This is a genomic window from Vibrio sp. A1-b2, assembly GCF_021726015.1.
Lineage (GTDB): Bacteria > Pseudomonadota > Gammaproteobacteria > Enterobacterales > Vibrionaceae > Vibrio > Vibrio diazotrophicus.
Window position 1 is genome coordinate 373,858 of record NZ_JAKKCI010000004.1, and the last position, 57,305, is coordinate 431,162.

At 43.6% G+C, this 57,305-nt stretch carries 57 protein-coding genes and 1 tRNA gene (2 of these 58 only partly in view); 34 read left to right on the forward strand and 24 right to left on the reverse strand.

The features are described from left to right. Positions 1 to 224: the start of a UPF0149 family protein gene (locus L3V23_RS11800; RefSeq protein ID WP_171137578.1), read on the reverse strand. The gene continues 349 nt to the left of window position 1, outside the view; only the first 224 of its 573 coding nucleotides appear in the window; the start codon lies at positions 222 to 224; its stop codon lies off the left edge, out of view. 188 nt (positions 225 to 412) lie between these two features. On the opposite strand from L3V23_RS11800, the gene L3V23_RS11805 reads away from it, so the two are divergent. The 3 genes from L3V23_RS11805 to L3V23_RS11815 all read left to right on the forward strand — a co-directional run bounded on the left by L3V23_RS11805 (position 413) and on the right by L3V23_RS11815 (position 3,786). Next, entirely contained in the window at positions 413 to 2,830 is a 2,418-nt protein-coding gene (locus L3V23_RS11805) for a hybrid sensor histidine kinase/response regulator (protein ID WP_237292367.1), read from the forward strand. A 259-nt stretch (positions 2,831 to 3,089) separates the two neighbouring features. Next, positions 3,090 to 3,539 (forward strand): L-alanine exporter AlaE, encoded by a 450-nt coding sequence (locus tag L3V23_RS11810; protein ID WP_042486582.1) that lies wholly within the window; start codon positions 3,090 to 3,092, stop codon positions 3,537 to 3,539. 159 nt (positions 3,540 to 3,698) lie between these two features. After that, positions 3,699 to 3,786 (forward strand) — tRNA-Ser (locus L3V23_RS11815). Positions 3,787 to 3,884: 98 nt separating this feature from the next. Here L3V23_RS11815 and gltS read toward each other — a convergent pair. Then, complete coding sequence (gene gltS, locus L3V23_RS11820) at positions 3,885 to 5,111, reverse strand: sodium/glutamate symporter (RefSeq protein WP_102986878.1); 1,227 nt, start codon at positions 5,109 to 5,111, stop codon at positions 3,885 to 3,887. A 161-nt stretch (positions 5,112 to 5,272) separates the two neighbouring features. On the opposite strand from gltS, the gene L3V23_RS11825 reads away from it, so the two are divergent. Both L3V23_RS11825 and L3V23_RS11830 read left to right on the forward strand, forming a co-directional pair. Then, entirely contained in the window at positions 5,273 to 6,112 is an 840-nt protein-coding gene (locus tag L3V23_RS11825; RefSeq protein WP_237292368.1) for an SGNH/GDSL hydrolase family protein, read from the forward strand. 191 nt (positions 6,113 to 6,303) lie between these two features. After that, positions 6,304 to 7,020, forward strand: a complete 717-nt coding sequence (locus L3V23_RS11830; RefSeq protein WP_237292369.1) for a carbonic anhydrase family protein — start codon at positions 6,304 to 6,306, stop codon at positions 7,018 to 7,020. Positions 7,021 to 7,082: 62 nt separating this feature from the next. Here L3V23_RS11830 and L3V23_RS11835 read toward each other — a convergent pair whose 3' ends face one another. From L3V23_RS11835 to L3V23_RS11850, 4 genes are all read right to left on the reverse strand, one after another. After that, on the reverse strand, positions 7,083 to 7,352 hold the full coding sequence (locus L3V23_RS11835) for a DUF1496 domain-containing protein (RefSeq protein WP_102968165.1): 270 nt from the start codon (positions 7,350 to 7,352) through the stop codon (positions 7,083 to 7,085). Between the two features lie 11 nt (positions 7,353 to 7,363). After that, positions 7,364 to 8,287, reverse strand: a complete 924-nt coding sequence (locus tag L3V23_RS11840; protein WP_237292370.1) for a 1-aminocyclopropane-1-carboxylate deaminase/D-cysteine desulfhydrase — start codon at positions 8,285 to 8,287, stop codon at positions 7,364 to 7,366. A gap of 72 nt (positions 8,288 to 8,359) precedes the next feature. After that, positions 8,360 to 9,622 (reverse strand): HAMP domain-containing sensor histidine kinase, encoded by a 1,263-nt coding sequence (locus L3V23_RS11845; RefSeq protein ID WP_237292371.1) that lies wholly within the window; start codon positions 9,620 to 9,622, stop codon positions 8,360 to 8,362. Beyond that, complete coding sequence (locus tag L3V23_RS11850; protein ID WP_237292372.1) at positions 9,622 to 10,296, reverse strand: response regulator transcription factor; 675 nt, start codon at positions 10,294 to 10,296, stop codon at positions 9,622 to 9,624. Before L3V23_RS11850 ends, L3V23_RS11845 begins: the two co-directional genes overlap by 1 nt. A 477-nt stretch (positions 10,297 to 10,773) precedes the next feature. Here L3V23_RS11850 and L3V23_RS11855 point away from each other — a divergent pair, with 477 nt between their 5' ends. From L3V23_RS11855 to fabV, 3 genes are all read left to right on the forward strand, one after another. Further along, on the forward strand, positions 10,774 to 11,403 hold the full coding sequence (locus L3V23_RS11855; protein WP_237292373.1) for a TetR/AcrR family transcriptional regulator: 630 nt from the start codon (positions 10,774 to 10,776) through the stop codon (positions 11,401 to 11,403). Positions 11,404 to 11,447: 44 nt separating this feature from the next. Continuing rightward, the gene (locus L3V23_RS11860) at positions 11,448 to 13,730 is read left to right on the forward strand and encodes an acyl-CoA dehydrogenase (protein ID WP_237292374.1); all 2,283 of its coding nucleotides are present in this window, start codon (positions 11,448 to 11,450) and stop codon (positions 13,728 to 13,730) included. Between the two features lie 177 nt (positions 13,731 to 13,907). Continuing rightward, on the forward strand, positions 13,908 to 15,110 hold the full coding sequence (fabV, locus tag L3V23_RS11865; protein ID WP_237292375.1) for an enoyl-ACP reductase FabV: 1,203 nt from the start codon (positions 13,908 to 13,910) through the stop codon (positions 15,108 to 15,110). Positions 15,111 to 15,233: 123 nt separating this feature from the next. Here fabV and L3V23_RS11870 read toward each other — a convergent pair whose 3' ends face one another. Both L3V23_RS11870 and L3V23_RS11875 read right to left on the reverse strand, forming a co-directional pair. Beyond that, positions 15,234 to 16,916 (reverse strand): aspartate:alanine antiporter, encoded by a 1,683-nt coding sequence (locus tag L3V23_RS11870; RefSeq protein ID WP_102940608.1) that lies wholly within the window; start codon positions 16,914 to 16,916, stop codon positions 15,234 to 15,236. 174 nt (positions 16,917 to 17,090) lie between these two features. Further along, positions 17,091 to 17,357: a GrxA family glutaredoxin gene (locus L3V23_RS11875; protein WP_042488255.1), complete on the reverse strand. Its 267-nt coding sequence runs from the start codon at positions 17,355 to 17,357 to the stop codon at positions 17,091 to 17,093. Between the two features lie 350 nt (positions 17,358 to 17,707). On the opposite strand from L3V23_RS11875, the gene L3V23_RS11880 reads away from it, so the two are divergent. Then, on the forward strand, positions 17,708 to 18,952 hold the full coding sequence (locus tag L3V23_RS11880) for an iron-containing alcohol dehydrogenase (protein ID WP_237292376.1): 1,245 nt from the start codon (positions 17,708 to 17,710) through the stop codon (positions 18,950 to 18,952). Positions 18,953 to 18,999: 47 nt separating this feature from the next. Here the strand turns inward: L3V23_RS11880 and L3V23_RS11885 are convergent, their stop codons facing one another. From L3V23_RS11885 to L3V23_RS11905, 5 genes are all read right to left on the reverse strand, one after another. Beyond that, a complete protein-coding gene (locus tag L3V23_RS11885; RefSeq protein WP_042488260.1) occupies positions 19,000 to 19,854 on the reverse strand; it encodes a MurR/RpiR family transcriptional regulator in 855 nt (284 codons plus the stop codon). 300 nt (positions 19,855 to 20,154) lie between these two features. Further along, on the reverse strand, positions 20,155 to 21,801 hold the full coding sequence (gene panP, locus L3V23_RS11890) for a pyridoxal-dependent aspartate 1-decarboxylase PanP (RefSeq protein WP_237292377.1): 1,647 nt from the start codon (positions 21,799 to 21,801) through the stop codon (positions 20,155 to 20,157). A gap of 125 nt (positions 21,802 to 21,926) precedes the next feature. Continuing rightward, positions 21,927 to 22,439, reverse strand: coding sequence for a hypothetical protein (locus L3V23_RS11895; protein ID WP_042488266.1), 513 nt, complete (start codon positions 22,437 to 22,439; stop codon positions 21,927 to 21,929). Between the two features lie 134 nt (positions 22,440 to 22,573). Continuing rightward, complete coding sequence (locus L3V23_RS11900; protein WP_042488269.1) at positions 22,574 to 23,479, reverse strand: lysine exporter LysO family protein; 906 nt, start codon at positions 23,477 to 23,479, stop codon at positions 22,574 to 22,576. Between the two features lie 19 nt (positions 23,480 to 23,498). After that, positions 23,499 to 24,419: an HDOD domain-containing protein gene (locus tag L3V23_RS11905; protein WP_237292378.1), complete on the reverse strand. Its 921-nt coding sequence runs from the start codon at positions 24,417 to 24,419 to the stop codon at positions 23,499 to 23,501. 372 nt (positions 24,420 to 24,791) lie between these two features. Here L3V23_RS11905 and L3V23_RS11910 point away from each other — a divergent pair, with 372 nt between their 5' ends. Then, positions 24,792 to 25,376 (forward strand): TfoX/Sxy family DNA transformation protein, encoded by a 585-nt coding sequence (locus L3V23_RS11910; protein ID WP_042488274.1) that lies wholly within the window; start codon positions 24,792 to 24,794, stop codon positions 25,374 to 25,376. A 64-nt stretch (positions 25,377 to 25,440) separates the two neighbouring features. Here L3V23_RS11910 and L3V23_RS11915 read toward each other — a convergent pair whose 3' ends face one another. The 3 genes from L3V23_RS11915 to L3V23_RS11925 form a co-directional block, all read right to left on the reverse strand. Then, positions 25,441 to 25,989, reverse strand: coding sequence for a hypothetical protein (locus L3V23_RS11915; protein WP_042488276.1), 549 nt, complete (start codon positions 25,987 to 25,989; stop codon positions 25,441 to 25,443). Positions 25,990 to 26,176: 187 nt separating this feature from the next. Next, complete coding sequence (locus tag L3V23_RS11920) at positions 26,177 to 26,674, reverse strand: response regulator (protein WP_102965579.1); 498 nt, start codon at positions 26,672 to 26,674, stop codon at positions 26,177 to 26,179. A gap of 13 nt (positions 26,675 to 26,687) precedes the next feature. Next, positions 26,688 to 28,625: an ATP-binding protein gene (locus L3V23_RS11925; RefSeq protein WP_102955200.1), complete on the reverse strand. Its 1,938-nt coding sequence runs from the start codon at positions 28,623 to 28,625 to the stop codon at positions 26,688 to 26,690. A 212-nt stretch (positions 28,626 to 28,837) separates the two neighbouring features. Between L3V23_RS11925 and L3V23_RS11930 the strand changes: the two genes are divergently transcribed. Next, on the forward strand, positions 28,838 to 30,103 hold the full coding sequence (locus tag L3V23_RS11930) for a DUF945 family protein (protein ID WP_102955201.1): 1,266 nt from the start codon (positions 28,838 to 28,840) through the stop codon (positions 30,101 to 30,103). Positions 30,104 to 30,241: 138 nt separating this feature from the next. Then, complete coding sequence (gene serC, locus L3V23_RS11935) at positions 30,242 to 31,336, forward strand: 3-phosphoserine/phosphohydroxythreonine transaminase (protein WP_180980122.1); 1,095 nt, start codon at positions 30,242 to 30,244, stop codon at positions 31,334 to 31,336. A 97-nt stretch (positions 31,337 to 31,433) separates the two neighbouring features. On the opposite strand, the gene L3V23_RS11940 is transcribed toward serC, so the two are convergent. Continuing rightward, positions 31,434 to 33,794 carry a YgiQ family radical SAM protein gene (locus L3V23_RS11940; RefSeq protein ID WP_102965580.1) on the reverse strand — a complete coding sequence of 787 codons (2,361 nt, stop codon included), beginning with the start codon at positions 33,792 to 33,794 and terminating at the stop codon, positions 31,434 to 31,436. Positions 33,795 to 33,966: 172 nt separating this feature from the next. Here L3V23_RS11940 and L3V23_RS11945 point away from each other — a divergent pair, with 172 nt between their 5' ends. Together L3V23_RS11945 and L3V23_RS11950 are read left to right on the forward strand one after the other, a co-directional pair. Next, on the forward strand, positions 33,967 to 34,650 hold the full coding sequence (locus tag L3V23_RS11945) for a hypothetical protein (RefSeq protein ID WP_102955203.1): 684 nt from the start codon (positions 33,967 to 33,969) through the stop codon (positions 34,648 to 34,650). Positions 34,651 to 34,741: 91 nt separating this feature from the next. Next, the gene (locus L3V23_RS11950; RefSeq protein ID WP_102965581.1) at positions 34,742 to 34,942 is read left to right on the forward strand and encodes a DUF4250 domain-containing protein; all 201 of its coding nucleotides are present in this window, start codon (positions 34,742 to 34,744) and stop codon (positions 34,940 to 34,942) included. Positions 34,943 to 34,956: 14 nt separating this feature from the next. On the opposite strand, the gene metR is transcribed toward L3V23_RS11950, so the two are convergent. After that, positions 34,957 to 35,868: an HTH-type transcriptional regulator MetR gene (metR, locus tag L3V23_RS11955; protein WP_042488292.1), complete on the reverse strand. Its 912-nt coding sequence runs from the start codon at positions 35,866 to 35,868 to the stop codon at positions 34,957 to 34,959. 335 nt (positions 35,869 to 36,203) lie between these two features. On the opposite strand from metR, the gene parM reads away from it, so the two are divergent. Then, positions 36,204 to 37,235, forward strand: coding sequence for a plasmid segregation protein ParM domain-containing protein (gene parM, locus L3V23_RS11960; protein ID WP_102962655.1), 1,032 nt, complete (start codon positions 36,204 to 36,206; stop codon positions 37,233 to 37,235). Beyond that, entirely contained in the window at positions 37,228 to 38,283 is a 1,056-nt protein-coding gene (locus L3V23_RS11965) for a hypothetical protein (RefSeq protein ID WP_237292379.1), read from the forward strand. Before parM ends, L3V23_RS11965 begins: the two co-directional genes overlap by 8 nt. A gap of 151 nt (positions 38,284 to 38,434) precedes the next feature. Here L3V23_RS11965 and flhB read toward each other — a convergent pair whose 3' ends face one another. From flhB to L3V23_RS11995, 6 genes are read right to left on the reverse strand one after another with little or no spacing between them, the layout of a single operon-like run. Next, positions 38,435 to 39,553, reverse strand: coding sequence for a flagellar biosynthesis protein FlhB (gene flhB, locus L3V23_RS11970; RefSeq protein ID WP_102965582.1), 1,119 nt, complete (start codon positions 39,551 to 39,553; stop codon positions 38,435 to 38,437). Beyond that, positions 39,554 to 40,327, reverse strand: coding sequence for a flagellar biosynthetic protein FliR (gene fliR / locus L3V23_RS11975; protein ID WP_102965583.1), 774 nt, complete (start codon positions 40,325 to 40,327; stop codon positions 39,554 to 39,556). Positions 40,328 to 40,342: 15 nt separating this feature from the next. Further along, entirely contained in the window at positions 40,343 to 40,612 is a 270-nt protein-coding gene (fliQ, locus tag L3V23_RS11980) for a flagellar biosynthesis protein FliQ (protein WP_102962652.1), read from the reverse strand. A 2-nt stretch (positions 40,613 to 40,614) separates the two neighbouring features. Further along, positions 40,615 to 41,367, reverse strand: a complete 753-nt coding sequence (fliP, locus tag L3V23_RS11985; protein ID WP_102965584.1) for a flagellar type III secretion system pore protein FliP — start codon at positions 41,365 to 41,367, stop codon at positions 40,615 to 40,617. Continuing rightward, positions 41,360 to 41,728 (reverse strand): FliM/FliN family flagellar motor switch protein, encoded by a 369-nt coding sequence (locus L3V23_RS11990; RefSeq protein WP_102962650.1) that lies wholly within the window; start codon positions 41,726 to 41,728, stop codon positions 41,360 to 41,362. The genes fliP and L3V23_RS11990 overlap by 8 nt, the downstream gene beginning before the upstream one ends. After that, a complete protein-coding gene (locus L3V23_RS11995; protein ID WP_102965585.1) occupies positions 41,721 to 42,482 on the reverse strand; it encodes a FliM/FliN family flagellar motor C-terminal domain-containing protein in 762 nt (253 codons plus the stop codon). Before L3V23_RS11995 ends, L3V23_RS11990 begins: the two co-directional genes overlap by 8 nt. Positions 42,483 to 42,767: 285 nt before the next feature. On the opposite strand from L3V23_RS11995, the gene flgB reads away from it, so the two are divergent. The 18 genes from flgB to L3V23_RS12085 form a co-directional block, all read left to right on the forward strand. Further along, entirely contained in the window at positions 42,768 to 43,115 is a 348-nt protein-coding gene (gene flgB, locus L3V23_RS12000) for a flagellar basal body rod protein FlgB (RefSeq protein WP_102962648.1), read from the forward strand. Between the two features lie 42 nt (positions 43,116 to 43,157). After that, on the forward strand, positions 43,158 to 43,583 hold the full coding sequence (flgC, locus tag L3V23_RS12005; RefSeq protein ID WP_102965586.1) for a flagellar basal body rod protein FlgC: 426 nt from the start codon (positions 43,158 to 43,160) through the stop codon (positions 43,581 to 43,583). Between the two features lie 3 nt (positions 43,584 to 43,586). Further along, positions 43,587 to 44,276 (forward strand): flagellar hook capping FlgD N-terminal domain-containing protein, encoded by a 690-nt coding sequence (locus L3V23_RS12010; RefSeq protein ID WP_102965587.1) that lies wholly within the window; start codon positions 43,587 to 43,589, stop codon positions 44,274 to 44,276. A 15-nt stretch (positions 44,277 to 44,291) separates the two neighbouring features. Then, positions 44,292 to 45,488, forward strand: a complete 1,197-nt coding sequence (flgE, locus tag L3V23_RS12015; protein WP_102962645.1) for a flagellar hook protein FlgE — start codon at positions 44,292 to 44,294, stop codon at positions 45,486 to 45,488. A gap of 2 nt (positions 45,489 to 45,490) precedes the next feature. Next, positions 45,491 to 46,225: a flagellar basal body rod protein FlgF gene (gene flgF, locus L3V23_RS12020; RefSeq protein WP_237292380.1), complete on the forward strand. Its 735-nt coding sequence runs from the start codon at positions 45,491 to 45,493 to the stop codon at positions 46,223 to 46,225. Positions 46,226 to 46,246: 21 nt separating this feature from the next. Then, on the forward strand, positions 46,247 to 47,032 hold the full coding sequence (gene flgG / locus L3V23_RS12025; RefSeq protein ID WP_102965589.1) for a flagellar basal-body rod protein FlgG: 786 nt from the start codon (positions 46,247 to 46,249) through the stop codon (positions 47,030 to 47,032). A 15-nt stretch (positions 47,033 to 47,047) separates the two neighbouring features. After that, positions 47,048 to 47,743: a flagellar basal body L-ring protein FlgH gene (flgH, locus tag L3V23_RS12030; protein ID WP_102965590.1), complete on the forward strand. Its 696-nt coding sequence runs from the start codon at positions 47,048 to 47,050 to the stop codon at positions 47,741 to 47,743. After that, positions 47,743 to 48,867 (forward strand): flagellar basal body P-ring protein FlgI, encoded by a 1,125-nt coding sequence (locus tag L3V23_RS12035; protein WP_102962641.1) that lies wholly within the window; start codon positions 47,743 to 47,745, stop codon positions 48,865 to 48,867. Before flgH ends, L3V23_RS12035 begins: the two co-directional genes overlap by 1 nt. Further along, the gene (locus tag L3V23_RS12040) at positions 48,867 to 49,448 is read left to right on the forward strand and encodes a rod-binding protein (RefSeq protein ID WP_237292381.1); all 582 of its coding nucleotides are present in this window, start codon (positions 48,867 to 48,869) and stop codon (positions 49,446 to 49,448) included. Before L3V23_RS12035 ends, L3V23_RS12040 begins: the two co-directional genes overlap by 1 nt. A 3-nt stretch (positions 49,449 to 49,451) precedes the next feature. Beyond that, the gene (gene flgK / locus L3V23_RS12045) at positions 49,452 to 50,828 is read left to right on the forward strand and encodes a flagellar hook-associated protein FlgK (RefSeq protein WP_102965591.1); all 1,377 of its coding nucleotides are present in this window, start codon (positions 49,452 to 49,454) and stop codon (positions 50,826 to 50,828) included. 12 nt (positions 50,829 to 50,840) lie between these two features. Then, entirely contained in the window at positions 50,841 to 51,746 is a 906-nt protein-coding gene (gene flgL / locus L3V23_RS12050; protein ID WP_102965592.1) for a flagellar hook-associated protein FlgL, read from the forward strand. Between the two features lie 6 nt (positions 51,747 to 51,752). Next, on the forward strand, positions 51,753 to 52,586 hold the full coding sequence (locus tag L3V23_RS12055; RefSeq protein WP_237292382.1) for an OmpA family protein: 834 nt from the start codon (positions 51,753 to 51,755) through the stop codon (positions 52,584 to 52,586). A gap of 51 nt (positions 52,587 to 52,637) precedes the next feature. Then, complete coding sequence (gene fliE, locus L3V23_RS12060) at positions 52,638 to 52,982, forward strand: flagellar hook-basal body complex protein FliE (protein WP_269349568.1); 345 nt, start codon at positions 52,638 to 52,640, stop codon at positions 52,980 to 52,982. Between the two features lie 19 nt (positions 52,983 to 53,001). Then, positions 53,002 to 54,693, forward strand: coding sequence for a flagellar basal-body MS-ring/collar protein FliF (fliF, locus tag L3V23_RS12065; protein ID WP_102965593.1), 1,692 nt, complete (start codon positions 53,002 to 53,004; stop codon positions 54,691 to 54,693). Further along, on the forward strand, positions 54,690 to 55,709 hold the full coding sequence (locus L3V23_RS12070; RefSeq protein ID WP_102965594.1) for a FliG C-terminal domain-containing protein: 1,020 nt from the start codon (positions 54,690 to 54,692) through the stop codon (positions 55,707 to 55,709). Before fliF ends, L3V23_RS12070 begins: the two co-directional genes overlap by 4 nt. Before the next feature lie 12 nt (positions 55,710 to 55,721). Then, the gene (locus L3V23_RS12075; RefSeq protein WP_102965595.1) at positions 55,722 to 56,750 is read left to right on the forward strand and encodes a hypothetical protein; all 1,029 of its coding nucleotides are present in this window, start codon (positions 55,722 to 55,724) and stop codon (positions 56,748 to 56,750) included. 64 nt (positions 56,751 to 56,814) lie between these two features. Further along, positions 56,815 to 57,093, forward strand: coding sequence for a flagellar biosynthesis anti-sigma factor FlgM (flgM, locus tag L3V23_RS12080; protein WP_102965596.1), 279 nt, complete (start codon positions 56,815 to 56,817; stop codon positions 57,091 to 57,093). Then, positions 57,093 to 57,305 carry the 5' portion of an ATPase gene (locus L3V23_RS12085; protein ID WP_102962634.1) on the forward strand. Its footprint extends 207 nt past the window's final position, so 213 of the gene's 420 nt are visible here — the first part of the coding sequence; the start codon lies at positions 57,093 to 57,095; its stop codon lies beyond the right edge, outside the window. The genes flgM and L3V23_RS12085 overlap by 1 nt, the downstream gene beginning before the upstream one ends.

Genomic DNA, 57,305 nt, shown 5'->3' on the forward strand with positions numbered 1-57,305 from the left:
TATTGGTTCCACATATCAATAATATGTTGGATGTAAGTTTCTAGTTGCTCACCATCACTAAAAGGTGCGACTTCTTCGCCCCCCCAAAGGAAAGGTAACCATTCCTGCGGAGGAAGAATGTTTGGCGCACAGGCCATAGCAGCAACAAAGCCACGTGACTTAGCTTCGTTAAGCAACTTATCTTCAAATTCAGGTTGGGTAAGGATATCGTGTAAGGTCAAAATAGGGTTCCATACTTTACTGCAAAAATTAGCACTATCTTACCCTTAACCGTCTTTTGATGCGAGTTCACAGAAGACCCCGTTTTTTAACAAACAAAATGCGGTTTGGATTAACATTTGCAGCCTTCTTATGAGTAAATTCCCATATAATTTCACTATACTGTTGCTAAAGGATTTTTTATCAAAGGCTTATGGAAATACGTTCATCATTAAAGCGCAAGAGCATGTTCGCTCTCATCGTGTATTTGTGCTTTTTCCTGGCCACAATTGGCTCGTTGACCTACTTGGCTGTGGATTCCCCTTTCAGAAAAGAGTTGAAGCAGTATTTAGACTTGCGTGCTGAGCTTCTTTCGTCGCAAGTTTTAGACCCTCTCAATCGCTCGGTGGGCGTTCTGCAAAGTATAGTTAGTATTGCTCAAGCATCAGAAAGCCAAGAAGAGGCTTCGCGCATGCTACGTTCGATATTTTCTACTGTCGATGACGTTGTCATCAGCGGTGGTATTTGGCCTAAGCCGTTCAGTATTGACCCTTATATTAAGTACAAAGGCTTGTTCTTTAACAGAGCCACAGATGGCAAAGTCGACCAGCTCCACTCTTGGAATAATCCAGAATCAGGCGGATATGACAGTGAAGTTTGGTATGTGGCAGGAATGGAAGAACCAAGCGGTAGTATATTTTGGTCTCCTGTTTATGTGGATTCATTCACTCAGATCCAAATGATCACAGTGACTTCGCCGTATTATGTAAACGGTGAATTTGCTGGGGTAGCCACGGTTGATCTATCTTTGCAAAGTTTGACTGCACTGATTTCACTTCACGCAGAGAGATACCAACTGGGTGTTTCGCTGCGAGACTCATACGGTTCAACCATTACAGAGCATAATTTCCGGTTGCGGGATGGAGCGTATGTCAGTAAGTACGCCTTTGGTGACTTTAACTGGAAGCTTGATGTAGTGAACTCGCATCGCTTGGTCGACGATGATGTGTTTGACTTAGTGATGAGTGTCGAGAAGGGTATCTTGCCGCTACTACTTTTCTGTCTGATGTTGGGTTACTACTTAATTAATCGCTACCTGATTAACCCAATTGTGGTGATTGCACAAAAAGTCGATGATTCAAAAGAGGGTGGCATCATTGATGTTCCTTACCACAGCCAGGATGAGATTCGTTATTTGATTGATACCTTCAATCAAAAGACTGTGTATTTGGAAGCGGAGAAAATCAAAGCGCAAGCCTCGACAAAATCTAAAAGTATTTTCCTTGCTACGCTGTCTCATGAGATTCGCACGCCAATGAACGGCGTTCTCGGTATGGCTCAGATACTACTGCGAGGGGACTTAAAACCTCAGCAACGTAAACAGTTGAAAAGCCTGTATGAGTCTGGCGAACACATGATGTCACTGCTTAATGAGATGCTCGATTTCTCTAAATTCGAACAAGGGCACATGGAGCTTGATAACAGCAAGTTTCCACTTGAATTTATTATTGGCAGTGTCACCAGTGTTTACTCCTCCCTTTGCCATGAGAAAGGTTTGCAATTTAAGGTCTACTCAGAAGTACCTGCAAATCGCTGGTACTTTTCCGATAAGGCGAGAATTCGTCAGATTTTGTTTAACTTATTAAACAATGCGGTGAAATTTACCTCGCGTGGTTTCGTGGAAGTGTTTTTCAGCGAAGTGAAGCTCGACGGTCAGCTCTATCTGAGTATCAGAGTCCGTGACACTGGTATTGGTATCGAGAAGGCGGCGCAGGAGAAAATATTCCGGCCATTTGAACAGGCGGAATCTTCAACCACCCGACGGTTTGGTGGCACAGGCCTAGGCTTAGCGATTGTTAAACAGATCGCTGAACTTATGGAAGGAACGGTTTCCGTTAACAGTAAGGTGGATATTGGCACCAGTTTTCAAGTGAATCTGAAGATTGATGTTTGTGAGCCTGAATTGGTCGAGAGTAATCACTCACGTCATTTAAGCTTTTCTGGATTGAAAGTATTGATAGTGGAAGACAACCGCACCAACACCATGATCATCGAAACGTTTATGAAAAATAAAGGTTTTGAATGTGAATGTGTCGAAAATGGTGAGCTTGCAATACAAGCAGTTGCGAATGGGCAATTTGACCTCATTCTTATGGATAACCACATGCCCGTCAAAGACGGCGTTGAAGCTATACATTCAATCCGCCAACTGGAAGGCCCTCAATCTCAAGTTCTGATCCTCGGCTGTACTGCAGATGTGTTTAAAGACACAAGAGAAAGCCTGTTGAATGCCGGAGCAGACTCGATAGTCGCGAAACCTATCAATGCAGGTGAGCTGGATGATGCTCTCTATAAGCACATTAACAAGCTTTACCAGTACCATTCAGAAATGCCTAAGTTGGCTTTTAGTGGCAGCGCTGAGGAGTTGTTAGTCAAACTCTATATTGCCATCGAAAATAAAGCCGTCGGTGAAGCGTTGGACATAGTTGAGTTATTAGAACATTCCTTGGAACTGCCTAGTGACAGCCAATTGGTCACAGCGCTGACAGCGGTAAAATCTCATCTAGAAGAAGGTGAGATACCTCCTAAAGAATCTATCGATTTATTAACCATATTGCTTTCAGATTATTAAGTCATTAGAAGAGACCCACGGTTTAAAATTTAAACCTTTAAGCATAGTTGAATCATTTGTTATAACTGTGTGAAATAAGAGAGAGATGCTACTTTGCATTTCATTTATGGTTGTTTATTTAGTAACTGAATAAAAATACGAGATCAAAAACTATATAAGTTGTGCTCTAATGGCGCCATTAACTGCCTGGACTTTTTATGGTGGTGATATGTGTTATGAGAGCGCTAATTTTGCAGTTTATTATCTTGTGAGGACATAAATGAAAGCTCGTGGCCCTTTTTGTATACGTCATGCTGCTGCGGACACTTTTGCAATGGTTGTTTTCTGCTTTGTATCGGGGATGATTATTGAGATCTTTATCTCTCAGATGACATTTGAGCAGTCACTAGCGTCGCGAACCTTGTCTATCCCCGTAAATATCGCTATCGCTTGGCCCTATGGTGTATTTCGAGATTTTATGCTGAGACAGGGGCGCCGTATTTCAGAAACCAGTTTGATGAAAAACGTGTCCGATCTCGTGGCTTATGTGCTTTTCCAATCACCGGTATATGCTGCCATCCTATACACAGTTGGTGCTTCAACAGACCAAATCATGACAGCCGTTGCGAGTAACGCTGTAGTTTCTTGTGGAATGGGCGTGATTTATGGCTACTTCCTCGATATGTGTCGTCGTTGGTTTAAAGTGCCTGGCTATTACCGTGCGATGTGATACAGCTAAAGAAATAAAACACAGTTGTAGGGAAAATATTCAATTTAGCCAATTAGTAAGCAAATAACTTAGTTAGAACGCTTTTTTTGGGATTTTTCCTTGACGATCATTAGCTGAATCATTAAATTAGCGCCTCGTTAGCCGTTATGGTTAACCTCCGGTGAGTTGTCCGAGTGGCTTAAGGAGCACGCCTGGAAAGTGTGTATACGGCAACGTATCGAGAGTTCGAATCTCTTGCTCACCGCCAAATTAATGTTAAAAGACGCCTTATGGCGTCTTTTTTCTTATCTGAAAAAGAAAGGTACGCATTGCGTACCTTTCTTTGTATCTAGCCTTTAGGTCTGCTTAACCTAAAAACGATATGTAGCCCTGCAGGATGATCAGGTTAACAATGTCGATGAAGAATGCGCCGACAATAGGAACCACCATGAACGCCTGGGGTGATGGTCCAAAACGGTTAACGATAGAACCCATATTCATCACCGCTGTAGGCGTTGCTCCTAAACCAAAACCGCAGTGTCCCCCCGAAATAACCGCCGCGTCATAGTTGCTGCCCATGACTTTAAACGTCACATAATAGGTAAATACCGCAAGCATGGCTGACTGAACCGCCAAAATGACTAAGAATGGAATAGCAAGGTCGAAAATGTTCCACAGTTTAAGGCTCATTAGCGCCATGGCTAGAAACAAGGCTAAAGATACTGTACCCAACATATCGATGGTTTCAGCGTCTAATTTTCGGATTTTAGTGACTTCTAAGAAGTTGGTAATGATGACACCAATAAACAAGGCGTAGACAAAGTCGGGAATCATCAGCCATGAGATTTCATAAGAGCTGACCCAAAGTTCCAAATACTTTGCTCCAGTCACGCAGATAAGTAGAAAGAACAGCTTCTCAATGACTTTCTTTGCTGTCACTTTATCTTCTTCATACTCATTGTAGGTAACCAGTTCTGGGAATTTCTCGTGCGTTTTAGAACCTCTGCCGTACTCAGACTCAATGTTATTCTTTTCCACCAGACGTTGTGCAACAGGGCTGCCGATAATACCGCCGATGATCAGACCAAAAGTAGCCGATGCCATTGCGATTTCGAGAACGTTATTCATGCCATAGACATCTTGGAAAGTCTGAGACCATGCTGCACCTGTACCGTGTCCGCCAGACAACGTGATTGAACCTGCTATTAAGCCCATTAGTGGCTCTAAACCCAAGGCCGTCGCCAGTGACACTCCCACGGCGTTTTGGATGACGATGTAGACGGATGCAATAGCTAAGAAAATAAACACTTTTGCTCCGCCTTTCATCAGCTGTGTATAGTTGGCCGCAAGACCCACCGTGGCGAAGAACATCAACATGAATGTGTTTTGTAGTGGTAAATCAAACTCTAAATCAACGCCATAAAAATGCAGTACTGTAATAGCGCAGGCGATAATCAAGCCGCCAACAATTGGCTCTGGAATGTTAAATTTGTTGAGAATTGGCAACTTGGCATTAATGAAATGCCCTAGGAAAAGTACACTGATTGCAACTAAAAATGACTCAAGTGCACTTACTGATATCAAATGATTCATATTGCCCCTTATTCGTGGTTATATTCATCGTTCTTGAGGTGAGAGTGTTATGCGTCTTGTAGGGTAATAGCAAGCCCTTACCAGCATTTTCCGAAAAAATTGATGGCAAATGTAAGACTTTCATTGGTTTTATCATCAGATGAGAAGAAAGGTGTCAATAAATGACCAGAGAAGAGCTTTTAAATGAACTCACGAACGCTGAATGCCTAGACTTGGTAAAGCTCTATCAAGCTAACCCTTCCCAACATTTTTACACTCTGGTCGAACAGCTATATACATTACGTGATGAACACGATTTAACTACTCGAATTTCGAGATTTAAAACAGACGTTGAGAAGCTAACCCAATCACTTGAAGATTTTAATATTGCTCCAGAGCAGTTTAAGCAGATAGCTCAGTCGCTCGATCTTAATCAACGTACTCAAAAGGTGATCCGATTTATGCAAACCCAAGATAACCACATAGCTTTTGCTAAACCTGTCGAACTGGTGATGTATGGTGATTCCATAACAGAATGGGGGCCTTGGCACGATGGTATTCAAGGCGTGACGTTAGCAAACCGTGGTTTGAGTGGCGATACAACGGATGGAATGAAGTATCGAATCGAAAGCACCACCGCCTGTCAGCCAAAACTCATCTGCATGATGGCTGGAATTAACGATTTGTCTCAAGGCTATCGAGTTGACGAAATTATGGAGAACTATAGCCAGATGCTGAACTACTGGCATCAGAGAGATATCGAGGTATGGGTACAATCGACGTTATTTGTTGGTGAGCGATTAAACGAGTTAAATCCTCTGATAGCACAGTTAAACCAAGAGCTCATCAAACTGTGTAACAACACTGGAGCAAAGTACATCGATTTGAATGCAGTCATATGTCCGCAAGGTGTATTGCCATTAACTTGCAGTGCAGACGACCTCCACCTTAACTCGTATGCGTATGGCAAGTGGCTATCACTATTAACGCCAATGCTGGACGATTACTTTGAGCATGTTTAGCAATGGATTCAGAATGAAGTTATCTCTGTGTTGAAAGTGGATAGAAGGTATTAGCGAATTGAAAATTTGCAGCAGTCTCTAACTTCGGTGACTCGACTTTATCACAATTGAGTAATCAAAGATTTCATCGATTTTTCAGCTATTGCTCTGTGTAATTATCCGGTTTTTCTATTGGTGAACAGGGATAAACGATGAAAAAAACGCTAGTGGCTGCTGCAATGATTCTTGCTTCAATGAGCCAAGTTCAAGCTTCTGATTGGGGATATCACGGGGAGCATGCGCCTGAGAATTGGGGTAAGGTTTCAGCGGTATGTGCTCAAGGACAAAACCAAAGTCCTATCGACATCAGCGCTGTAACAAAAGCAGAACTGAAAAACCTTAAGTTTGATTATTCCGGCCAAGCAGTGTCTATCACTAACAATGGTCACACTCTGCAAGCATCTGTTTCTGAGCAGAATACACTGTGGGTTGATAATAAGGCTTTTGAGTTAAAGCAGTTCCATTTTCATACGCCTTCAGAAAATCACATCGATGGGCTGTCTTATCCGTTAGAAGCACATTATGTTCATGCTGATAATGACGGTCACTTAGCGGTTGTTTCTCTGTTTTTTAAACTGGGTGAGCAGAATGCTGAGTTAGCAAAACTACTGGCTGTAGCGTCGAAAGAAGAAGCAAAAGCAGACCTGTCGAAACCGTTTGACGTGACGTCTCTGTTACCAAAAGAAAAGCAGTACTACCGCTTTAATGGCTCATTAACTACACCGCCGTGTTCTGAAGGTGTACGTTGGTTGGTATTGAAACAGCCATTGACCATTTCAGCCGATCAGGTTGAGAAGTTTGAACAGTTGATGGGACATAACAACCGTCCGATTCAAGCAATTAATGCTCGTGTAGTCATGGGGCAATAATTATCTCGAAGCCTACTTTGATCGGTTTGGTATCGAGTAGGCTTCTTCATCTCACACATTAATCACTCTTTGTGAGACTTCTTTTCATTGTTGAGTTGAACCCACTTTAACTGCCCGTTAGTTTCAAAGTTGTTTGCTGCTTGGCAAATCATGTATAGCTCTCCGACCTGCAATAGTGCACCTTCTGAATAAGCTTGGTCTTGATAGTAGCAAACGCGTTTACCTACATTGCCATCGACAACTACAGGGACGGGAGTCGCAGGAGTTGAGATCGTTTTAGCCATCGATATAGGGCTAAAAAGTACTAACAATAGAGCAAAATATTTAGGCATAAAGCTGTTCCTTATAGGTCAAATTGGCGTTGGTAACGAGGAAGCATGCTCTCATTACCTAACAGACCACCCTGATGAATATAGATGAGTGCAGGGCGTTTTTCAGTTTGTATATCAGCGTTTGCAAATGACTCTTTTTGCAGCCAAGAGATTAAGCAGCGCCACATTAGAGGGTCATAGAGCAAATCAAACTCTACATGAGTTTGTTCATGAAGCTGTTGCCAGATATCAAAATCTTCACGATAGAGATGGCCAAAGTAGTGTTTGCTATCAAGTTGCAGTATCTCTGGATGGCTTGTTTCACCCAGCTCGTGGAACTGTTCCGTAAGGTATTCGGCACCACCGACACAAGGGCAGGTGACAACCTGGACCCCATGAGGTTGAAGTGCTTTATGCAAAAAGAGCGCCGTAGTGCCTGTTCCCGAAGGAAGTGCGACACACCACTCTTGTTTAGGTTGCATGCGAATCCATTCCAGAATCTCTGATGCCAGTTGTTTGACACCGGCTTCGGCTAATTTTGAACGTCCACCTTCAGGTACAGACAAACAGCTTTCATCTGGCTGTCGAATCTGTTCAATATACTCTCTTGGATGCAGACCAAATGGACGGGTCTCTATGATGTTAGCGTTAAGCTCCAGAGCGCCACGGTAGTTGCCAATTGGGCGCTGTTTTAGCCATGCAGGAATATGGTCAACATAAAACTCTAGTTGCCAGCCACGAATACGAGCTAAAGCTGCCATTGAATACAAGGAGTTAGCCTGCGCAGAGCCATAGCCAATCAGTGTCGTTACTAGAGGCAAATCAGCGTCCAGTAGAGACATGAATTTTCTGGCTTTATTACCACTAAACTGCGAGTGCAACTGGTCATCACGTTTGAGATAAAAATGATGACCGTTGAAATGGTGCTCAGTAATAGGGCTGTTTGCGAGTTTCATAACTCTTCCTGTTGCAATGAAATAGCCAAGGGAAGCGCATTATAACCTTAACAACTTCGCTCAGACGTAAGTTTATTGCCCAAAACTGATTAAGGCTTCGCAGCCTGTAGTAGGACGATTCTTAATCGAAAAATGCCAGTGATATCGGCGACATAAGTCTTCTACTATCAGCAAACCTAAGCCATGCCCGTCTTGATTTTTTGCCTGATTAAGACCGGGGCCATTGTCTCTGACGCACAAAGAGTCAGCAGAGACTTCCAGCGTGATCTCTCCTTGATGTGTGGCGGCTATGGCGTTTCGCAGCAGGTTTCCTACCACCATATTTAAAACAGCGGGTGCCGCTTTGAGCTGAGGCATTTGGTGGAAAACCAAAGCAATGTCGATATCTTTGTCTTTAGCCTGAGCACTGTTGAGTTCAATAATGGTTTCAAATTCAGTTTTACTCACTTCTCTGACAACGGCTTCCTCTTCACTGCGTTCATAGCGCACAAGGCCAAGCAAAGCGTCAACTATGGTACTCATCTGAGCGGTGGCTTCATTGATACGCACGATTTGACGTTTCTGGAAATCATCAGAGGCATTGCGTTCCAACAATTTGCTAGCACCTTTTACTATGGTTAACGGAGTTCTTAGCTCGTGGCTGGCATAACGGGCAAACGCTTGTTCACGCTTAATTAGACTGTGAATTTCATGGCGATATTGATTGAGCTCGTCGGCTAGAATTTTAAATTCACTCGCACCGCCGCTAGGTATTTCAAATACGTGAGCAGCGTTGCCACTGTGTTCTGTCAGCTGCTGTGTGAGGTTATTAATCGGTTCAATTAAACGTTGTGAGAGTCGTAACAGTAGGCCGCCAAAGATGAGTAGAAGTCCTGCGACACTGGTAACAACAATAAGACCTGAGAATAAGGTTTCATTTTTCCCAAACTCTATCTGGTTGATATCCGACAGCAAGATGACGGGTTTTCTTGAACCATCTTTATAGTAGTAGCTGAAAAACACCATACGTGAATCTGGGTCGCTTCCGACTTCACCGACAAAGCTATCTCTGCCTTCAAAATACTTATGGTATTCGGCTGGAACTAGGCTGATATCGTTATAGGCAGTGGTAAGGACATCAATGGTGATTTTGCCTTGTTCACCATTCATAAAGCGAGCGATGGCTTCGTTCTTATCTATTTCGATGCGTCGTTCACCCACTTTGTCTTCTGACCAGTGCAGAGCCGTATAAAAAATAATGTAACTGGCTAAGCCCATAACCAAAGCGACACCAGTAAAAAATAGGGCTAATTGACCAGTAAGAGTACGGGTATTGGCAAAACTTATGGTGTTCATTATACCATCTCCAAACGGAAGCCAATTTTAGGCACGGTGACTAGCATAGGAGACTCGAAAGGTTTATCTAACTGGTTACGGAGTTGGTAAATGTGGCTACGCAGTACATCGTTGTTTGGCTCGTTATCCTGCCAAAGCATATCCGTAATTTCTTCGCGAGTGACCACATCGGGAGCACGTTGGCAAAGCAGTTCCAAAATGGAATAGGTGGTTGGATTTAATGAAAGCTTGATGCCGTCTCGATACGCTTGATGTGTCTTTTGATCGATGCGTAAGCTAGCGAATTCGAGAGACGTTTCAGTTACTGTCCTTCTATAACGCTTAATTAACGCGTGCAGGCGAGCTTCAAGAATTTCGAGATCAAAAGGTTTGGTCAGGTAGTCATCGGCACCGTATTTAAAGCCGCTCAACATATCTTCACGGCTATCCAAAGCAGTCAGCATTAGCACTGGTGTGGTATTACCGGCCTCTCTGAGTTTCTCACAGACGGTTAATCCATCCATACGCGGTAGCATCAGATCTAAAATGATGGCGTCAAACGGGGTTTCTAAAGCCAACTTGAGGCCTAGCTCGCCATTGTCGGCATAGTCGAGCTCCATCCCTTCACTTTCAAAGTAATCAAACAATATTCCCGCCACTTCTCGATTATCTTCAACCAGTAATATTTTTTTCATTTCAACGCTCGTTCATTTGCATCGCTTACCGCCTAAAGCAACAAGCCTAGACCTATTTGGTTCTATCTTGCATCTATTCATCGTCGAAGAAAAGTCATATCCCTTAGTGCATTTAACCCGTGGGTGTTTGAAATGAATAAAAAAAAGCCCAGAACATAAGCGATCTGGGCGGATACAAAAATGGAGTTAAATATGAAAAGCAGTGGTGTTCGTGTTGTTAGAAGAAAAACAGTTTGACGGCCTGTGAAACTCTTAATGCGCTAACAACGGACACTAATTAGGACTATGCATTTTGGGTTTAGTTCCTTGGGGAATGAAAAAAGATTAAGTTTTTTGTTTTTCTCTATCGATGACAAGGGGATGCAAGGAAATGGCAAAGTAAGATCAAGAAGTGTGATGTTAATCTGTTGTTAATTTTGTGTATCAGAAGTATATTTCAAACAGGTGTTTGATTTAAGTATTTCCTGTGAGTGATGAATGGCGTCGAGAAGTAGTACCAAAGAAAAAATACTGGATGTAGCTGAAGGGCTTTTCGCTGAACAAGGTTTTAATGATACCTCGTTAAGAACGATTACCGGCAAAGCCGGAGTCAATTTAGCTTCAGTGAATTATCACTTCGGTGATAAGAAAACTTTGGTTCGCGCAGTGCTGAACCGTTACTTAGAGGCATTTATGCCTGAAGTACACAAAGCTCTGATTACGTTGAATCAACGTGAGTCTTACTCAATGGAGGATGTGTTTGAATCATTGCGAGAACCTTTGAGAAATCTCAACAAGGTCAGTACACACGGTACCAGCCGTTTTATGTTGTTGATCGGAAGAGGTTATACAGATGTGCAGGGGCATCTGCGCTGGTTTATCACCACTCGTTACCAAGATGTATTGAAATTGTTTACAGACTCGGTAATGAAAGCGAACCCTGAATTAACACGCGAAACTCTGTTTTGGCGTCTGCACTTTACCTTAGGCACATGTGTTTTCACTATGGCTTCAAGTAAGGCGCTGGCAGAAATCGCAGAAAATGATTTTGGAAGTAAGGTCGATGCAAAAGTCGTTGTTGACCAGATCATTCCATATCTTGCTGCTGGCGTAGCAGCGAAAATATAAGCTAAAAATAATAATAAAGTCCCGTGAACAAAAGGATCTGAACAATGAGCTCTCTACGACAAAAATGGATAAGTGACCCTGCCTTTAAGTTGTTTAAGAAGGTATTGCCACCGCTGTCTAGTACTGAAAAAGAAGCAATGGAAGCGGGCAGTGTTTGGTGGGATGGTGAGCTGTTTTCTGGTCAGCCAGATTTTCAAAAGCTTCACCATTACCCAAAACCGTCGTTTACTGCTGAAGAACAGTCATTTATGGATAACGAGCTGGAAACCCTGCTTGAAATGCTTGATGACCATAAAATAGTAAAAGAAGACCGCGACTTGCCAGAGGATGTCTGGACATTCATGCGCAAAGAGCGTTTCTTCTCTCTAAACATCTCTGCTGAATATGGCGGTCGTGAGTTCTCTGCTTTAGCAAACTCAACCATCGTTTCACGCATTGCGACACGTTCAATCAGTGCAGCAGTAACCGTCATGGTTCCCAACTCTTTAGGTCCAGGTGAGTTACTTTCTCACTACGGCACTCAAGAGCAAAAAGACTACTGGTTGCCGCGCCTTGCTGACGGTACAGACATTCCATGTTTCGCACTAACAGGACCAGAAGCTGGTTCTGATGCGGGTGGTATTCCTGACCAAGGCGTAGTGTGTTACGGCAAACACGAAGGTAAAGAAGTTCTGGGTATTCGTTTAAGCTGGAACAAACGCTATATCACGCTTGCACCCGTGGCAACAGTGGTTGGCTTGGCATTCAAACTGAGCGACCCTGAAAAGTTACTCGGTGACAAAGAAGATATCGGTATTACCTGTGCGTTGATTCCTGCGAGTCACGAAGGGGTAGAGATTGGTGAACGTCATGATCCGCTCGGGCTTGCGTTTATGAATGGACCAACACGCGGTAACGATGTGTTTATCCCTATGGATTGGCTGATTGGCGGCTCAGATTACGCAGGTAAAGGTTGGCGTATGCTGGTGGAATGCCTGTCAGCAGGTCGCGGTATCTCGCTTCCTGCATTAGGTACAGCGATTGGTCATCTAACAGCTCGTACTACAGGTGCTTATGCCTACGTTCGTAAGCAGTTTGGTATGCCGATTGGTAAATTTGAAGGTGTTGCTGAATCTCTAGGCCGAATTGGTGGTTTAACTTATCTGCTAGAGGCGACCCGAACACTGACGACCACTTCTCTGGATCTGAAAGAGAAACCGGGTATTGTTACTGCAATTGCCAAGTACCATATGACAGAAATTGCTCGTACGATTTTGAATGACTCTATGGACATTCATTCCGGTCGCGCAATTCAAGACGGTCCGATGAACTATCTGGCGAGTCATTACCTAGGTATTCCGGTCGCGATTACTGTAGAAGGTGCAAACATTCTTACTCGTAACCTGATGATTTTTGGTCAAGGTGCGACGCGCTGTCACCCATATGTATTGAAAGAAATGGAAGCGGCGGCAAACCCTGATGAAAAAGAAGGGGCCAAAGAGTTTGATAAGTTGCTGTTCAAGCATATCGGTCATGCAACGAAAAACTCAATTGGTGCACTTACTGCGGCGTTAACAGGTTCTGCATTTGTTAAAGCGCATATGAGTGGCCCAACAAAAACCTACTACAAACAACTTACTCGCCTAAGCCGCGTTTTGGCAGTGAGTGCTGATATGGCGATGTTAACGCTTGGCGGTGAACTGAAACGTAAAGAGATGATCTCTGCCCGCTTGGGTGACGGCTTGAGCTACTTATACATGGCGTCAGCGGTACTGAAGAAATACGAAGATGACGGTCGTCAGCAATCTGACCTAAATTATGTTCATTACGCAATGCAACACTGTTTGTACCATGCTGCGAAGTCTATGAACGAAGTGTACCGAAACTACCCGACTAAAGCGGTAGGTAAGCTGCTGAAAGGTCTACTGTTCCCGCTGGGTAATCATTATCAAGCGCCTAGCAACGATTTAACGCTTGCTGTGGCTGAAAGCTTAATGATTCCAGGCGCTCATCGTGACCGCCTGACACATCTTTGCTATATCGGAAAGAGTGAGGATGACAGTGTTGGCTTGATGGAAAAAGCATTCCTGTCGCTTTACGCTATTCAAGGCCTTGAGAAGAAACTCTATCGCGGCGTGAAAGAGGGTAAAGTGGCTCGTAAAGGTTTACTCGCAGACCGTTTAATTCAAGCCAAAGAAGCGGGTGTGCTCACTGCTGATGAAATTGATGCCATTTTGGCGGCTGAAAAACTGCGTTATAAGGCGATTCAAGTGGATCACTTTAGCCATGATTTTTCAAAAGTTTTGACCAATCAGACAGTGAAACCTAAGCTAAACAACGTAGCTTAAGGATAAGAGTGATCACTTATATAAAGGCTTCCATAGTGAAGCCTTTTTTATGTCGCTTGGAAAATGTTGATGGAAAGTGATCCAACCACTTGCTAAATCGGACTATTTTTACAGAAATAGGGTGCGAATTGTGGTTGAACCTTTTATCCTAGCGAAGATTTTTGAAGGAAGTTGAATATGATCATCAAACCTAAAATTCGCGGATTTATCTGTACAACAACGCACCCAGTGGGTTGTGAAGCTAATGTAAAAGAACAAATTGCTTACACTAAAGCACAAGGTCCAATCAAGAATGCGCCTAAGCGCGTGCTTGTTGTCGGTTCTTCTAGTGGCTACGGTATGTCTTCTCGTATTGCTGCTGCGTTTGGCGGCGGTGCTGCAACTATCGGTGTTTTCTTTGAAAAACCGGGTTCAGAGAAGAAGACTGGTACTGCAGGTTTCTACAATGCAGCTGCATTTGACAAACTTGCTCACGAAGAAGGTCTATATGCGAAAAGCCTGAACGGCGATGCATTCTCAAACGAAGCTAAACAGAAAGCTGTAGAGCTTATTAAGCAAGACCTAGGTCAAATTGACTTAGTTGTTTACTCTCTTGCGTCTCCAGTTCGTAAAATGCCTGAAACAGGCGAAGTGGTTCGTTCTTCACTAAAACCAATTGGTGAGACTTACACTTCAACAGCGGTTGATACCAATAAAGATGTCATCATTGAAGCAAGCGTTGAGCCTGCAACTGATGAAGAAATCCAAGACACGATTACTGTAATGGGTGGTCAGGATTGGGAACTTTGGATGCAAGCGCTTGAAGAAGGTGGTGTTCTAGCTGAAGGCTGTAAAACAGTTGCCTATAGCTACATCGGTACTGAACTAACTTGGCCAATCTATTGGGATGGAGCGTTAGGTCGTGCGAAGATGGACTTAGATCGTGCAGCAGCAGCTCTGAATGAGAAGCTATCTGCAACAGGCGGTACTGCAAACGTAGCGGTTCTTAAGTCTGTTGTGACTCAAGCAAGTTCAGCAATTCCGGTAATGCCTCTGTACATTGCGATGGTATTCAAGAAAATGCGTGAAGAAGGCATCCATGAAGGTTGTATGGAGCAAATCTACCGCATGTTCAGCCAGCGTCTATATAAAGAAGACGGCACTGCGCCAGAAACAGACGAGAAAAACCGTCTGCGTCTAGATGATTGGGAACTTCGTGAAGACATCCAAAAACACTGTAGCGACCTATGGCCTCAAATTACTACTGAGAACCTAAAAGAGCTGACAGACTACGAACTCTATAAAGAAGAGTTCCTAAAACTGTTTGGTTTCGGTGTTGAAGGTGTGGATTACGATGCAGACGTTAACCCAGAAGTGGCATTTGACGTTATCGATATATAATCCCTCGGATTCGAAATAAACAAAAGGCGCTTATTAAAAGCGCCTTTTTTCTTTTCATCGATTTTTGCATTGATTCTTCAGGTCATCGCTTTAAACCGCTGCCTAAGCAGCGGTATTTGAAAGCTAGAACAAGAGAATAACGATGGTACCTGTCAGCGTCATCAGAACGTTGGCAATCGCATAAGTGCCGGCATAGCCCAGTGCTGGAATGGTCGACTTAGCGTAGTCGTTCACAATATCCATGGCAGGGGCGCAAGTACGTGCACCGATGATGGCACCGAAAAGAAGGGCTCGGTTCATCTTAAGCAAGTAAGCACCAACGAGATAAGCAAACACAACGGGTACAAAGCTAACCAAGAACGCAAGGCCAAGCACTTGCACACCCACTTCAGATAAATGCTGGAACATGTTTCCACCGGCGCTTAAACCTATGCCCGCCATAAAAAACATTAGGCCTAAGTCTTTCACCATGTTCAGTGCACCTTGCGGGACATACCCGAAGGTAGGGTGGTTTGCTCGTAAGAAGCCTAGTGTAATACCTGATAGCAAAAGACCGACAGCATTACCTAAACCAAATGAGACCTGACCGAAAGTCATGGTGACTAAACCGAACAGTATGCCCAAGATGAAGAAGCTACAGAATGCGAGCAAGTCTGCCATCTGGCTGTGAATCGAAATGAAACCGATTTTTTCAGCTAAACCTAACACTTTGCTTTTTTCGCCACTCACCTGAAGGATGTCACCTTTGGCAAGCACGATATCTAAGTCCATCGGCATTTCTACCTGCGCTCGGACAACTCGGTTTAGGAAACAGCCGTATTCAGATAAATTCAAATCGGATAAACGCTTCTGAGCATATTTGTCGTTCTTAACCACGATTTCTTCTTCAGAAATACGCAAATCCAGCAAGTTACGGTCGAAGACTTCTTTACCTTCGCGGAAACTGGAATCAAGACGAGCGTGGCTATCAGGGTAACCAACCAGTGCGATTTCATCGCCTTCTTGCAAAATAGCTTCACCGTCTGGATGCGCTAGTATGCCGTTACGGCGGATTCGTTCGATGTAACAGCCTGTTTGACCATAGATACCTAGTTCGCGAAGGTTACGACCATCGACCCATTTAATCAGTTCAGGACCAACGCGATATGCACGAATAATTGGTAGATAGACTTTGCGTTGGCTGTTACCGCCAATGCCTCGTTCTTGAGCAATCTGTTGTGCGGAGTCGGATAAGTTCTGTTTTTGCAGTCTAGGCAATAGCTTGGCAAACAGAATCATACTGATTAAACCAATCAGATACGCCATCGCATAACCGACAGACATATTTTCCAGAATGGTTGATAGTTCCATGTTCCGTGGTGCGGTAGCTAACCCAGAGTTCAATGCATCTTGAGCACCGACTAGCACGGGTGTAGAGGTGAGGGCGCCTGCCATCATACCGGCAGCGAGTCCAAAATCGAGGTTGAGATAATAACCGCCGAAATAGGTGATCCATGTTGCTGTCGTCAGTACGACGATACTGAGAATGAGATAATCTTTACCGTCACGGAAGAAGATACCGAAAAAGTTCGGTCCAGCTTCAATACCGACACAGTAGATAAAGAGCATAAAACCGATAGTTAACGTTTCAGGGTTAATGTAAAACCCTAAATGTCCCATCAACAAAGAAGTGATGAGTACACCGATTGAGTTGCCTAACTGCAGGCTGCCAAAACGAATTTTGCCGATAGTTAAGCCAAGTGCTAATACGACAAAAATTAGCAATATCGGATTTTGTTCAAGTAAAAGGACGACGTCGATGTTCACAAATTATCTCAATTATTACATGTGCAACAGTAGAACTATAAAGTGTGACGATTCTAACGTAATAACAAAAAAAAATAAGTAAATTCTTGAGCAAACCTGTCGATTATCAATAAAAAAAGCCCGCTTAATATTGCGGGCTATTTAGTCATTGTTTTTATGCAGCAATTTGCATTTTTACTCGTCGAAAAGACCTAGGTGTTCTTTCGCGTAAGCTTCAAATTCTGTACAGCCACCAATGTGTTCTTGGTCAAGGAAGATCTGAGGAACCGTTTCTACTGGCTTACCTACAGTCTTTTCTAAATCTGCTTTTGAGATACCTTCCGCATGAATATCAACATAACGGTAGTTAAAATCGTCACGTTTTGCTTTTAGCGTTTCAGCGTGCTCTTTAGCACGAACACAATAAGGGCAGGCTGGGCGACCAAAAATAACTGCGAACATATCTTTCTCCTATAATTCATTTGAGACTACTATGCCCGATCCCTCATAGAAAATAAAGCTGCATTTATCACTTGTTTTAATAGTTAAAACCTATCGAAAGAAGTGCGTTTTGAACGTGTTACTGATGAACTAAAAAAATGCCTAAAAAGACGACTTTTTACGATTAATTATTATTCTGTTAAAGCAGAGCTGAAAGTAGCATTCACCCTTGAGTCTTGGCATACGTGATTTGGAGCATATTCTCAGTTAAAAAAAGCGGTTATTGCTTACGAATTGCCCTGCGTCAAAAAAAACCGTTTTGGATAGGGGCAATCTAGTTGCAACTTATTGTAGCGGAATGGAGTTCCACTATGTTTCAGTTCATGACGTCCAGCCGAATTATCTTTGGGGAAGGGGCTCTCGAAAACTCCCTCTCATTGATTAAACAATTTGGTTACAGCGTTCTCTTAGTCTCTGGTAAGCAGAGTGAACGTGCTCGACCAATTGTCGACTATCTCAATCAACAAAAACTCCGTTATCAGCATGTATCTATTTCGGGTGAACCGAATATCACCATGGTGGAAGAAACAGCCATCATCGGACGTCGTTTTTCTCCGAATCTCGTCGTCGCAATAGGTGGTGGTAGTGTTCTTGATATGGGAAAAGCGTTAGCGGCAATTATTCCCAATCAAGGCAACGTTTATGATTATGTTGAAGTGCTGGGTCGTTGTGTTCCCCTAAAAACTAAACCTCTACCTATGATTGCGATCCCCACTACCGCAAGCACAGGTTCGGAAGTCACGCGTAAAGCCGTTTTAAAATCTGGTCAGGATAAGGTGAAAGTGAGCCTGCGCAGTCCTGATATGATTCCTGATGTTGCGATAGTTGATCCGACGTTAACCTACGGTACAGAGCCACTTATCTCTGGACGAGGAGCTATGGAAACCTTTACGCATCTTATGGAATCGTATGTTTGCGGAGACCCAAATCCACTCACGGATATGGTCTGTGAGGAGGGGATGCGCAAGCTTTCTCGGGCAGTGCTACCTGCATGCCTGCAAGATGATAGAACTGCTCGTGCTGATCTTTCTTTTGCTGCCATGTTGGGCGGTATGGCTTCAACTAATGCTAAGCTGGGGGCTGCTCATGGGTTAGCATCGGCACTTTGTGGCAAGTTGGAAGCTCCGCACAGTGTAATTACTGCTCGTCTCTCGCCCTATGTCATGCTTGAAAACATCAATGCTGCGCGATTAGCTGGCCGAAATGACATTCTTCATCGATATACGCGCTTAGCGGAACTGCTTACAGGTAACGATCAGGCAAAAATAGAAGACGGAATCGCTTGGGTTGAAGCTATGCTTGACGCGCTAGGATTACCGTTACTGAGTAGCTTTGGTGTATGCAATACCTCTTTTGAAAAAGTGGCTCAAGATGCGTTGAAATCTAACTCGATAAAGGGAAATCCGATCCCACTGACCAAAGAGCGCTTAGTGTTTATTTTGAATCAAGTTTGTGAGTGCAGTGGTGTTTGCCAAGAACCTGTAGAGGTTCAGATGAGTGGCAAGGTTGAACTGCTCTACAATTCTATGAGAGAAGAAGGTTCAAAAACAGAATAGTTAACACAATGAAAAGGAAAGAAAAACGGAGCCGAAGCTCCGTTTTTTTAGAATTGAGAAGACTTGTCATAACGAGAGTCTTTCAGTACTTCTTTTACTCTCTTCAAGTTTTCGCGGAAACCTGAGCCTCTGCGTAAAGTAAAGCCTGTAGCCAAAACGTCGATGATTGTCATCTGAACAACGCGGCTCGCCATCGGCATATACACATCTGTATCTTCTGGAATATCCAAACAGATAGATAAAGACGCTGCTTTATCAAGAGGTGAATCTTTTGCTGTAATTGCAATCACAGTTGCGCCGTTTTCACGAGCGAGATTTGCGATTTCAACTTGGCTCTTTGTTCTGCCAGTATGCGAGATAAGAACGATAACGTCATTATCAGTACAGTTAATGCAGCTCATACGTTGCATTACAATGTCTTCAAAGCAGCTGATCGGAATATTAAAACGAATGAACTTGTTTTGCGCATCACGAGCGACTGCTGACGAAGCCCCTAATCCGAAAAACGAAATACGCTTCGCCTGTGTCAGAAGGTCAACTGCACGATTGATTTGCATTGGCTCTAAGCTGTTTTTTGCTACATCTAAACACGCCATAGTTGATTCGAAAATCTTATGGGTATAAGCATCCGGACCATCGTCTTCTTCAACATTGCGGTTGACGTAAGGCGTTCCGTTGGCAAGGCTTTGCGCTAAATGTAGTTTGAAATCAGGAAAACCTTTTGTGTCTAGGCGACGACAAAAACGGTTTACAGTCGGTTCACTCACATCAGCCATTTTCGCTAATGTTGCAATGCTAGAGTGAATGGCAGTCTGTGGTGAAGCCATAATAACTTCAGCGACTTTGCGCTCTGACTTGCTAAAATTTTCCAGATTTTTTTGAATTTTTTCTAATGTATTCATAGTGTTCACGCAGGCATAGAGAACAACTTGTTGGCTTCATGGATAAACCATTTAAAAATAAGGAAATAATAAATTTCCTAATACCAACGCCATGACGTCAGTATAAACCTAAGCTGTAGGAATCCCGAAACGAAAAATCCACGGGATGATGAGAATATGACAAGCCTCAAACTAAAAATTAAAAAAAACTACAGTTTTTAGCTGTGATTTATCGATATTGGAGAATATTAGCGAGTGAATGATGAGAAAGTTACAGCAAATCGAAAGTAATTTTCAATTTCACTGTAACTTTCAAAGCTTTTACGCGCTTAGGATACTTTGCGCCATCTGTTCAATTTGACGCATTAAGTTAGGCGCCTGTTGAACAATCTTACGTTGTTCATCTAGCACCGAATGCAGAATATCATGCGTCGTTAAAGGGTTTGCCAACACCACACGGAAAACGATCGTATTGAGTTGATCCCAATATTTTGGATTCAACTGAGTGCGTGATACGAATGACTTACCCGTTTCACGTTGAGTTTTTTGCACAAACTTGGTCAACTCATTGAGCAGCTCATTAAGAGCGAGCTTCTGCTTAGCATCCGCTTTTTCTAATGCCTGTTTAATATGTGCTGGCAAATAACGATATGTCAGAAGGCATAGCTCTGGTTCTGATACCAACTCAAAATCCGGTTGAGCTTTAATTAAATCAGCAAAATAGCGTGCTTTAGCGATACTTTGGTCGATCAACAGTTCATAACCAGCTCGGCTAATAATGTGCATGCTTGCATAAACCAGCATTGCCATACCCGAGCGAGAACCTTCTAATGTATGACTACCGAGATCCTTGGAACCTTTACGCAAGATATATTGAGCGTGGTGTTCAATCGACTTCATCGCGTCAGGGTCTTTAAACAACACCATACCCGCACCCATAGGGATGTAGAGCTGTTTATGGGCATCAATGGTGACTGAATCCGCCAGTTCGATACCGTCGAGTAGGTGACGGTGGTTATTCGACATTAATGTCGCGCCGCCCCAAGCTGCATCGATGTGGAAGTGGCAGCCTTCGTCTTGGCAAACTTTCGCAATTTCTCTTAACGGGTCGATATTACCTGTTTCGGTCGTCCCTGCGACACCAATAACCGCAAACGGTTTGATGTTTTGTTGTTTAAGCTGGGCAATCTTGTCTTGTAGGTCTTTAGGGCAGATGCGGTTGTTATCCGCAGTTTTTACTGACACCAGACCTTCTTGTCCAATACCGAGAACATCTGCTGCCTTCTTGAGAGAGTAGTGACCACGTTCGGAAACGAGAACAGCCAAGCCTTCATAACCATAATGCTTCATGGCTTTGAACAGGCCTTCTTTTTCTACGCCTTTAAAGCTGCCTTGCGCTTTTAATGCTTTGTTGCGTGCGACCCAAAGTGCAGTGATGTTGGCGATGGTTCCGCCAGAGCAGAAAGCACCTAAAGAATGTTCTGCACTGTGCATCCAAGAGGAGTAGAAGCCGTCATCACGGTTGTAAATCAAGCGATGTAACATACCTAAAACCTGACGCTCTAAAGGCGTGAAAGCTTTCGATGTTTCAATTTTTACCAAGTTTTGGTTTAAGGCAATCATGATTTTTGACAGCGGCATTAAGAAGTAAGGCAAAGCCGACGTCATATGACCAATAAAACTTGGTGAAGCGGTATGAACAGAGTGAGATACAAGAGTGTCTAGCAGATGCTGCGTATGGTCAGACACAAATTCCGGCTGCTCCGGAATGTGAGCATCGGAGAAATCTTTTTCGATATCCTTGAGAGATTTCTCTTCGGCAACGATATGCTCTCGCAAAAACTTGTTTAGATTGCGTGAGAGTTCTTCTTCTATTCTGGTCAGCGTTGAGTCTGGCCCTTCTGGTACGGTGAAGATTCGAAGCAGAGATTCGAAATTCGCATCAGCGGTTCTTTGTTCTGATACCATGTCGCGTCTATATATAGTTGTAGTTTTAGGGTTGCAGCGGGACAATCTAAACGAAAACGGGACTAATGTCCCGTCTTAATTCGGAAAGCCTAAAATACGAAAATTATGAGCTAAAAAATGTACTTTTACTTACATTCAATTTTTTCTAGTTTCGCAATCGCATTATTGTAACGGTTAAGCGCAGTGTCGATTTGTTTCGGGTGGCTTAAAAGCTCTGCAAATGCGGAACGTAACTCATAATTTTTTTCGTGCGGTTTTGATTGGCGATCATCGAAGGTGGTTTTGGCGATTTTTCCTAGCTCATCACTGCGTGATGCCAGTACTTTAATGTCGTGCTGTTCAAGCTTTAACCAAGCTTCAACAGGTTGGCTTGTTGCTACTTTTGATGCATCGTTGTCCAGATAGTAGTGTACTGCTGCACGGTTAAGTTCGAAGTGGTTTTTACGACCTTCTAGAAACCATTGGCTAACATCCGCCAGCTCTGGGTAACTATCTGTAGTGAGTTGTGCAAGATCCTCATACCACCCTAAAGAAGCATCAATGTATGCGTCATACTTACCAGCGAAGCACTGATTATCTGCGGCAGCCGCACTTAGAGAAGTGGCGGAAAGAAGTAGTGTGGATAGAAGGCGTTTCATAACTGTTCCTTTGTTAACTATTGTTATTATGCTCTCGCGGGCCTTGTTTTGACGCGCTGGCATTTCTTTTTTATGTTGGGCTGACAAATTCGTCTTTTATAAGCGTTGCATAATGTACATAAATTCTCATGCAATTAGTGCGAGAGAGATACAAAAAATAGCATCAAAACTGGAACGAGCAAGCTTAGTATAAATCCGCTGACGATAGCGACAGGAACACAACGAACTCCCCCGGTAGTTTGAATCACCGGAAGCGTAAAGTCCATCGCCGTTGCGCCAGCATATCCAATCGATGTGCAAGGCATACGGCCAATAAACATAGGGATAAGAACTAAAGATATCAGTTCACGCAGCAATTCAATCAGGAAAGAAGCACCACCAAAAACAGGGCCGAATGCATCGCCCATCAGAATGCCTGCTAAAGAATACCAGCCAAAACCTGATGCCATCGCAAGCCCTTGGTAGAGAGAAATATCCAAAATGAATGAAGCGATTACGCCGCCAACAAGGCTAGTGACGACGATGACACTGGCGATAACCATGCCATGTTTATTCAGCAAAATTTGACCAAGCGATAAGCCACTATTTCTTAACTGAATGCCAATAAAGAACAGCAGAACAAATAGAATCCACTCACTTGCGGTGTCTACCCAACTCAGATCAAAGCCAAGTACGATACCTATGACTAATCCTCCTCCGACAACTAAAATCAGCTTTGCAGATTCCAGAGCCATTCGGGATAGAGGTAATTTGGTGTGGCTAACATCGGTTTCTAATGGCAGAAGTTTATCGACAAATGGCAAAACAGCTAGGTTGCAGCTACCAATCACGAGGAAGAACACCGCTGTATATTTAATGATGAGCTGTAAGTTGTCACCCAGATTGTCTAGAGATGCAAGACTTAATCCCATAAGGAATAAGATGACATAAACAAGCGATGCAGTCGCACTGTTGAGTTTTGCTAGCCAATTTTTATTGTCAATAGAGAACAGATACCCCACCACAAGTGGGGCAAAGATAAACAACATCCCTGAAAGCATACATTCCTCGAAATAAGGTCTAGAAACCGCTGGCGTTTATAACCGCTCTAAGTTTGGAATTAAATTCCATATCGCTAAGATTGCTCAGGTTAAAGAGAACTTCCGCACCAGTCGTATTGATTTCTACTTCGTGATCATCAATAGCATCGTCTTGTTTTCTAAACATAAGCAAGTGGTTTGATATTCGTGCTACATCAAGGTAACTGACTTCGAAAGAATGTTCCACACTTTGTTTGTTGCAACATACGTCTAAAAAGTCAGCATCGAAGCCCCAATGCTTTAATACCAAATGACTGGTGTCTGAACAGCGGGAGTGAAAAATCTGTAGAGCAATGTCTTGATTAAGGTAGTTACCGTTTTCCAGATACTGATGGTACTCGTTGACCAAGCAAAACAATCCAATGTCAGCCAATAAACCAACAAGCAGGGATTTTTCCAGCTCCAGATGATGATAGTGTTCCGGGTCGAGTTCTTTAAAGGCCTGTGTTACCAACACCATGGTCGCACCCAACTCCCGAGAAACGGTAGCACTGTGGATCAATATGTTGTTGCACTCTTTACTCAAGTTTGTGGCGTGTTTTAACTGCTCAATAGCTTGAGCTGTCACGATATCCCTAACGCGCAAAATACCTAGTCGTGAAACGGCAGTGGTCAAGTCATTGCAGGTAATATTACGGCGGTTAAAAATCACGGAGTTCGCAATGCGAATCACAACGGCGGCAAGGCTAGGATCATCGGCAAGGCAATTTGCTACATCAGAAACTGTGGTCGATTCTTGTGACGACATTTTTTGTATTTGCAATACCACATCTGGTATTGGTGGGAGGGTAATTCTCCCTGTATTGATCGAGGTTTCTACAAGTTTCGCAAACTCGCTCTCGACTCCCTTGATCAGAAGTTGTTTGTTGTCTGGAAGCCAGTAAAAAGATAAGTGATTCATAAAAATTATTAGTAGGCAGAAGTCGGCATATTTTAACTTTCGCTAATGTGTATAAGCAACCGATTCCCTCTCAGTGCCGCTAATTTCTTCTATTGCAAGTCGAAAATCGGAATGTGGAAGGAATTTTTAAATCTTAAATACTTAAAAACTTACCAATGCGAGTCGATTCTCATTTTTGATAAATAAAAAGTGGTCGAGTGTGAGATATGTCCTGACTTAATTCGCTTCGTTAACTATCATAGTCAAATAACAAAGTAGGTATCCTCATAGCCATGAGGTACTAATAATTAAATCATTAATTTTATTCGCTAAATTGTACTGCTATCTGGTGATCTTTCTTAATCGGGGAATTTGATTAAAGGGTCAATGACTATGGTAGAGCGAACATTTTTCGACTATGTAAATAAGTTTGGTGAAAGCCAACAGCGTTCAATGTTTGGTGGTATAGGTTTATTCCAAGAAGATGCTATGTATGCGTTGTTAACTAACGATTGCATATATATCCGCGGTGGAGAGGAGTTAGACGATCAGTTAACCGCGTTAGGTTGTGAAAAGTACCGTCATGTGAAGAAACAAACTGTAGCGACAGTTAACTACTATGACATCACAGACCTTTACTCGAGTAATTATCAAGAATTAGATGCCATTGTTGGCACGTCAATTAAAAACGCAGTTTCTCAACGTGTTGTGCAAAAGTCGTCGCTGAACCGTCGTCTGCGCGATTTGCCTAACATGCAGCTTACATTGGAGAGAATGGTTAAAAAATCCGGTGTCGATGATGTAGATACATTTATAAAGCTAGGTGCTCCAACGGTGTTTAATAAAGTTTGTCAGACCTATGGTAATGACGTTGATATTAAACTGTTGTGGAAATTTGCTGGGGCGATTGAAGGGATTCATTGGAAACTACTGCAAGAGCCTCGTAAACGTCAGTTATTAGAGAGTTGCCAGCGTTAATCCAATTAAAAAGCCGAAGTGTTAAACTTCGGCTTTTCTTTTTCATGTGGCTACTAGATTCAAATTAAAGCTTGAAGCGAGTAGTAAACATAATTTGGTCACCATAAGAGTCGTTGAAACGAGCTTCAGCACCAATTGAGAATAACTCTGTTGAGTGGAATCGTGCGTAGAAAGAAGCAATCCAGTCATCGTTGTCTTCAATTGAAACGTAACCGCCTTTACCACCCACTTCAAGTTGTGGACCTAACCATTGGCGAATACCCAAATTTAGCTCCATACCAGTATCTGCACTTGCGCCGTCTTTTTTATCTTCAATGCGGAAAAGCATTTCACCAGTGAAATCAGCCCAGTTATTTACTGGTGCATGGAAGCCAAAACCGGCAGCGGCAGCGTAATCGCTCTCAAGTTCAGAATCGATTCGGCCAATTACGTGAGCATTTGGGTGAATTGATTTGCTGATACCAGCACCAAAAGTCATTGGGCTCGCACCAATTCGAGCTTCTGCATAGTCATAACTAAAGTTGCTCATAATTGATGGGCTGTTACGGTCAACTTCGGCTAAGCTTTGTCCCGAAGCAATTAGTAGTGCTGCTGCAATGATTGTTTTACGCATAGTTACGGTAAACCTGTTTTTATCGTTAATTCCATGGTTTTAAAGAAGGATTCACACTTGCTCCTGAATCCAGCTTCAACTCTTTTGACATCATAAAGCATTGATGTATAGAGAAACCATCAAAAAATGTCATAGTTTTGTCGTTTGTAGAATTCTAGCAATTTAAATGCCAGTTTATTAGAGAAGGTTACTCTCCAAAATCCATACGCTTCTCTGCGATAGCGTTGAGTATTTTCTCGGTATCCAGAACTCTCACCCAAGGCATAAGATCTTTCTCATTTTCAATCACATAGTAGGTAAGCTGTTCTTTAACTACTTGTCTTAGTTGTTCGCCCATCCATGGCTTAGCAATAAAAAAGTCTAGACTTGCATGGTTAACCGCTTCTACGGTGTCGTTGAGTCCGGCTTGCCCTGTTAACAAAACCTTACGAGTTTTTGCTGTATCTGGTTCATCATTCAGTTCAATTAAAAAACTAATTCCGGTCTGTTCTGGCATGATGTGGTCACATAGGATCAATGCTAGTGCGACTTCTTGCTCGCGGTAGTCTTCAATAACTGACTTGGCTTCGCTAACAGACTGTGCGGCTTCAACAATGAAGTTTTCTTCAAAGCAATCAATATCCTGCATGACGCTATCAAGTACTTCTCGTTCATCATCGACACATAAAATCATGAATTTGTTCATGTTATTTTCCTTATTAATCAGTGCTGGCGAGGAGTAAAGGAAGCCATACTCGCATGTTTGTGTATTCGCCGAGCTTAGACTCGACGTCAATCCAGCCGTTATGTTGATGCATAATTTGCTGGCAAATAGAAAGCCCAATACCTAAGCCAAAATTACCTTCACGTTTCGTTGTGTAATTAAGTTCGAAAATCTTCTCTCTGGTTTCTTCTGAAATACCGTGCCCGTTATCTTTGAAGCTAACAACGGCATAGGTTTGCCCGTCTTTCTCTCCCAAATAAGAGTGTATTTCTAACACGCCTCTGTCAGGGAAAGCGTCTATCGCGTTAGAAATTAAGTTCGTCCACACTTGTTGAAGTGCAATTGGTAGGCAGCGCACGGGCGGGATAGATGAATACTCTTTAACTAATTTATGAAGTTTCAATCGGTTTTCAAAAATGACCAGCGTATCCTCGATACCTTCATGGATATCAACCACATGGAAGGTTTCATCATCCGCTCGTGCATAGCCTTTTAGGCTCTTAACCATATCGGTAATTCTTTGCGCACACACCTTGATGGAACGAAGAGTGCTACCGGTCAGATGGTAGCGCTCTAATGATTCCAAGTTCTTCAACATGGCATCTGGATTTGATTTGGCCTGTTTGATGGACTCTTCGTTATTATTAAGGCCAAGTTTAACCATTTTCTTAGCGAGAAGACGGTTGTGTATTTGGTTTTCCAGCAGTTTAGCGAGCTCACGTTCTTCTGAAGTCGACATCGGTTTTGCCGCCAGAGCTGCCTTGAGCATTTGTGAGCCTTGATGATTGGTTGCTGAATCAGCGTATGACTCGACAATATTTTCAATATTATTGGAGAGAGTGTCGGTACCGCGCAAAATTGCTGACACTGGGTTATTGAGTTCATGGGCCACACCGGCGACTAACTGCCCAAGCATCGCCATTTTTTCACCTTCAATTAATTGTTGATGCGCAGATTCCAGTGATTCGAGGGTTTCTTGTAACTGTATTTTCGTGTTGATGCTTCTTTGTAAGCGTCGATTGAAGTGACGCAATAACAGGTTGGTAAAAAGCGGCAATAAGCTGGTGTTGGTGTGCATGACTTTGGCAAATACATCTCTGTCTAGTTTAATCACCTCAGTTTTAGTCAACGTGATTGCGGTAGAGAAGGAGTTTTCGCCAGTCACAAATGACATCCCTCCAACGATATTCCCTTTTTGGTGCCTAACGACCTCGCGCTGTTGACCATGTTTATCTTTTTTATAAAGAGCAACTTCTCCTTCAGTGATAAACCATAAAAAGCGGTTTTCCTGACCTTCGACAGTGAGCAAGTGCTCGGCGGAATATGTCCGACAAGCCTTAGTGTCATCGTGCTTATCAAAAAACTGATATAACGCGCCAATGACCTGATCAGCGAGTTCAGCGTCGGTTAACTGATGGTACTCAGAGATAAAACCTTGCCGGTAAGAGTGCATTTTGTTGTCGATATGTGAACGCAAAAGCCTTTGCTGATCAAGAACACTGCTGTAGTGAAGAGCGTTATCTTTGTCATTTTCTAACACATAGGTGGTGAGTTCTTGGACGACAGTTTTATAAAGCACGTTATCTTGCAGGGGCTTAGTTAAGCAGTAATCCAGTCGACCTTCATTGACAGCACTGACGATCGCCTGAATATCTTGACCGCAACTGATTAGAACTTTACGAGCAGTCTTGGTGTTGTCCATTCTGTCCAGATGAATCAAAAAGTCCGCACCGTTTAAATTCTCGTTATGGCTGGCGATGACTAACGCTACCGTTTGATTCTGAGATTCCAGATACTCCAGCGCCTGCTGAGCTTCTTCAAAAGAATCGGCGGTATGAAGGTCAAACTTAGTGGCGAACGAGCGCAGTTCATGTCGCCATTGTTCGATACTAATAGGGTTGTTATCTAAGCAGAGTAGGGCGTATTGATTCACGTTGCTCTCATCATATTGAAATCTGACAGCATTACTCTATCAAGTGAGCGCAAAACGAACTGAGAGCGAGGTTTTAGAATGCTAAATCAGCGGCAACTATCGACTCATATTCTGGAAGGACAAACACTTTTACAATCAATTCACTAAGTGCCGCCTTGAGCTCGTTGAACCTTGTCGGTAGACTGCATGAAACAGGATAGGAACCTACTTATATGAAAAAACTAAAATTAATTGGTGCAGTTGGTGGCGCAGTCTCGCTGGCGTTATGTTGGCCTCTAGCTGTGGGACAAATTGGTCAGAATGTGATTAGCGATGGCTTAAAACACGTCAGCAATAACGATATCTCTGCAGAACTGATCAGTTATGACCGTGGTTATCTGTCTTCGCATGCGCAAACACGTTTTACTGTTACCAACCCGGTTCTTAAGCTGCAAATGCAGCACGAAGGTTTACCAACAGAAGTTATCGTGGACAGCGATATTCGCCATGGGTTGGCGAGTATTTCATCTGTGTCGACGTTCCCTGATTATCCAGAGTCTCCGCTGGTGGTTAACAGTACCACGCAACTGAATGGAAACACCCGTTTCTCTTCCACACTAGATAACTGGCATTATCAAAGTGAAGGCCCAGATTCTGTAGCGATTTCTATTCTATCTTCTCAAGTAACGGGCACTGTTACAGCTTTGGGACAAATGGATTTCAACGTTACTATCCCGTCTATTGCTTTGAATTTTGAAACTGGCGAGAACATGTTGATTTCTGATTTCTCAGGCCAAGGTAACGGTAAACAAGATTCAGGATTTTGGATTGGAAAGCAAAACATCACACTCGGAAGTTTAACTGTTGACGATGGTCTGGGTTCGACTCTGTTTTCTGCCGAGAGTACTTCATATCAGTTTGAGTCTGAGTTCAACACTGAAAAATCGCGTTTTACCAGCAATCATAAGATGAATGTTGGCAAGGTTATGGTTGATGACGGTGAAGTGAACAATGTTCAACTCGATTTCACTTTGGGTGACGCAGACCGTGAGGCTTTCCTTGCACTGTCAAACATCTATCAAAGTAATCCCTATTTAGAAGCGGAAGACCTTGAAAAAGCGATGCCACACGTTGATTCGCTATTTTCTCAAGGGTTCTTTGTCAGCATCAAACCTTTTGCTCTTAATCTTGGCGAGGGAGAGTTTTCGTCAAAGATTACTCTTAACATTCCTGAAGGCACCAATGACGTACAGAAAGATCCGAGTGTGATTATGTCTGCGTTAACGGGTGATCTTGAAGCGTTTGTATCGAATCAACTGGTTGATGATTACCCAACCATTCAACAGGGCGTGGATGAGCTACTTATGATGGAAATGATGACGCAAGACGACAAAGGTTATCAATTAAAAGCAGACATCAAAGAAGGCAATGTTGTTTTCTCTAATGGTCAGAAGGTCCCGCTTTTTGCTCTGTTTATGTATGGAATGATGGCGCGTTAATTCGCTAAGGCAATCTAAACTCTTTGAAATTTAGATTAGTTGAAGAAAAGAGGTCGAAAGACCTCTTTTCTTGCTTTTTATCCGATGAAAAAAGTGGTATTAATCACACTCATCATCGATAGCAGGAGCAAGGAACACATGGAGCCGAAAACGGACACTGTTTACAACTTTAGTGCTGGTCCAGCAGCGTTACCAAAAGCCGTGATGGAAAAAGCACAGGCTGAGTTTGTTAATTGGAACGGTATGGGCGTTTCGGTTATGGAAATTAGCCACCGCAGCAAACCTTTCATTAAGGTGGCAGAAGAAGCAGAGCAGGATTTGCGCGATCTTCTAAATATCCCAGACAACTATAAAGTACTATTTTGCCAAGGTGGCGCACGTGCACAATTTGCAGCTGTGCCTCTGAACCTGATGGGTAACGCGAAGAAAGCAACCTATATTGATGGTGGATACTGGGCAGAAAGCGCAGTTAAAGAAGCAAAAAAATATTGCGAAACTGATGTTTTTGACGCGAAAGTAGAAAAAGACGGCAAAATTGCTATTTTGCCAGCAAGCGAGTGGAAAATTGATCCAGAAGCGGCATATGTTCACTTCTGTCCAAACGAAACTATTGACGGTATTGAGATTAATGATTTACCAGTAACGGATAAACCAATCGTTGCTGACATGTCTTCAACGATTCTTTCTCGTGAAATTGATGTTTCGAAATACGGTGTTATCTACGCGGGTGCGCAGAAAAACATTGGCCCTGCGGGCATTTGTATCGCAATTGTACGTGATGATTTGCTAGAGCTAGCAAGTGACCTTGTTCCTGGCATCCTGAACTACAAGCTGTTGGCAGAACAAGATTCAATGTTCAACACGCCACCGACTTACGCTTGGTATCTATCAGGCTTGGTATTCAAGTGGTTAAAAGAGCAGGGTGGCGTGAAAGCGATTGAGAAAATAAACCGTGAAAAAGCAGCACTGCTTTATGACTATGTTGATTCATCTGATTTCTACCGTAACGGTATTCATCCAGACAACCGTTCTCTAATGAACGTGCCATTCCAATTAGCGAAGCCTGAACTAGACGGTACTTTCCTTGAGTTAGCTGAAGCTCGTGGTTTAACTTCATTGAAAGGTCACCGTGTTGTTGGTGGTATGCGTGCATCAATCTATAACGCAATGACGCTTGAAGGTGTTCAAGCACTTGTTTCGTTTATGAAAGAGTTTGAAGAGCAGTACGCGTAATTCGCGTTAGTTTCTGCTTATAAAAACCAACAGATAATTGACTAAAAAGCGCAGCCTGAGAGCTGCGCTTTTTTATGCTTTGCTGTTCACCAACGCTTTATTGCGTACGTTGAGAAGGTCGGTTCTGCCCTTTGCCTTTGTTTGCATTTGGTCGAGCACTGCTTTGCGGGCGGCCGTTACCTTGACCTTGTGGACGACTGCTGCCTTGTGAACTGCCGTAGGAACCTTTTGCACCTGATTTGTTGTTGCCCGATGCTTTGTTTCCTCGTGGGTTATCGCCACGATTGTTCTCTTTACGGCCATTTTCACCACGACCGCTATCACCACGACTATTGTCACCACGAAGTGCATCAAATCCCGGTTGTGACTTGGTATGCTTGGTAGCAAATCGGTTTGAACCGTGACGACCTGACTTACGACGCTGCGCTGGCGTGAGTTTGTCACCATCTTCAGCAGGAACTAAACAGTTTGGTTTATCACCAATCAAATGTTTCTTGCCCATGTTGATTAGAGCTTCGCGGATCAGCGGCCAGTTTAGTGGGTCGTGATAGCGAAGAAGGGCTTTGTGCAAACGTCTTTGACGGTCACCTTTCGGTACAGTGACATCTTCACGTTTTTTGTATTTCACACGTTTTAAAGGGTTCACTTCAGAGTGATACATCGCCGTTGCGTTACACATTGGTGATGGGTAGAAGTTCTGTACTTGGTCACACTCGTAGTTGTGGCTTTTCAGCCATAGCGCCAAGTTCACCATATCTTCATCTTCTGTACCTGGGTGAGCAGAGATGAAATAAGGAATTAAGTATTGCTTCTTGCCCGCTTCAGCACTGTATTTATCAAACATTTCTTTGAAACGGTCGAATGTACCCATACCCGGTTTCATCATCAGATCAAGCGGGCTCTTTTCGGTATGCTCTGGAGCAATTTTCAGATAGCCACCTACGTGGTGAGTCACAAGCTCTTTGACATATTCAGGTGACTCAATGGCGAGGTCGTAGCGAACACCAGATGCAATCATCACTTTCTTAATACCTTCCACTTTACGCGCTTCACGATATAAATCGATGGTGTGCTTGTGGTCGGTATTGAGTTTATGACAGATGCCCGGGAACACACAGGAAGGTCGACGACAGTTGGCTTCCGCTTTAGGATCAGAACAACCTAAACGGTACATGTTTGCTGTCGGGCCACCTAAATCCGAGATAGTGCCAGTAAAGCCCGGTACTTTATCGCGGATCTCTTTGAGTTCGTTGATGATCGATTCTTTCGAACGGTTCTGAATGATTCGACCTTCGTGTTCGGTAATAGAACAGAAAGAACAGCCACCAAAACATCCACGCATAATGTTGACTGACGTTTTAATCATGTCATACGCAGGGATCTTATCTTTACCGTATTTAGGATGCGGTACACGTGCATACGGCAGATCAAACACATAATCCATCTCTTCGGTGGACAATGGGATTGGTGCTTGGTTAACCCAAAGCTCACGGTTGCCGTGGCTTTGAATCAGAGCACGGCCTGAATACGGGTTAGTCTCTAAATGCAGTACGCGGCTTGCATGAGCATAAAGAATACGGTCATTAATCAGTTTCTCGTAAGAAGGCAAACGCACAGCTGTGGTTTTTGAATCATGACGGGAAGGGCGAACGGTAATCGGCTTCGCTTCTTCTTCCTCTTTCTTGGTTTCACATTGTGTTTCAACTTCGTACGGGTTAGTCGGTATAAATGGCGTACTTGGTTTATCAATTCTTGATGAATCAATAACCTTGAAACCTTCAGGTACTGACGCAAGGTTTATTGCTGTGCCGCGTACGTTAGTCAGATCGCTGATTGATTCGCCGTCAGCTAAGCGGTGTGCCACTTCTACCAGAGCGCGTTCTGCGTTACCAAATAACAGAATGTCGGCTTTCGCATCAAACAGTACTGAACGTCGAACTTTGTCTGACCAATAGTCATAGTGCGCAACACGACGCAGGCTTGCTTCAATACCACCCAGTACAATTGGCACATCTTTATAAGCTTCACGACAACGCTGAGAATAAACCAGTGTTGCACGATCAGGACGCTTACCGCCTTCATTGTTCGGAGTGTAGGCATCATCATGACGCAATTTTCTGTCTGACGTGTAACGGTTGATCATCGAGTCCATGTTGCCTGCTGTAACGCCGAAGAATAAGTTCGGTTTACCCAGCGCCATAAACGCGTCTTTATTTTGCCATTCTGGTTGCGCAATGATGCCGACGCGGAAACCTTGTGCTTCCAACAGACGACCTATGATTGCCATACCAAAACTTGGGTGATCGACATAAGCGTCACCGGTCACAATGATAATGTCGCAGCTATCCCATCCAAGCGCATCCATCTCTTTACGGCTGGTAGGTAAAAAGCGTGCGGTACCGAAGCATTCTGCCCAGTACTTTTTGTGTTGATGGATAGGAGTAATATCGCTGTACATATTTTGACCTTGTATTTGAGAGGTGCGCATTATAGCGGCTTGAAGATGGAGTATCTAGCGGAACATCACCTCATCTTTGTTGGGGATTTTGTTAAGTCTACAGAGATAGGAAAGAGAACTGCGCTTTGCTATTATCGCCCTCTATTAAAACTTGGCTCACTTATTTGAAATTATGGTTTATTCACTACTTTCTGTTTTCGCTCCTATGCTTTTGGGCGCTCAAATTATTCTGACGATGATTTTGGTTAAAGGTGATATTTGTCCGGGTCAACGTGGGCGCATACATAAGATATTGCCTTCAATAGGTGTGCTTTGGTTGGCCGTCGCTTCGATTAAGATTGAAGCATTTTTGGTGGTATTTGCTATTTTTTACTTCTATTCCCGAGTGCAGACGACCAAAACTCGTGATGAAGGACCTATTTGGGTTCTTTATCTGGCTAACGGTTTATCACTGGCATATGTCGGTGTATTGATTAGTGAAGCGGCAAGCTGGAGTGCTTCTTTATCACTGTTCATGATGATATTTTTGCTTGGGTCGGTATTCGCGAACATGCTTTTGTCTATTGCTCGTAGCAGACTAGATGCGTTTCATCGTATTCTGCCTGTGGTAGGAATTTTGTCTGCAATGGCTACAACGTTGTGCATTGTTCCATTTGCTTACTCACTTGAAAGCGAACAGTTAGCCGAGTTAACCATGCCATTGATCATCAGTTTCAGTTTACTGATTGCTGGTATCGTTTTTTGGAGCTGGCATATTATTACGGCCAAGAAGCCGGAGAAAGGTCAGTTAGCGGTAGCATTCTTGCTGGTGTTGCTGGCGAGTACAGGTTTTCACAGTCTTTATCTGATCCAATAATCAGAATTTAACTCCCTAGAGCAAAATCACTTTTCTTGTGTGAAATCCAGACTAGGCTTAATAAGTGGGTTTTGTTCAAAGGAGTGCCGATATGGATCTGAGCAATGTTAATAAGCTGGACAGTATTATTCTCTTAGGCATAGTGAATGAGAAGCTACGCTTGGAGTGTGACAGCTTAGATGAGCTGGTTTCCACTTATGAAATGGATGTTGATAGCGTGGTTGGTAAATTGAGTCATCTTGGCTTTCGCTATGATCCATTAACCAACCAGTTCAAATCATCAGGTTGTTAAGTTTAATCGCATTTTTAAGCCATCTTGATTCCGTCAAGGTGGCTTTTACATTGCTGTTTTGCCGTTGCAAAGAATGTTTGTAAGTAGCGTTTGTCTTTATCGCTATTACGCACCGCCGCAAACAGTCGACGCCATAAGCCATTGCCCAATGGTTTACTGGTGATCAATCCCTGACGCGAAAACTCGCTGATGGCCCAATTAGGCAGAGCAGCAACGCCTAAGCCTGCCGACACCATCTGTACCAACATCAATGTATTATCTGCTTGTTTCCATTTTGCTGGCTCTACACCTGCGGGGTGTAAGAAGTGTTTCACTACATCTAAACGCTGCTTCTGCACTGGGTAGCTCAACAGTGTTTGTTCTGCCAAATCTTCTGGTGCAATAGACTCTTTGATGGCGAGAGGATGGTTAGTGGCAGTGATTAAGCGCATTTCAAAATCAAACAGAGGTTCGTAGTGTACTTCTGAGCGCGGAAGAATGTCGGAAGTAATCACTAAGTCCAGTTCGCCAGCAAGCAGTGCCGGCAGAGGCTCAAAACCGAAGCCAGATGAAAAGTCTAACGCGACACTTGGCCAAGCCACTTGATACTCTCTTAACGCGGGCATAAGCCATTGGAAACAGGAATGGCACTCAATCGCCATATGCAGCCTGCCGTTCACGTCTTCTTTTAAGCTCGCTAGCTCATTTTCCCCTTTGGCGATTCTCGGCAGAATATCATCGGCAAGCTTTAACAGTATTTCACCCTCGGAAGTAAACTTTACCGGTCTTGTTTTTCGTAAGAAAAGTTGACTACCAAGTCTCGCTTCCAGGTCTTTAATCTGATGAGAAAGGGCTGATTGAGTCAAATGGAGTGAAGTCGCTGTTGACGTCAATGATCCTGTGTCTCTCAGCGAAGCAATCGTTCTTAAATGTTTTAGCTCTATCATGAGATTTCCTCATCATTCCGTAAGCATCATGAATTTAAAAACTAACTTACGCCCTTTTTTTGGAGCTGTAAACATCTAGACGTCTATTTTAAATATAAATGGCATGTCAGTTAAGGCTGTAAGTGTGTAGGTTTTGCATTGTGAGGCTTTTCTTATTTTGCTGTCATCCTAGAGGTTTGAGTTTATGTGGTTGAAATAAAGTGAAATAAAAACAATTAGTTAAATTTGTTTTTGGGTGGTTTTGATATTTTGCTGAAGTTAGGTTAATCGGCAGTGCTTCAGTTAACATCCGCCTTCGCTCCTATTTAGTTGGTTTTTATCTTAAGGTTACACACATGACTAATACTTTGATGAAATTTGCTGTTGATGATGGTTCAACAAACGTAAAAGTAAGTTGGTTGGCTGACGGTGAAATTAAAAGTTTGGTGTCACCAAACTCATTTAGAAAAGATTGGAAGAGTGCAGCGTTAAGAAACGATAAAAAAGTCTACAACTACACTATTGATGGCTTTAAATACACTTACGATGCAACGTCTGATAAAGCATTAGAAACAACGCACGTTGATTATCAGTACGATGATTTGAACTTACTGGCGGTGCATCATGCACTTCTTCAAACAGGTTTAGAGCCTTGTAATGTTTCTCTGGTTGTGACTTTACCGATCACTGAATACTACCGTTTTGAAGATTGCCAGAAGAATGAGAAGAACATTGAACGTAAACGCCAAAACCTGATGCGTGAAATCTCACTCAACAAAGGTAAAACGTTCAACGTGGTAGAAGTGGAAGTGATGCCGGAAAGTTTACCTGCGGTGTTATCAACGCTAGTGAACTCTAACTGCAATGAATTCACGCGCTCTCTTGTGATCGACTTAGGCGGTACTACTTTAGATATGGGTATTGTTGTTGGTGAGTTTGACGAAGTGTCAGGCGTATATGGCAACAACGAAATCGGCGTATCTATGGTGACCAACACGGTTCGCAAAGCATTAGCGTTTGCAGACAGTGACTCAAGCTACCTTGTAGCAAATGAACTTATCCGCCGTCGCCACGATGATGAATTTGCGTCAGAAGTGATTAACGATGAATCTCAAATCGAGATGGTTCGTGAAAAAATGAATGCTAAAATTCATGAGCTTGGTAAGCAAGTTGTTACTGAAGCGAAGAAGTTTGCTAAAAACCCGAACCGCGTTTACCTCGTGGGTGGCGGTGCAACCCTTATTTATGATGCAGTGAAAGATGCGTATCCAACATTAGGTGACCGAGTTATCCTTGTTGACAACGCTCAGTCCGCGTTGGCTCAAGAAATGTGCTTGTATCATGCAGATGAAAACAACAGCAACGTAGAGGAAGCTGTTGATGAATAAGCGCTTCAAACGCGTATCTCTGGCGATCTACCTCGACCCGTTGCAATCTATCCCTGATAGCTTTGCCTACAATACGTTTATTGGCTGGTCGAAAAAACGTAAAGAACTCGCGGCGGATTCTACCGCTGCGATGGAGCTGCACCAGTTAGTCCACATCCATAAAGATATTTATATGAGTGGCATGTTTCTGCATTGTTTAAAACCAGAACTGGCGACCAGTTTTGCGATGGCATTGTCTAACGATTCAATTACCGAGCAGTCGCTTCTGGACATTCTGAAGGTGCATCAGATTCAACCTCATGGTGTCCAAAGTCGAGTGGAAGAAGGCGCGTCAACGGAAAGCATGACTTTTGATGTTGATTCAGTGATTGATAATGTTTCATCTAAGATTGAACATCTGCTCGAAATGAAACTGTCTGAGCATTTATCTCAGATAGATTTTTCTGCCAACACCACGCCGTCCGTCCCTGATTTCACTCATATTACTGAACATATGAGTTCTCAGCTTGCGCAGCATCAGCAATCATTAGTTGAGCATATTGCCGCTCATGCTAATACTCAGTTTGAAAGCAAGATAGACGCACAGGCGTTAAGCCAAGAAATTGTCAACTCGATGAGTGGCAAATTCGCAGAGAATGAAAAAGCGCTTCGTGACCTGATCACGCTAATGCCGAGTTCAAGCTCAAATGACATTGATACTTTGGCACTGAGCCAAGATATAGCTTCCATCATTAGTAGTCAGTTAATTGAACACCAAAAGCAACTGATGGGCGGTTCCTTATCAAGTTCCCAGCTAGCTTCTGTTGATCAACAAGCTCTCAGTCATGATATTGCGAAAGCAATTGGCGATAAACTCGATCACAGCCAGCAAATTACCGAGCTTAAGAGCGTAGTGACTCAACAAAACACATTGATTAGCCAGTTGATGCAACAGATTAAACAGCAGGGCGGGGTAGTTGCAACACCTGCCAATTTTGCTGAACCTCAAGAGTCTGTTGAGGAACGTTTGGAGAAAGTACAACGTCTGAAAAAGAAAGGCGTGTTTTAATTTCTCTCGTCTTAAATTCGCGTTAATACTAAAAAGCCAGCCTGTGAGTGCTGGCTTTTTGCTGTCTGTTCGAAACCAACTCAGATGGTGGTGACGGATGACAACAAAACGACGCGAGTATTTAAAGGCGAATAGTTTAATAACGAATAACTTAATAGCGAATATTTTCAGGAATCGTAAAGCTTGGTAGCTTGTTTGGTTTGGCTTGTTGGCCCTTGCGCCATGCTTGTAGTTGTTGAACGTATTTCAGAATTTGTGCCACAGCAAGATATAACTGATTTGGAACCATCTGGTTGACTTGCGTTGTGTGGTAAATAGAACGCGTAATTTCGGGAACGACTAACACTTCAATTTCATGTTTGTCTGCCAAAGAGCGAATGTAGAACGCAACTTCGTCTTTGCCTTTGGCGACGACAAACGGAGCTTCTGCTTTTTCGATATCGTATTTAAGCGCGACAGCATAATGAGTCGGGTTCATTAATACTACGTCCGCAGTTGGTACCATTTTGTTGGCTGAGTTGCGAGCGTATTGCATTTGAATTTGACGTCGGCGTCCTTTGACTTCCGGGCTACCTTCTTGCTGCTTGTGCTCTTGTTTTAACTCTTCTTTGGACATCATCATCTGCTTGCTAAACGTCATTTTTTGATAAGGGACGTCGATCAAACCGAAAATAACGGCAACGGAAATCAACATGATGACAAGCGTTATTAGGTTACCAAAAGCAATTTGTGTCACCGTCTGAAATGAGGCTCTGACAAGACCACTAATAATCCCGACGTTGTTATTCAGTGTGGTGTAGAGCAGGAACAAAATTATGGCGATTTTTACCACACTCTTGAGAAACTCAACGAAGGTCTGTTTAGAGAAAATACGTTTGATACCAGAGGCCGGATTGATCTTAGAGAACTTCGGACTGATTTGTTTGAAGTTAAAGTTGAAACCGCCAAGAACACTACTTGCTCCTACTGCTGTCAGTGTTATGAACAACATCATTGGTGCAAACAGCTTAATAATAATGAACAAGGATTGGGCCAGAAGTTCTAGGCTAGGCTCTATGTCGAATATGGTTGTTGAATCAAAGGTAAAAGCCGTTTCAAACAGCAGAAAGATAGATCGCTTGAGCTCTGCGCCATACATGTAGAAATAGCTCACGCCGACTATCATACAGATAGCAGTCGTAAACTCTTTGGCACGGGCTACCTGACCTTCTGCGCGCGCTTTGGTGAGTTTCTGGCTACTGGCCTGTTCGGTTTTATCCCCTTGACTCATTTATAGACTCAACACGTAATTCATGTGGTCACGCATTTCGCTGACCAGATCAAAGAAAATATCACCGACACCAAAGATAGACAGCATCAAGGCAAACATGCCCAACAACATGGTCATCGGGAAACCTAATGTAAAAATGTTCAATGAAGGCGCTATCTTGCCCAGAAAACCGAAGGTAACGTTACTTAGCATCATGGTTAACATGGCAGGAATGGCAATAATCAGGGCAGAAGAGAACATCCAGCCGAACATGGTGAGTACATGCTTGATGCCTTCAAATGGATACACGGTATCAAATGGCCAGTGGCGGAAGCTATCGACAAAGATATCCAGAATGATCAAATGGGCGTCCAATGAAAGCAACAACAACATTGCTGTGATATTGAATATACGTGCGGTAATTGGCACGCTGGCGCCGCTGCTAGGGTCGTTCATCACTGCCATAGCAAGACCCATCTGCATTGAGACCGCCTGCCCGCCAATACTGAATATGTTCATAAACAGCAATACAACCATGCCCAGAATGAAGCCAAAGCTAAACTGGTATATGGCAAACACATAGGCTTGGATAGAAAACGGATTGAGTGACGGAACGCTATCAATAATGCCGGCACACATGATCGAGAAGATCATAGGGAGCAGAATTCTTACCACTACAGGAATACGTGTGTCGCCAAAGAAAGGCACCACCAAAAAGAAGCCGGCAAAGCGCACGAATGGCCACCAAACAAAGCCAAGCCATTCCGTAATCTGCGTGAAGGTGAGATCGAGCATACTAGAGCCGCGCTTTTACTGCGCCAGAGTCGGCACAGTGAAGAAAATGTACTCGAAAAACTCAGATACTTGCGTCAGAAGCCAGTGGCCCGCAAAAATGATGCTCAGCATAGTAATGATCAGACGCGGAAAGAAGCTCAGTGTCTGTTCGTTGATCTGAGTGACGGCTTGCAAAACAGCAACCAGTAAGCCGACTAACAGGCTCGGGACAATCAGTACCGATACCATAGAAACAACAACCCATAATGCTCGTGCGACAATGGTTACTGACATTTCAGGAGTCATATCTAGCCTCCTATCCAGAAGCTTTGTGACAAGCTACCCAGTAACATTCCCCAGCCATCAACGACAACAAATATCAGCAGTTTAAATGGTAGTGACACGATCAATGGTGAAAGCATCATCATACCCATAGACATCAATACGGATGCCACAACAAGGTCGATGATTAGAAATGGTAAGAACACCATAAAGCCAATCTGGAACGCAATTTTCAGTTCACTCAGTACATAGGCTGGCAACAGCACCAAAAACGGAATGTCTTCGGGTTTGTCTGCTAAAGGTTCGTCTGCTATTTTGGTGACTTGTTCAAGAGTCTGGGTTTGCGTTTGCGCCAACATATATTCACGCAAAGGAACACTGCCTCTTTGTAGAGCATCAACTAAGGTGATTTCATTATTGGCATAAGGTTGGTAGGCATTGTCGTAAATGTCTGTCCAAACTGGACGCATAATCAGGATACTAAAGATCAAAGCAAGGCCTACCAATACTTGGTTTGGTGGCGACTGCTGTAAACCGAGCGCTTGTCTTAAAATACCCAATACAATGATGATGCGTGTAAAGCAGGTACACATGATGATAAATGCTGGAATAAAGCTCAGCATTGTCATCAAAATGAGGATTTGCAGTTTTACCGAGTATTCACTGGAGCCTGAAGCATCATTGATGGTGAACAGGCTCAGTTCTGGCTCTGCTGCTGCTATGTTAGGCAACAATAAAAAAAGGATGACTGTTAGCCATCCTAAAAGCTTTTTATTCATGGCTTCCACTATCGACTAGAGACAAAACTTGAACACCGTATTTGCCATCCTTAGTGATAATGCTTCCTGTACCAAATAAAACACCGTTGATCTTGATATCAACGGGCTCGCCTTCATGCTTATCCAGCATGACAACAGAAGAAGGTTCAATCGCCATCACTTCTTTTAAAGGAAGGCTGCGTCTTGAAACTTCTACTGTCACTTCAACAGGAATGTCGCGAATCATACCAATGTTTGACTTGCTTGTTGGTGCATCTAACGTGTTAGGTGCTTTATTCGATGTTAACGCTGAATCCTGTGCATCGAAATCCAGGTCATCGTTTAGCAGGTCAAGATCATCTAGTTGGTCTAAATCACTCATACTTCACTCCAAATTGAGCATGTTCATCAATGACAAGTTGACCTTTAAATAGAGTGTTGCCACTTACTTTCACGTCAATTTGTTCAGGTTTTTGCAAATCGATTACGTCCCCGACAGAGATGGTATCAAGCGCATCAATAGATAATTCTGTTTTCATCAGAATGGCGCTGATATCAACGGGCACTTGATTCAATGTTGCGACGACATCTTTCTGTGTAAATGGTTTGTATTTTCTTAAACCATTTGAAAAATATTTCAACGAATCTTCACTGAAGGTAATAAACATGTCTTCATGTATATTGCCTACAATAAGTTCGCAATTAATTTCAATGTCAGTGTGTTTAATCTTTTCACATTGAATCGCTTTTATTTTTTCGCTAGGAAATAAACAATTAATTATTTTACTTACAAAACGTTCAAAAAATTTACTGTGTGAAACTGTAATTGAATTAATGCCCACATTGCTATCTGAACTATTTGTAGGAATATTCAGATGTTTGCAAAATAGTTTATCCAACGTACTGATGGATAAAGAAAAAGAAATAATACCGATATTACTTATATCAAGGCATATTTCGTGTAAGTCTTCTTCAGAAGAGCCTTCGTCTCGTGGCTCAACTTCGACGGATACACCATTAAAGGTACCACGTAGCTGACGTTTAATTACGTTCGCATGTTCTTGAAGAAACTCAATAATCCTTTTTTTAATGGCAATTTTCGGATTGCCAATATCGGTTATTGCGATATGTTGCATGAAAATACTCCAAAGAACTAAACCGAATTATAGGGTTCGGTAATAGGCGGGCGATTATACATAAGCACAATATTACTTCAAATGAAAAACAGCCCATTATTCTTAATATATTGCTATGTAAGGATTGTTAGGAAGATCTACGAAGGAGTTTGGGACTATTCCTACATTCGAAATGATTCCATTTATTTATAATGCAGATCATTAATGTTGAATGTTTTATTTTCAGGTTATGAATGCATTGCAGAAATAACCATGAATGCATTATTAGGATTTTATTGTAGCGCCATGATTAGTTTAGACAATGCTTTAGGGATACACCCTACAATGCTGCAATTTCGAACAGAACGTACCTCGGTACTTGCTTCGAATATTGCAAACGTAGATACGCCTAATTACAAAGCAAAGGACGTTACGTTTAATGCAGTAATGTCTGAAATTGGCGGCGTATCATCGACTCGTATTCAAACCGATACGATGTACAGAATACCAGTGCAACGTTCTCGAGACGGAAACACAGTAGAGCTTCAATCTGAACAAGCCCGATTTGCTCAAAACAGTATGGAATACCATCAGAGTTTGCAGTTTCTAAAGTCAAAAGTATCAGGCTTAAAACGAGCGATTGAAGGTCAATAAGGTTCTGACACAGAACCATGAGTAATTTATTTAAGGGGCACCATGTCTTTTAACGGCATTTACGAAACATCCGGTTCAGCTATGACGGCTCAAACCATTCGTTTGAATACAATCTCTAGTAACTTGGCGAACGCTGATTCGGTCGCGAGTAACCCAAACGATGTGTACAAGCCATTAAAGCCAGTTTTTTCTGCAGCGTTTAACTCGCTGTCTGCAGCACAAAAAGATCAAGGTCTGGTACCTGTAAAAATTGCAGATGTGATTGAGTTGGATGGTCTGGCACAAACTCGCTATGAGCCAAATAACCCTTTGGCCAATGATCAGGGATACGTTTACCACACAGGAATAAACGTGGTGAATGAAATGGCAGACATGATGTCCTCAACACGCAGTTTTGAAGCGAACGTTGAAGTGCTTAACAACGTGAAATCAATGCAGCAATCTTTGATGCGTATTTGGGAGGTGTAATAGATGGCAACTGTAGTAGCTGGTGCAGACACTAGCGTCAGCGTTCAATCGGCCACAACTTCCGCTTCAGCCGTTGCAACCAATCAGAACAGCGCGGATGCATTGTATAACCAATTTATTACCTTGATGGTGGCTCAGGTTCAGAACCAGGATCCGTTGAATCCTTCTGACGGTACAGAATACGTATCTCAGCTAGCGACTTTTGCTCAGGTGCAAAGTACTGAGAACATGGTGACGATTCTCAACAACAACGCCATCATGATGGATAACTTACAAGTACTGACGACCGCAGACTTGGTGGGTCAAACTGTGTCTGTCCGTACGGATACACTACAAGCGGATGGCAGCACTGTTTACGACGGCTCTATTGAGCTGACATCGCCATCTAACACGGTAACGCTTCAACTGACTGATGAACAAGGCAACGTGACCAACATTGCTTTGGGCAGCCATTCTTCTGGCAAAGTCGATTTTTCTATTGATACAGCTGAGTTAGGTCTCGAAGGCAAGTACAGCATGAATGTACTGCTCGATGAAGGCCAAACTTACACACCCAATATTACGCTAAACGGAACTGTTGAAATGGTCTCTATCCCATCTACTGGTGGTGCTAGTGTCTTGACTATCAACGGCATTGGCGACATTCCATTTTACGAAATTGCCTCTTTTGGGCAGAAAAGTAACAACAGTTAATTAAGAGAGTATTTTATGAGTTTTAATATTGCCCTAAGCGGTCTAAATGCCTCTAACCAAGAGCTAAATACCATTTCAAATAACATCGCTAACTCATCAACGACGGGCTTTAAAGAGTCTCGTACCGAGTTTGGCTCTGTATATAACGGTGGTCAAGCGGGTGGTGTGCAAGTGAATGGCATCAGCCAGAACTTTGATTCACTGGGTTCAATCGCAGGTACTGGTCGTTCGTTAGATATGGCGTTAACGGGCGGTGGTTTTTTTGTTATCCAAGAAGGTAACGGTCAGATGAGCTATACCCGTAACGGCGCATTCTCTATGGATGCGAATGGCTACATTGTTTCCAATACTGGCGGTAGCCTACAAGGGTATCAAGTGGATGGAAATAATAACTTGCTAGAAGGTTCAGTGGGTAACCTGAAGATTGACAGTGCTTCACTGCCAGCGAAAGCAACGGATAGCATGACATTTACGTCAAACCTGGATTCTCGTTCAGAGGTTGTTGATACGGCGACTTATCCGTTTGATCCTTCAGATTCAAATTCTTACACCAACTCATACACGACTCCAGTTTATGACTCATTGGGTAACGAGCACACACTGACTCAGTATTTTGTAAAAACTGCTGACAACGAATGGTCGATTCACTCTGTTGTTGATGGTGATACCACGAATGTCATTACTGAATCACCCGTAACCTTTGATACTACAGGTAAGCTGACATCAAACCCGTCATACACAGTGACGGCAAATGCAGCGGGGGCAAACCCACTGGATATCACTATCGACATTTCAAAACTCAGCCAGTACGGCAGTGACTTTGTGGTTTCTCAAAACAGCGCGAATGGTTACACCGCTGGTGATTTTGCGGATATCCGTATCGAATCAAACGGTATGGTTTATGCGACATACAGCAATGGTCAGTCTCTGCTTCAAGGCCAGTTAGTTCTTGCAAACTTCACTGCGCCGCAAGAACTACTACAAACATCAAACACGTCTTGGACGCAAACTTTCGCGTCAGGCAATCCTGTGTACGGCGTACCAGGTACCGGTCAATTTGGTGAACTTGCTTCTGGTGCGCTTGAAAGCTCAAACGTTGATTTAACTTCTGAGCTGGTAAGCCTGATGACCGCGCAACGTAACTACCAAGCGAACACCAAAACGATTTCTACATCAGATCAACTGATGCAGTCGCTATTTAACGCGGTTTAATTATGAATCCAATTCTGTTCACCGCAGCGAAAGGTGCAGAGCGCGTAATGTTGGCTCAAGAAGTTCGAGCCAACAACCTTGCTCAAGTTAATACCGTCGGCTTTAAAGCGATCATGGAACACTCAACACCAATGAAGATTAATGGTTCTGGTTTTGAGTCATCAACAACAACACGCACAAACTCGGCTTCTAACAACTTTGCACACGGTACGGAAATTCGTACTGACCGCCCTCTGGACGTACAAATTAACGGTACGGGCTTTTTTGCTTTGGAAGGCAAACAAGGTGAACCAGATGAGCTGTATACCCGTGCGGGTAATTTCAATCTCACACCAGAAGGTAACTTAATGGTGGGCGATCGTCAGGTGCTAAGTGATGGTGGTCCAATTGTTGTTCCCGAGTATCAAGCGATTAACGTCTCTAAAGATGGTGTTCTGAGCATTACTCCTCCGGGAGGCGGCGCGGAAATGGAAATCGCAACCCTGAAACTGGTTAACCCAGATTACTTTGATATGACGTTGGATAAGTCAGGCTTGTTCGTTGCGAAAGATGGCAACACCTTGATGGCTGATCCAGACGTCTCTGTTCGTTCTGGTTATCTGGAATCGAGCAACGTTTCAAGTTTGGAAGAGTTGGTCAGCATGATGTCGCTTTCTCGTCAGTACGAAATGCAAGTAAGGGCGATGGCAACCGCATCAGAGATAGACAAGCTTGGCAACCAGTTGCTGAAAGCGTAATAAGAATTTAGTAGGTAAGTTATGCATAGCGCATTAATGATTTCAAAAACAGGTATGGCGGCTCAGGACTCAAAAATGACCGCGATTTCCAACAACCTGGCGAACGTAAACACAGTCGGTTTTAAGCGTGACCGAGTGGTATTCGAAGATTTGTTCTACGCAGTAGAAAAACAAGCGGGTACAGGCACCGATGATCTTAACGTACACCCAACGGGTATTCAGTTAGGTAATGGTGTGCGTGTCGCTGGTACTGAAAAAGTATTTACTCAGGGCAACATTAACAATACATCCCAGCAGTATGACTTAGCGATCATGGGTGATGGATTTTTCCAGATCGAAGGTCCTGATGGCGAAATGCTTTACACGCGCAACGGTCAGTTTCACGTGAATTCAGATGGTTCAATGGTGAACACTCAAGGTTATCTGCTGCAACCAGAAATTACGGTTCCTGATAATGCAATTCTTGTGTCTATTGCAGAAGACGGCACCGTATCGGCAACGATTCCAGGTGAAACAGAACCGCAAGATCTAGGTGAAATCACTCTGGTTAAGTTTATGAACCCTCAAGGCCTAACGGCGCTTGGTGGTAACTTGCTGGCTGAAACAGAAGCTTCAGGTGAAGCGATGGAACTGGCTGCAGGTACGGAAGGTGCGGGTTACATCAAACAAGGCGCTTTAGAAACCTCTAACGTACAAGTGGTTGAAGAGATGGTGGATATGATCTCAACGCAACGAGCATACGAGATGAGCGCAAAAATGGTCAGTGCGGCAGACAACATGTTGCAGTACCTAGCAAACCATACCTAAGTAATGGCTAGTTTTATGTGTTTAACAAACCTTGTAAGTATCGCTAAGCGCTCATCCGTTATTGCGTCAATTCTGTTATTGGCTGGTTGTGCTGGTCGTGGGCAGGAATTTGTGCCACCGAAGCCGGATGATGAAGCGTATGCGCCGCCCGAACTCAACTATGAAGTTGAACGTGTGAGTAAAGGTAGCCTTTACGCTGGCAATGCTTCAATGACACTGTTCCAAGATCGCCGAGCCTATCGCGTGGGTGACATTTTGACAGTGGTATTGGATGAGAAAACCGAGTCGGACAAAAGTGCAACCACCAAATACGGCAAAAGCTCTGGCGCTTCACTTAATGTGCCTACCGTCGGTGGCAGAACTTACGACCGTTTCTCGGCAAGTATTGACGGAAACCGTGATTTCAACGGCAGCGCAGCCTCTAAGCAAGGTAACAGTTTGAGCGGTTCTATCACTGTTACGGTATACCAAGTATTGCCAAATGGTGTGCTTCGTGTGCGTGGCGAAAAATGGCTCAAGCTAAATCAAGGTGATGAGTTTATCCGCTTGTCTGGTAACGTGCGTGCAAGTGACATTGGTTCCGGCAACACCTTGTCTTCTCAGCGTATTGCTGATGCCCGAATTACGTATTCCGGCAGAGGTACATTTGCCGATACGAACACAGCGGGTTGGTTAACACAGTTTTTCAATTCTCCGTGGGTACCGTTTTAATGAAACAAAGACTTAATTTCAAACACTGCATTTTGGCAGTGTTTGGTTGTTTGTTTTTCGGTAGTGCAACCGCAGTACCGATTAGCCATATCACGGATGTATACGGTGACCGAACCAACCAATTGATTGGTTACGGTGTGGTTGTGGGTTTGGATGGCACTGGTGATAAGTCACAAGTGAAATTCACCCAGCAATCTATTGTCAACATGGTTCAACAGTTCGGTGTTCAGTTGGAAGATGGCTCAAAGCCAAAAACAAAAAACGTCGCTGCTGTAAGTGTTACAGCAGTAGTGAGCTCTCACAAAGGTCCGGGTCAGACGCTGGATGTCACAGTCGCTTCGATTGGTGATGCGAAAAGTCTTCAAGGCGGAACGCTATTGATGACAGAACTAAAGGGGGTAGACGGCAACGTTTATGCTATTGCACAAGGTCATCTTGTGGTTGGAGGTTATAAAGTGACAGCCAACGATGGTTCTAGCGTGACGAACAACACTCCCACTGCGGCACGAATTCCAAATGGCGCAACACTAGAACGTGCAGCTAACGGTGCTGAAGACGAAGACCCAACACTGAGTTTGCAACTTAAGAAGCCACATTATCAAACGGCATTGAACATATCTAAAGTGATCAACAAAACTTTTGGTCGCGGCGTAGCAAAAGCGGTGAACAAAGGTTTGGTGGAAGTGGCGGCTCCAACAGACAGCGAAGACCGCATCATGTTCTTATCCATGATTGAACAGTTGGACGTAAACGAAGGTGAGTCGCTACCGAAAATCGTCTTTAACTCACGTACAGGCACAGTGGTGATCAGTAAAGGTGTCACAGTCAGTGAAGCGATTGTTTCACAAGGTGGCCTCACGGTGTCCATTCGTGAAGACCAGCTGGTATCGCAACCTAATTCTGCCGGCAGCTTTAATGCACCGGGCCAAACAACTGTAGTCAATGATTCCAACATCTCGATTAGTGAAGTGGATAACGGCGCAATGGTCTGGCCTGAAGGCACACAGTTACAAGAAATTGTTGATGCGGTAAACAGAATTGGCGCTTCACCAACGGTGCTGATGCAAATACTTCAGGCACTGGATGAAGTGGGCGCGATTAACGGCGAGCTGGTGGTGATTTAATGACAAATCCAATTATCGCGATAGAAAGTGCCAAGGCGGCGAATGCCGTCGGTAGTGTAGAAAACATCAGCGTTAATCCAAACCAAGTGTCAGGTATTGCTGATTATGCTGAGCTGAATTCTGTTCCTCTGGTTCAACCATTTTCAAGCCCGTCGAGTCATGGTACTCGTACTGCACAGCAAGTAATGACGTCATCTTTAAATCAAAATATGGCGTCGATTTATGACGAAGCATTGGTGTCAGCAGGTGACTTATCGTCGCTGAATTTTGATGACAACACTGCGCTTCAGTTTGACCCGACATCTCTCAATTCATTGAAGTATCACGATGATGAAGATGCCGCATTGCGCGAAGTCTCGAAGCAGTTTGAAGCGATTTTCGTACAGGAAATGCTTAAGCGGATGAGAACGGCAACTGAAGCTTTGGGTGATGAAGAAAACCCATTATCAAATAACTCAAACGGAATGTTTCAAGACCTATTAGATAATCAATTGGCTATTTCCGTGACTAAGAAAAGCTCATTTGGACTTGCAGAGTTGTTGTATCAACAACTGTCTGGCCAAACCGTAGGGAGTGTATAACACATGAGTATGTATAACATTGGCTTGTCAGGCTTAATGACGAACCAAGTCGCGATGAACGTGACAGCGCAAAATACAGCAAATATGACTGTAAACGGCTACACGCGCAAAGTTGTTGAACAAGCAACTGTCGTCTATGGCGGCGCAGGTAACTACGGAGCAGGTGATGGTGTAACCGTCGCAAGTATTCGTCGTGTCTCTGATCAAGCGGCTATCGAACGTTTACGCTCTGCGGGTCAGGAAATGCAATACAACCAGACGTATATGGTTGGTATGCAAGGTATTGAGAACGTTCTGGGCATGGAAGGTTTGAATATCAGTACCGGTTTTGATGAGTTTTTCGCAGCGCTGGATGAAGCAACGTTAAGCCCTGAATCTCTGGTTTATCGTAACCAGATTCTGGCGACAGCGGGCAGCTTGGCATCACGCTTCAATGGCACCATGAGTCAGATTGAAAATGAACTCAGTACTTTGATGCGTACACAAAACCAGACCATTGAGAGCTTGAACAGTCAGCTAGATAACATTGCCAAACTGAATGAACAGATTCGTAAAGCGTCTGGTTCAGGTCAGGATATTGCGAGTCTGCAAGACGCATTGGATCTTCAACTGAACGAAATTTCTAAATCGATTGGTGTGAATGTACTGACCAAAGAAGACGGTACCGTTGAGCTTTCAACTAAGTCTGGGCAGCCATTGATTTCAGGTCAAAGCGTTGCTCAGATCAGTGTTAATGAAGCCTCGGGCGGTGCCTACAATACCGACCTTGTTTTAACCTTTAATGGTCAGTCTGTTGCTCTTAACGATCCGAAAGGCGGTGAGTTAGGCGCAATTGCCGATCTGAAAAATGATCAGTACTTCCCGATTATGGAAGACATCAATAACATCGCAGCTGGTTTTGCTGATGCGGTGAACTCCATTTTGACGTCTGCGGGTGCCACTGACCTTAACGGCAATGCAGGTCAAGAATTGTTTACTTATGACCCAGATAACCCAGCGAGTTCTTTAAGTCTCACAGGGATTACAGCGGAAGAATTGGCATTGTCGGGGACGGGTAGTATTGGTGATGGCACTTTTGCTACAGCACTTGCGGATTTGGCGAACCAACCGATTTCTATCGGTGGCTCCAATATCAACGTGTATGACGCTTACGCAAAAATTAACGGTTACGTAGGCGTTGCCACTCAGCAAGCTCAAAATAACTTTAATACCGCATCCATCAGCATCAGTGAAGCGCAAACTGCACGCGACAGTATCAGTGCTGTGAGCTCAGATGAAGAAGCAGCAAACTTGATGATGTATATGAATGCGTATCAGGCCAACATGAAGGTTATCTCTACCGCTAGCCAAATGTTCGACACCGTCCTCAACTCATTCTAATCGGAGACTATTATGCGAATCACAGATTCACAATTTACCACGATGATGACGCGAGCGATGATGAACTCAAACGTTGAGATCAACCGTGTTGCAGAGCAAATCGCTACAGGTAACAAAATTAACAGTTTGTCGGATGACCCAAGTGGTTCGATGAAACTGTTAAGTCTGGATAAAACTATTTCCAGCGCAGAACAATACTCAAGCAACATTTCAAATGTGCAGTCAAAGTACAGCGAATATGAAACGTATCTGATGTCGGTCAATGACCTGGTTCTAGACGTGCATGACCTGTTGTTGCAAGCGAATAACGCCACGGTAGGTGAAGAATCAAGTGGCGGTATCATCGCAGAGCTTGAGTCGTTGAGACAGCAAGCATTAGACACGTTTAACAAGAAGTCAGATGGTATCTACATCTTCTCTGGCACCGACGTCTATTCAGAAGCAATTATTGTCGATGATTCTACGGATCCAGTGAGCTATTCATTTGGTGGCAATGCGGATCACCGCAATACCAAAATCAGTGAAGATGGTTCAATGAACAGCAACTTTACTGTTCAAGAAACGCTTCAAGGTAGCTTGGATTTCTTCACAACGCTGGATGCAGCTATTGCTGAGTTAAAAAATCCAACCGAGAACAAGAATGCTATTTTAGGTGCCGCTATCGATAGCGCAGATGCCACCCAGAAAAGCATTCTCAACACCGTGACTATTCTTGGTGCAAACTATAACTCTCTTGACCGAATGGCCGTCAATAACGCAGATGCTGTTTTGTATGCGGAAACGGTGAAGACAGATATCAATGCATTAGATTATGCAGAAGCATCGGTTCGTTTGACTGAAAGTATGAATACATTACAGGCATCGCAATCAGTGTTTGCCAAAGTAATGACCAGTTCATCATTGTTTGACTTGATGTGATTCAGTATGAAATACCAAGCCTTAATAACGGCAGCGCTTTCAAGCGCTGCTTTTTTCTCTAGTGCTGCTGACTATGTCGTGCCTTTTGATGAGGTGCAATGGCAAGCGGTGATCGATGGTGACACCTGCTATCTCTCTGTAGAAGACACTCACTCAGGCATCAATGCCAAGTTTGATGTGGTTGCAGGTAAGCCTATTTCTCTAGTGATCTCCGGACGCAGTGTTGGCTCATTTAACGACAGCATGGTGATTGAAACAGAACCGCCAGTGTGGGGAAACGCTCTGTATGAATCGACCATGGTGAATGAATTCATTCGCAAGAAGAAATCAGCAGAAGTCATTCAAGGGGCTGACTTTGTGTATCGCGACGTAATGAGTGGCGCTTGGTTAACTGTTCGTGATGATTTTCACAGCGTTACCTTCCCTACGGCCAACATGCACAGTGCAATTGAAACGTTTCAAAGCTGCACAACAGCATTGCCGCCAATCAGTTATCAAGAGGCGCGTAAGACGGTATTTAACTTCAAGTCTGGTGCGTTAGCGTTGACGGAAGCACAGCGTGATCAGCTGGCTGAAATCAGTGAACTGGTGCTGTTCGATAAGCGAATTAAGAAGGTCCTGATCAGCGGTCACTCGGATAGCCACGGAGATACAGTGGTGAATTTAAGTGTTTCAAGAAGACGTGCCGACGATGTGGCGTATTGGATGATGTTGGCTGGGGTTCCAAAAGAAAAAATGGAACTGAGAGGGCACGGCTCTCGCTACCCAATAGCCACCAATAGCACAGCAGAAGGGCGAGACGAAAACCGTCGCGTTGAAGTTGAACTGGTTAGAAAATAGAAAAAATGTACGCTTTTCAAACAGAAAGGCGTAAGGAGAAAAGTTTTGGAAATGCATGCTATTACAGGTATTGAACAATCAATGATCAATCGTCTGAATGAAAATCAGGCTATTACTCAGAACCCGTTAACTAAACTTGTCGAAATATCTGATAGTCGCGTAGGAATGTCCTCAAGCCTTGAGTTTAGCAGCACATTAAAAGGAATTTTTGATAGTGTTGACGCCCGCCAAAAGACTGCTGAAGCAAAAATTACCGCAGTTGAGTTGGGTCAAAGTGATGACCTTATTGGCGCGACAGTGGCTGCGCAGAAAGCGCAGCTTTCTTTTTCAGCATTAATGCAAGTTCGAAACAAGATGGTTACGAATTTCAATGACATCATCAAGATGTCGGTTTAGTGACGATAGGCGTTAATATATGGCAAATGAGAAAGGGGTTACGATCGTAGCTTCTAATGCATCCGACAAATTACAATCTGCCGTGGAGAGAGTAAAGTCGTTCTGGAGCAGCTCGCAACGTAATGTTGTCATAATCACAATATTTTCAATGATCTCAGCTGCGATCATTGTCGTCATGTTATGGGCGTCTGCAGAAGAGTACCGCCCGCTTTACAGTACTTCATCAAACTATGACTCAAGTCAGGTACTGCAACTCTTAGATCAATCAGGGCTCAAGTATGAGCTAAACAGCGACAGCGGCCAAATCATGGTGCCGAGCAATGAAGTCGCAAAAACAAGGATGATTCTGGCTGCAAAAGGTCTAAAGCAGCAACTGCCGAGTGGCTTTGATACCTTAGCAAGCACAGATTCATTGGGCGAAAGCCAATTTATGGAAACGGCTCGCTATCGTCATGCTTTAGAAGGGGAGTTAGCAAGAAGTATTGTGACCATGGAATCAATTGCGGTTGCACGTGTGCATCTGGCAATTCCTAAAGCATCACTGTTTAAGCGCAAAGACCAAGAACAAGCGCGCGCTTCGGTGATGGTTCAGCTTATTGAAGGTATGGATCTTAAACCGGGTCAGGTTGACTCTATCGTTAACTTGGTTTCAGGTGCTGTAATTGGCCTGAAAGCTGAAAATGTGCGTGTGGTGGATCAGTATGGTCGTCTGTTATCAAAAGATACTTCGCTTGATGACTTAGCGGTATCGACCAATCGCCAAACAGATTACCGTCGTAACATTGAAAAGCATTTGGTGTCACAAGCATCAGACATGCTTACGCCGATTTTGGGTTCATCGAACTTTCGTGTTCAGGTGTCAGCAAAGGTTGATTTCTCGAAACGCCAGGAAACTGAAGAAACCTACGGCACACCTGTTGTTCGAGCTGAAACATTAATGAGCGATGAGAATAACGGCAGCTTAGCTCTGGGTATTCCGGGAGCACTAAGCAACACGCCGCCTGTCACCGATCAAGATACGCAAAATCAGGAAGGACAGACGAACAAAGCCAAAGCCAGCCGCAATGAATCAAAGCGTGAATACGCTGTGAGCGGTAAAGTCACCCATGTTCAGCATCAGCAAGGCATTGTCGAAAAGCTTACGATTTCGGTGATCGTCAATGAGAGCATGGCTGGAGAAGCAGGTTGGTCTGATGCAACACTAGAGCGAATGCAAAACGTCGTTCGCAGTGCTGTGGGCTATGAAGAGGACCGTGGTGACGTTATCTACGTTACGAGCTTCCCATTTGTGGCTTCAAATATGCCAGATGCAGAACAAATGGCTTGGTACAAAGACCAAGATATTCTGCAGCCGATCAAGTATCTGCTTGGTGCACTGGTTGCTGCTCTGTTGATTGTGCTGGTACTGCGTCCTCTGGCTCAGTACTTAACGAAAACAGACGGTTCTGACCTTGAAGAACTGACCGAAGGGCTGGAAGTCGGCTCTACCGGTGAAATGGCTGCACTGAGCACTAACAGTGCGACAGCGGCTGCGGGATTAGAAAATAAATTGGATTCACTTGCACTAGACGCTGCAGGTATTAAGGCCATGGATGACAACTTACCAGAGTCAGACAGCCCGTTAGAAGTTCAGATTCAACATCTGAAAATGATCGCTCAAAACGATCCGAAACGAGTCACTGAAATTCTGAGAACGTGGATGCATGCATGAGTGAACAAATAGAAAATCCAAGAAATGCCCATCAAACGGTTGAAGGTGTAGCACTGCTCATCTTGACTATGGGCGAAGATATCAGCTCGGAAGTATTGAAAGGCTTTACGCATGATGAAATCAAGCGTTTAGCTCATTCGATGAGTAAGATGAAAGATATTAAAGCCAATGATGCACTGCGTTCTATCGTCGGTTTCTTTGAAGACTTCCGTTCGCACTCCGGCATCATTGGAGGTACTCGTCAGTATCTAACCAATGTTCTCGATAAGACGTTGAACGGCAACTTAGCGAAAGACTTGGTTTCAGAAATCTACGGTGATGAAATTCGCACTCACGCTGAGCAGCTAGCGTGGATCCCTGCCGATATTTTGGTGGAAGATTTGCGCCACGAGCACATTACGATGCAGGCTTTGCTGATTGCTCACTTACCTTTAGATTATGCGTCTAAGGTGCTTGAGCAATACACAGTAGAGGAGTGCAATGAGCTTATTTATCAGATTTCTCAAACTCAGGTGCTGACATCAGGTATCACAGAAACATTGAAAGACCTGATTGCCCGCTGTAAAGAAAACTACAACGATGGCGCGCCTCAAACCATCAAAGGTACCAAAGTGGTGGCAGACATTATCAACCGTCTACAGGGTGATAAAGTCGCAATCTTTGAATACCTTACGCAGCGTGATGAGAAGATGGCAGAAGAGATTCAGGAAGCGATGTTCGACTTCTACTCTCTGTTTACTCAGAGTCAGGAAACGATCGATGCCATTAACAATGAAGTGACCATTGAACAATGGGCATTTGCAATGAAAGGTATGCCTGAAGAGAACCGAGCTTACATCTTCAATACCATGCCGAACCGTCTGGCAACTCAGCTAAAAGAAAACATTCAGCGTATCGGAGCGGTACCTGTTAGCCAAGTGGAAGGAGCCCGTAAGGAAATTCTGGACATCGTACGTCGCCTGCAAGGCGAAGGTGTGATTCAGCTCAGCATTTCTAACGAAATTCGTTTGTCATAAGGTTAGGTTTTAGTGCGCTCTCAGACGATATCTAACTCGACAACCACCTCTCCTCTACGCGGGCAAACCACTGCAAGCGTAGGGGCAGGGCGTCTATCGAAAACAGAGAAAGCCAGTTCAGTTAATAAAGTCTCTTCAGCAAACATGCTGTCTCAGCATGCTTTGAGCCGTTTGAAAGAGCGCCCAAGGTTAATTGCAGAATTAGCGGATACTCACCGTTCTGTGAATGGTTTGATGTTGGCTGTGGAACAACTGAAGAAAATTGCACGCTCAGCGGTAGAAATTAAGCGATTGGTTTCTATGGGTGCCGAGACAACAGCTGATCTGAACAGTGTTGATATTCACAAGCGCGAGATTATGAATGCGGTGAATAGCCAACATTTTGGTCGCCACATCATTGATTCGTCTTTTGCTCCGGTTACGACCAATATTGCTGAGATTGATTTTTATGTCCCTGGGCTGGATTTGGTGCGTGAACGTCTGACCAACGAGCTGGTTACGCTCTACATCAATAACAAAATGATTCCTTTGGCATTCGATCGCGTTGAATCTGATCAAGGTCTGTTTGAACAGTTCTCTGTCATGTTTTCCTTAGGGCAAATGCGATTACGTCGTGATGACGAGAATGGTTTGATTATCGCTATGCCGGATCATATGTGGCGAAAATGGGATCTTAACATTTTCATTTCCGGTCAGGGTGGTCGTTACCCAGAAGGTAACCCGATTACGGTCAGCGCACTGACGCGTTATCCAACTGTGGAAATGATCACTATGCTTGATATCAGAGCAAACGATGCTTTGGATGCGATTGAGCGTGTTATCGCCCGTGTAAATGAAATGCACAGCCATGCTCTGGAAATCCTCAACTCACAAAGTCATCTTGCAGATAAACTGATCGGCTATTGTCATAAAGCATCGGATGATCTCGGGCAAAACATAAAAGCGTTGTTTGCAACGAATGGCACTTCCGCATTAAAGGCCATTCAAAAGCACTATGTTGGGCCTAACAGAGAAAATGTCGTTTCTTTAATAAAAAAGTGAAATAAAACTTAAAACATTGCCGTAATGTATTATTGAAGAGATTACAGATAGGTAGGAGCCAACCATGAAAATTGAAAATAACAGCGCGTTATACAGTATCCAAGACGTACAGAACGTTTCTCGTACTACTGAGCTGAATAAAGCACACACGGTTGCTCCGGCTAAACAGCAAGTAGACATCAATATGCACGAACAAAATATCATTGCGGAAGGTAGTACATCATTAAAGGCAATGGATGACGTTGATTTGGCTCGTGTGGCTGACATCAAATCACAGATTGCCGATGGTAGCATCAAATTTGATATGGGAGAGTTGGCTCAGGTGTTAGCTAACTTACGATAATGGATAAAAAAGAACTGCTAAAGCTATACTTTCAAGCAACGGTTGAAAGCGCGAAAATCGCTAAAACATTATCTGCAACACTGGATGATATCCGTCAATTCAGTCTGAAATTCGATCACGAGAAGGTGAGTGAATATAACCAGAAAGCGACGGATCTGAGTGAGTCCCTGCGTAAGTTGCACTTTGAACGTAAAGAACTGGCAGGCAAATTA

Excerpts from the sequence above, each read along its gene's own strand:
- L3V23_RS11835 (WP_102968165.1), bottom strand. The coding sequence starts at position 7,352 with ATGCCTAAATATTTTGCTCTATTGTTAGTACTTTTTAGCCCTATATCG.
- L3V23_RS11830 (WP_237292369.1), top strand. The coding sequence starts at position 6,304 with ATGAAAAAAACGCTAGTGGCTGCTGCAATGATTCTTGCTTCAATGAGC.
- L3V23_RS12010 (WP_102965587.1), top strand. The coding sequence starts at position 43,587 with ATGGCAACTGTAGTAGCTGGTGCAGACACTAGCGTCAGCGTTCAATCG.
- L3V23_RS11900 (WP_042488269.1), bottom strand. The coding sequence starts at position 23,479 with ATGCTTTCAGGGATGTTGTTTATCTTTGCCCCACTTGTGGTGGGGTAT.
- L3V23_RS11845 (WP_237292371.1), bottom strand. The coding sequence starts at position 9,622 with ATGAACACCATAAGTTTTGCCAATACCCGTACTCTTACTGGTCAATTA.
- L3V23_RS11860 (WP_237292374.1), top strand. The coding sequence starts at position 11,448 with ATGAGCTCTCTACGACAAAAATGGATAAGTGACCCTGCCTTTAAGTTG.
- flgH (WP_102965590.1), top strand. The coding sequence starts at position 47,048 with ATGTGTTTAACAAACCTTGTAAGTATCGCTAAGCGCTCATCCGTTATT.
- fliR (WP_102965583.1), bottom strand. The coding sequence starts at position 40,327 with ATGCTCGATCTCACCTTCACGCAGATTACGGAATGGCTTGGCTTTGTT.
- flgF (WP_237292380.1), top strand. The coding sequence starts at position 45,491 with ATGAATCCAATTCTGTTCACCGCAGCGAAAGGTGCAGAGCGCGTAATG.
- L3V23_RS12040 (WP_237292381.1), top strand. The coding sequence starts at position 48,867 with ATGACAAATCCAATTATCGCGATAGAAAGTGCCAAGGCGGCGAATGCC.
- L3V23_RS11875 (WP_042488255.1), bottom strand. The coding sequence starts at position 17,357 with ATGTTCGCAGTTATTTTTGGTCGCCCAGCCTGCCCTTATTGTGTTCGT.
- L3V23_RS11965 (WP_237292379.1), top strand. The coding sequence starts at position 37,228 with ATGAATAAGCGCTTCAAACGCGTATCTCTGGCGATCTACCTCGACCCG.
- flgG (WP_102965589.1), top strand. The coding sequence starts at position 46,247 with ATGCATAGCGCATTAATGATTTCAAAAACAGGTATGGCGGCTCAGGAC.
- L3V23_RS11855 (WP_237292373.1), top strand. The coding sequence starts at position 10,774 with ATGGCGTCGAGAAGTAGTACCAAAGAAAAAATACTGGATGTAGCTGAA.
- L3V23_RS11825 (WP_237292368.1), top strand. The coding sequence starts at position 5,273 with ATGACCAGAGAAGAGCTTTTAAATGAACTCACGAACGCTGAATGCCTA.
- flgB (WP_102962648.1), top strand. The coding sequence starts at position 42,768 with ATGATTAGTTTAGACAATGCTTTAGGGATACACCCTACAATGCTGCAA.
- fabV (WP_237292375.1), top strand. The coding sequence starts at position 13,908 with ATGATCATCAAACCTAAAATTCGCGGATTTATCTGTACAACAACGCAC.
- gltS (WP_102986878.1), bottom strand. The coding sequence starts at position 5,111 with ATGAATCATTTGATATCAGTAAGTGCACTTGAGTCATTTTTAGTTGCA.
- L3V23_RS11885 (WP_042488260.1), bottom strand. The coding sequence starts at position 19,854 with ATGAATACATTAGAAAAAATTCAAAAAAATCTGGAAAATTTTAGCAAG.
- L3V23_RS11930 (WP_102955201.1), top strand. The coding sequence starts at position 28,838 with ATGAAAAAACTAAAATTAATTGGTGCAGTTGGTGGCGCAGTCTCGCTG.
- flgK (WP_102965591.1), top strand. The coding sequence starts at position 49,452 with ATGAGTATGTATAACATTGGCTTGTCAGGCTTAATGACGAACCAAGTC.
- flgL (WP_102965592.1), top strand. The coding sequence starts at position 50,841 with ATGCGAATCACAGATTCACAATTTACCACGATGATGACGCGAGCGATG.
- serC (WP_180980122.1), top strand. The coding sequence starts at position 30,242 with ATGGAGCCGAAAACGGACACTGTTTACAACTTTAGTGCTGGTCCAGCA.
- L3V23_RS11945 (WP_102955203.1), top strand. The coding sequence starts at position 33,967 with ATGGTTTATTCACTACTTTCTGTTTTCGCTCCTATGCTTTTGGGCGCT.
- L3V23_RS11915 (WP_042488276.1), bottom strand. The coding sequence starts at position 25,989 with ATGCGTAAAACAATCATTGCAGCAGCACTACTAATTGCTTCGGGACAA.
- fliQ (WP_102962652.1), bottom strand. The coding sequence starts at position 40,612 with ATGACTCCTGAAATGTCAGTAACCATTGTCGCACGAGCATTATGGGTT.
- L3V23_RS11880 (WP_237292376.1), top strand. The coding sequence starts at position 17,708 with ATGTTTCAGTTCATGACGTCCAGCCGAATTATCTTTGGGGAAGGGGCT.
- L3V23_RS11950 (WP_102965581.1), top strand. The coding sequence starts at position 34,742 with ATGGATCTGAGCAATGTTAATAAGCTGGACAGTATTATTCTCTTAGGC.
- L3V23_RS11910 (WP_042488274.1), top strand. The coding sequence starts at position 24,792 with ATGGTAGAGCGAACATTTTTCGACTATGTAAATAAGTTTGGTGAAAGC.
- flgM (WP_102965596.1), top strand. The coding sequence starts at position 56,815 with ATGAAAATTGAAAATAACAGCGCGTTATACAGTATCCAAGACGTACAG.
- L3V23_RS11840 (WP_237292370.1), bottom strand. The coding sequence starts at position 8,287 with ATGAAACTCGCAAACAGCCCTATTACTGAGCACCATTTCAACGGTCAT.
- L3V23_RS11810 (WP_042486582.1), top strand. The coding sequence starts at position 3,090 with ATGAAAGCTCGTGGCCCTTTTTGTATACGTCATGCTGCTGCGGACACT.
- metR (WP_042488292.1), bottom strand. The coding sequence starts at position 35,868 with ATGATAGAGCTAAAACATTTAAGAACGATTGCTTCGCTGAGAGACACA.
- fliE (WP_269349568.1), top strand. The coding sequence starts at position 52,638 with ATGCATGCTATTACAGGTATTGAACAATCAATGATCAATCGTCTGAAT.
- L3V23_RS11920 (WP_102965579.1), bottom strand. The coding sequence starts at position 26,674 with ATGAACAAATTCATGATTTTATGTGTCGATGATGAACGAGAAGTACTT.
- fliF (WP_102965593.1), top strand. The coding sequence starts at position 53,002 with ATGGCAAATGAGAAAGGGGTTACGATCGTAGCTTCTAATGCATCCGAC.
- L3V23_RS11940 (WP_102965580.1), bottom strand. The coding sequence starts at position 33,794 with ATGTACAGCGATATTACTCCTATCCATCAACACAAAAAGTACTGGGCA.
- flgE (WP_102962645.1), top strand. The coding sequence starts at position 44,292 with ATGAGTTTTAATATTGCCCTAAGCGGTCTAAATGCCTCTAACCAAGAG.
- L3V23_RS11850 (WP_237292372.1), bottom strand. The coding sequence starts at position 10,296 with ATGAAAAAAATATTACTGGTTGAAGATAATCGAGAAGTGGCGGGAATA.
- L3V23_RS12055 (WP_237292382.1), top strand. The coding sequence starts at position 51,753 with ATGAAATACCAAGCCTTAATAACGGCAGCGCTTTCAAGCGCTGCTTTT.
- parM (WP_102962655.1), top strand. The coding sequence starts at position 36,204 with ATGACTAATACTTTGATGAAATTTGCTGTTGATGATGGTTCAACAAAC.
- L3V23_RS12035 (WP_102962641.1), top strand. The coding sequence starts at position 47,743 with ATGAAACAAAGACTTAATTTCAAACACTGCATTTTGGCAGTGTTTGGT.
- panP (WP_237292377.1), bottom strand. The coding sequence starts at position 21,801 with ATGGTATCAGAACAAAGAACCGCTGATGCGAATTTCGAATCTCTGCTT.
- flgC (WP_102965586.1), top strand. The coding sequence starts at position 43,158 with ATGTCTTTTAACGGCATTTACGAAACATCCGGTTCAGCTATGACGGCT.
- flhB (WP_102965582.1), bottom strand. The coding sequence starts at position 39,553 with ATGAGTCAAGGGGATAAAACCGAACAGGCCAGTAGCCAGAAACTCACC.
- L3V23_RS11895 (WP_042488266.1), bottom strand. The coding sequence starts at position 22,439 with ATGAAACGCCTTCTATCCACACTACTTCTTTCCGCCACTTCTCTAAGT.
- L3V23_RS11805 (WP_237292367.1), top strand. The coding sequence starts at position 413 with ATGGAAATACGTTCATCATTAAAGCGCAAGAGCATGTTCGCTCTCATC.
- L3V23_RS11995 (WP_102965585.1), bottom strand. The coding sequence starts at position 42,482 with ATGCAACATATCGCAATAACCGATATTGGCAATCCGAAAATTGCCATT.
- L3V23_RS11905 (WP_237292378.1), bottom strand. The coding sequence starts at position 24,419 with ATGAATCACTTATCTTTTTACTGGCTTCCAGACAACAAACAACTTCTG.
- L3V23_RS11990 (WP_102962650.1), bottom strand. The coding sequence starts at position 41,728 with ATGAGTGATTTAGACCAACTAGATGATCTTGACCTGCTAAACGATGAC.
- L3V23_RS12070 (WP_102965594.1), top strand. The coding sequence starts at position 54,690 with ATGAGTGAACAAATAGAAAATCCAAGAAATGCCCATCAAACGGTTGAA.
- fliP (WP_102965584.1), bottom strand. The coding sequence starts at position 41,367 with ATGAATAAAAAGCTTTTAGGATGGCTAACAGTCATCCTTTTTTTATTG.